Origin of the sequence: Reichenbachiella sp., assembly GCF_039941815.1 — a bacterium.
Classification (GTDB): domain Bacteria; phylum Bacteroidota; class Bacteroidia; order Cytophagales; family Cyclobacteriaceae; genus Reichenbachiella.
The window spans coordinates 114,632-172,302 of the sequence record NZ_JBDVDW010000027.1 but is presented as its reverse complement, the minus strand read 5'-3'; the positions used below and the strand labels follow the sequence as shown (position 1 = coordinate 172,302).

The following is a 57,671-nucleotide window of genomic DNA, read 5'->3' as shown; positions in this document are numbered from 1 at the left end:
GTTTGGCCCATAGTCAATAGAAATATAGAGGCCGCTGAATAAGCACGCCCATCGATCGACTGTTTGGTTTTGCTTTTGACAAGCATAACACTTAGTAAGTGGCCGGTATTGCCTTTCGGTTCGGCAGACCGGCCCTTGCTTTTTCTTCAGGACACTATTATACCTTTTAATCCACGTCCTATGCATTTGAGAGGAGTGTCCTGATATTTTTCCTATAGGTTTTCTGAGAGGTTAGAAACCCGAAAATAGTAATATGAGGTCTTTTCAATACAATTAGCAGCTATGGATAGAAGCACTCCGCTCACTATCTTTTTTTAAGAATACATTTTTCAATAGCCACTCAGCCGAGTGGCTATTTTTAGTTTGAATGGAGAGTCACTATAACCTAAAATTAAGCTGTTGATATTCTATACAATAACGGTATGGGATGTCCTTGATTACCTCTAAATACAATTGTATAGGTACTATTTCCAAATTCGATTGTAGGGAAATTTCTACAGTTGCGTACTAAATTCGCCATTTTTCTATCCTCAAGCATCCTTCTGCTTGACTTTACAATGAATTTAATTCTGGATCGGTTTTTTCATGATGTATTTTCAAAAGAAGAAAACTATGAAAATGATACCACAAACATTTCCAAAATATCTGAAAATAGCCGAACAATTGAGGGATGCCTTATTCCTCGGAATTATAGCAACTGCTCTGTTTTTGATGACAGGATGTGTCAGTCAAAAAAAATATGATTCTGCGCTACAGGAAATTGCAAGACTAAGTGTAGACAGCTCCTTTCAAGAGTACAAGTTATCTGACGTCAAGTTTAAGAAAGACGAAGTCATATACGATCAAAAGGATGAGCTGGTAGTTAAATCTCAAAAGCTGGACTCCTTGGAAAGGCTTATAAAAGGGCAAAATGACGAACGAGCACAGCGTAAAGAACTTATCAATAAGCTTAGAAGTTCTGATTGGGAAGTCGAAGAAAGGGAAAAGGAACTTGTGATAGCTCTAAAGGAAGAATTCGTATTTGACGTTGGGAGTAGCAAGCTAAGTGCTCGTGGACAAGAAGTGATCAAGAGTATTGCAAAGTCCCTACTTGCGAATGATGATGGATTTGGTCTTTGGGTGATAGGGCACACAGACAATCAGTCATACGCCTCGGAAGAAAAGGATAATTGGGAATTGAGTTCGGAAAGGGCATTAGTGGTCGTTAGGGAGTTAGTTAAAAACGGTATCGAGCCTGCAATTATTACCGCCTCTGCAAAAAGCAAGTATGATCCCATAACCTCAAACAAATCCAGTTCGGTAAAATCTTTAAATCGAAGAACTGAGATCATCATTGTCCCAAATAACTCACCTTATAGCATGGTTGAAAATTTTCTAAAACAAAAGTAGAGGAAGAATTTTCCGGTTTCAATTTCATAAAATCAACTCTAGAATAATTTGCGCTCAAAGGAATGATTATCTCATGGTAGCTCCTGCTTCGGCGGTCCGATCTTGGATTGAAACCGCTGACAACTGAAAAATAAATAGATGAAATCAATTCAAAATATACTGGTACCGTACGACTTTAGTCCTGAGTCCAAGATAGGTCTGAAAGCAGCATGTAGCCTAGCGCTTCGATTCAAAAGTAGAATTCATCTTGTTCAAAACGTTAAGCCCAAGGAGTCTCAAGTGCCCCTTCATAAGAAAGACGCAATGCTAGACAGTACGAACACATTACACCATCTACAACTAGAAAAGCAGGTGAACAAAGCTTCTGTAGATCTCCGAAAGGTCTTGGATGAATTTGTGACTAAAGCTATGCAAGGAATTACCCACACAACCTCCGGTTCATTTACAATGTTGCTGGACGAGATGTCAAAAAAAGTGGATGTCGACCTTGTTGTGACTGGGACTGATGGTTCTCGAAGCTTTCTTGAATTTTTTGTCGGTAATGATACCGAAGGGATTATAAGAAATGCAGATGTGCCTGTAATTGCGGTGTCAGACCATGAAGAGATTGTATTCGATAATATATTAATAGCAACCGATCTGGGAAAGGCCATTCCAGATCGAATTTTTGAGCTTAGTAGGTTTTTGCAAGAGCAAGGAGCCGCCCTTCATTTTGTTAATATTATTACTACTGAGATAATCACCACTGAAGAGGTGGAACAGAAAGTACGTGCTATTGCGAAAATTAATAATATTAATAACTACACCACTCACATCAGGCACCACTCAAGTGAAATTGAAGGCATCCAGCGTGTAGCCAAGAAAATCGATGCCGACTTGATCTTGATGAAAACCTATGAGAAATCTAAATTCTCGGGGTTTATTGAAGGGAGCCTGGCTGAAAGAATGGTAAGAGAATCGAATATACCAGTAATGGTAGAGAATGTTTCTAAAAAGAAGGGCATTTAAAATCTAGGTATTTTGCTCAAATCAAAAATAGGTTGTCTAAATCTGTGAATGCTAGTCATTGATTATTATTGCTCAGCATTTACTTTTGACATTTGTTGAGCTAACCTCAATCAAAGAAGGAGCTGCAGTTACTCTTTGTATACTTTATCGCTTTAATGAAATTTCTAATTTTCGCGTATTTAATCTTTAACATAAAACTCAGGCAATCTCTTTCTCATTAATTGAATTGACAAAGAGGATGTTCCCTAATCCATTATACCCTTCAAAGATCTCCTTTCCGAGCTGTTTGATCCCTTCTGCTCTAAACCCAATAATTGATAGATCTGCCTCTTTTGACTTTTCCTTTATTATTTCTTTATCACTAACACCCTTTTTACTTGCGATAAGTTCGACATTTCTCTTGGTGATTGGTAACCTTCCTTCTTCTATCAGCTCCAGGATCCGAGTATTTTCTTCTTCAATTTCATCCTCTGGGAAGATGGCAAATATTTTTATTTGTGCCTTTTTCCAGTCAGGGTGTCCGGCAATTACATAGGATAGCAAGATCATAAGTGAAGCATTGTCAATATCATTTTGTGTGATCCAGATATGGATCTGAGCATTGAAACCAAAACCTCTTTCCGAACTTGACAAAATACACAGGTCAAACCCAGCAGCTTTCACTAATGGAAGATTTTCAATAATATCTTTTCCGCAACCTTCATCATCTCTAAAAAATTCAAATAAATAGGTATTAAAATCCTTTCCTGATACACTTGGTAGCTGAATTGATTGCGCTATTGCGGTTGTTTGCGATGGAGAGATCAAAGTATCTATATAGACATTACTGTTAGTTATCCCTGCTCGTTTGATCAGATCCTTGCGAACCTTATCTGCCCCTGCCAATGATTCCTTTGAAACGTATCCGTTTACAAAATGAAGGTAGGTGCCAAAACCATACTGATAGGAGATCCACTTCATCAATTCGAAAGGATAGGTCCTTTCAAAGGAATCCTCAGAAATGCAAATTACAGATGGCCTCCAGCTATCAATAGCCTCTTTATCTGCTTTTTGTAGGAAAGTCTGCAGACGCCTACTTAGTTGAAAAATGAACCCCTGAAAAATTTTGGCTATTCCCTGTTTGCCTCCTAAATGACTAGATATTCCCACATATAACAGTACCATGAATAATATAGACAGGATGGCGTAAAGTGGCTGCATCTTAAACATAAGAAAAATGCATAAGACCGCCCCAAGCAACGAGATATACCATCTAGACCTAAACGATGGACGATAGGAGGGATCTCCTGAAAAATGCTGCAAGAATGAAATAAGACATAGTGCACCATAGGTCACCATGAAAAACATGGAGATCACTCTGGCTACCATATCGACATTGCCCAGTGCAACAAAGACGAATGCAATACCAAGGCTAGCTATAGTGGCATTCATTGGTTCTTTCTTGGGGCCCTTTCCGGTAGATAAAAAATTGTTGACCGAGGTGTTAGGAAAAATTTTGTCAGCGGCGAGCGCTTGTAAAGTCCTGGGAGCCACAAGGATTGAACCCAGAGCAGATGACACCGTAGCACAAGCCAGGCCAATTGGAATAATTGGCCCCCACAGTGCGATTCTTGACATAATTAGCTGGTCATTGACCAGATCTTCAGGTTTAGCCGAAACAGAAAATTTGTAGGCGAGAAACATATAAATCACCATGCCAATAAGAGTAGCTGCCAGTGTCCCTAAAGGAATAGACTTTCTTGGGTCTTTCAGATCACCGGAAAGACCGACCCCTGCTGTCATACCTGTAAATGCCGGAAAACAAATGGCGAAAACAATAAAGAAGCCATCTCCTCCCTGAATTTTATCAAACAGTCCATTGCTGGTATTGGCTGGGTCATCAATGGGTGAACCGAGAAAAAACATGATAATCGAGAGGATCAGGATTCCGGCTACCACGTACAGGGCTTTTACGCCCACATCGGCACCTTTAGTAAGCATCAAAATACCAAGAAGTACCAGGGCAGGGATGCTCACGATACGGATATCGTTCAGCCCCATATCGTATGTGGCATTCAAGAAACCAAGTACGGGTTTGAAAGCCTCAGAAAAGGCAATGACATAGAAAGCCACGCTGATAGCCTGCGACAGAAAAAGAGCTACTCCTATTGCAGCTCCTATGTTTAAACCAAATGAACGTGAAATAATGTAGTACTCACCGCCTCCTTCTACCTTTTCGTTTGTGGCTATTTCGGCGATAGCCATGGCCGTAGGAATGGTGACTAAATGGCTGATGCCAATAATGGCCAGAGCACCGAGGAACCCAACACTTCCTACGACAAACCCAAATCGTAGAAACAATATGGCCCCTAAAATTGTAGATATGGCTGTAAGAAATACAGGAGCCGTACCGAATCCTGTTTTTTTATTTGTTGAAGTCCCCATGGTTAAATGATAAGTTAATGCTAATAACAGCATGATATGCTAATAATAGTGCCAAGTTTCAAAAGGTAGTCGATAGGGTTCTTTGATTGCTTGTAACAGGTTAATCACTTAACTTGTAGAAAAATTACACACCAGAAATCCTTTGCATGAAAGTGTTGATTGTTGATGATGAAGAAGATATTGGAATGATGGTTTCGAAGTTTCTGATCAACGAAGGACTGGAAGTGGTATTCGAAGCACGGATTGAAGCTGCCAGAAACCAGATCGCTTCAAATGAATTTGGACTTTGTTTTTTGGACCTCAACCTGCCGGATGGTACAGGATTTGATCTGATTGAGGACATTAGGCAAAAAAGCGACAAGGCCAAAATTATAGTGATCAGTGCCCATGACGGAGTCCAGGAAATGAAGCGGGCCAAAGAGATGGAGGTAGATCTTTTTATAAAAAAGCCATTTACAAAACGCCAGGTTATAGAAGCGGTACACGCAATGAAATCATAAGATGAAAAAAATCCTGATAGTAGACGACGAAGCCGATATCTGTCTTTTGCTGAAGAAGTTCTTCACAAAGAAAGGATTTGAGGTAGAAGCTGTGTCCGATGGAGAAGCAGCCATAAGGCATTTGAAAGCACATGAGACAAATCTCGTCATCTGTGACTTCAAATTGCCTGATTACACCGGTTTGGAAATTTTGAAAAAAGTGAAGATAATCAATCCAAAAACTCAGGTGATTATAATTACAGGATACTCCGATGTAAAGGTGGCAGTAGAGGCACTGAAGAAGGGGGCGTATGACTACGTGACAAAACCCTTGTATCCGGACGAAATTCTGGTGACTGTACAAGATGCATTAGAACAAGGCACGAGAAAAAAAGAAGAAAAATCAAACAAAGCAGCCGGTGTATCCAATATGGAGTTCGTTATTGGCCCCAGCCAACCCTCTCAGACGGTACAAAAGCATATTGACCTGATCGCACCTACGGACATGTCCGTGATCATTTTAGGAGAAACCGGTACCGGCAAGGAATATGTTGCCAAATGCATTCACAACAAAAGTAAAAGAGCCGATCAGCCATTTGTTGCTGTGGACTGCGGAGCATTACCTAAAGAGCTGGCAGGTAGTGAATTGTTCGGTCATGTAAAAGGCGCTTTCACCGGAGCGTTGAATGATAAAAAAGGAAGCTTTGAACTGGCCAATGGGGGAACGCTTTTTCTAGATGAAATTGGGAATCTGACGTACGAAAATCAGATCAAACTCCTGAGAGTTCTCCAGGAACGTGTCATCAAAAAAGTGGGCGGAACCAAAGATATTCCTGTTGATATCAGAATCCTTGTGGCTACCAATGAAAACCTCAAGGAAACGATCGATACGGGGGAATTCAGGGAGGACATTTATCATCGATTGAACGAATTCAGAATTGAGCTGTCACCGATCAGGGAAAGGACAGAAGATATTTCGCACTTTGCAGCTCATTTTTTAGAATCATCCAATCAGCAACTGAACAAAAAGGTGAAAGGTTTCGATGACGATTGCATGCAAATATTGAAGAACTACTACTGGCATGGGAATTTTCGCGAGCTTCGCAATGTTGTGAAGCGCTCTGTACTGCTTTGTCAATCGACCCACATTGATGCTTCATGTCTTCCTCCCGAGATTACTGACAATGCGGTTGCTAAGGAGGGGTCAATAGAAGTTTCTTTTCATGGACCGATACCGGGTACCCTCAGAGAAGTGGCTGAAGAAGCCGAGAAGCGCGCCATCCTGGAGGTACTCGAAAGAACCAACAATAATAAGTCTAAAACAGCCCAAATACTGGATGTGGATAGGAAAACGCTGTACAATAAGCTGAAAGCTTACAACATTGAATTTTAATGCTGGAGGAATTTAAAGATAAAGGAACAAGCACAACCGAGGGATTGCTCAAAAGCATATTGGATAGTGCATTCAATGGCATTATGACTTTTAAATCCATCAGAAATGACAAAAAAGAAATCATCGATTTTGAATGGCTTTTCGTCAACGATGTAGCGGAAGAGATTACCGGGAAAAAGTCAGAAGAATTACTGGGGTCAAGATTGCTCGAAATCTTACCGGCTAATAAAGAGGCGGGACTTTTTGATAAGTATGTGGAAGTAGTTGAGACCAGAAATTTTGACACCTTTGAACAACACTATTCCAGCGGAAAAACCGATAAGTGGTTTAGGGTATCGGTTGTGAAACTTGGAGATGGCCTTACCGTGAACTTTCAGGATATATCAGACCTGAAAGGGGCGTTACTAGAGACAGTGGCCAATGAGCGAAAGTATCAGCGACTTTTCGAAGAATCCATCGATCCCATTTTCCATGTGGATGAAAATTTTCAGATACTGGACACCAACCCATCCTTCCAACGGTTGTTCAACTATGCGGATGACGAATTGGTCTGTATGAATTTTCGACAGCTCTTTTCTGATCGGGAAGACTACAAATTGATGCGAAAGGTTTTGTTGGACAAGGGAACAACAGACGAACTCGAAGTAGAGCTCGTGCATCGGGAGGGAGAAAAGAAAGCATGTATTGTAAACTGCGCTTCTATTCGAAATGAGGACAATGAGCAAACCTTTATTGGTGTCATCCGAGACATGACCAAAAGGAAGCAGGCGGATCGGGAGATGATTCAGGCAGAAAAGCTTTCAATGACCGGTAAAATTGCGCGCACGATTGCTCATGAGGTTCGCAACCCGCTCACAAATCTTACACTCGCCCTTGAGCAGTTGAAAGATGAAGTGCCTGAGCAGGTAGAGGACGCAGAGCTTTATTTTAATATTATCAGTCGCAATGCAGACAGGATTGGAAAACTAATCACCGATCTGCTCAACTCTTCAAAGCCTAAAGAACTGCAGCTCAAAAAGCAATCAATGAATCAGCTTGTGGAGGAAGCATTGGATCTGGTGAAAGACAGACTCAAGCTACAAAGCATGGAACTCAAAAAATCCCTGGATGAGAAACTTCCTGCCCTTATGCTTGACAGTGATCAGATAAAAATCGCCCTGCTCAACCTATTCATTAATGCCATCGAGGCAATGAAGCCGGAGGTCGGCCGGTTGTTTGTTAGTAGTACCTTTGATGATGAGCGGCTTACGCTTCAAATTCAGGACAACGGCAAGGGCATTTCCAAAGAAAATATGAATGATCTTTTCGAACCTTTCTTTACTGGGAAAAAAGAAGGGACGGGATTGGGTCTAACCACTGTCCAAAATATCATTAATAGTCATAAGGGAAGGATAAAAGTAGAAAGCGAGGTAGGAAAAGGAACGACCTTTATGATCACATTTCCCATATAATCCATCAGAAATTTGAGGTCAATGCCCTAGTTGTTGTAGAAATCGTTCTACATCTGTTGACCTCCTCACACACCAGATTGCTCTCGATCTCCGTCACAGCCTGCTTCACACTTTGGTACTCTTTTTTCTACAATAACCATAAGAGTAATCAAAACTAAAAAAGCAGAAATATGAACGATGAAATAGTAAAATTAAAGAAAACGACCACCAGGATGTATACCAAATTGGGGTATACAAAATTAGAAACTGCAGAAATTGTAGAAGGATTGAATAGGCTTCTCGCCAACTACAGTGTGCATTATCAGAAGCTGAGAAATTTCCATTGGAATGTAAGAGGGGGAGATTTTTTCGAAATTCATGAAAGATTTGAGGATCAGTACAATTTTGCGAAAAAAGCAATTGATGAAATTGCAGAACGAATTAGGGTTTTTGGACAAACTCCACTTAGTACGATGAGAGACTATCTGGAAACAAGTGAAATCAAAGAATCGGGCACTGACCTCACGGCCATGGAAATGGTGCAGGAAATACTGAAGGATTATGAAATCTTGTTAGAGTTCATGTTCAACTCCATCGAGGAGGCAATCGACAAAGGAGATAGCGGTACAGAAGATCTCATCAAAGGATTTGTGAAGCAAATAGAGAAAAACCACTGGATGCTAACGGCTTTTTCGAAATAGACGACCGCCCTATCATACCACTATCTGACCTGGTTCAGTTTATCCGCAGCTTCATTTCTATCCGCCTGGTCGGGCTTTTCCGTATTGCTTCTCGCTGCAATCGAAGGGTCAAAAGTCAGCTCTACATAAATAGGAAAATGATCCGAGTCAAAATTGTTGAGAAGTTCTATTTTCAAAACCTTGAAATGATGGCTGATAAAAATATGATCCAAAGGCCATCTTAGAAAGGGATATTTCGCGTGATACGTGTTGAAAAACCCTCTACCCATACGAGGGTCGAGCAGCCCGCTTATTCTGATAAAGAGCCTCGAGGTATGAGACCACGCGACATCATTCATGTCACCGGCAACGATTACAGGCAAATCTCCGGTTCTTGATTCCCTCCCGACCAAAATAAGCTCAGCGTCACGCGGGGTGGAAGTTTCATTTTCTGATGGAGCCGGGGGTTTTGGATGTAATCCAAAAAATTGAACATCCTGGCCATTTTGAAGCGTAAAGATGACACTGAATGAGGGTACGTTGTCCTCCACTAAAAAACGCACTTCCGGATTCTTCAACTTGAGTTTTGAAAACAGAAGCATTCCGTACGTATTGTCCAGCGGATGAAGAAGATTGTAGGCAAACATTTGGTTCATGGACTCACTGATTGCATCAAGCCACTTTTGATCGGCCTCCACAACCAGCAAAATATCCGGATCTTTCTCAGTAATCACCTTCAAAAAGCCTTCATGGTTTTCGTTGTACATCAGCACGTTTGCCGATAGCACTTTTAAACGATCCCCGGCAAATGCATTCGGGACCTTTTTGGGCGCTAGTTTTAGATAAGGGAAGATCACCCACAGTCGAAAACATGCTGCGAGGGTTAAGAATGCTAGTAGAATAAACAGGGGAGTTGTAATATGGGGCACAAATGTCCAGGCTGCTATCGTGAACAGCGTAAAAATGGTTAGTTGAACAAATGGAAAGTCGAAAGCTTTGACAGACCAGTGATCCACCTTGATTAATGGAGCCAAAGTGGAAATTATGGCAAGGATTGAAAGTACAATCAAGATTGTGATAAGCATGTGACTTATTATCTAAAGCGCATAAAAAAACCGATAGCTTAAAGCTACCGGAGTTATGTGTTAACTAAAATACATTTATTTTACCCAAATACATCAGATACTAAAGACACAAGTAATAGTACAACAAAGATGAAAAAGAATATTCTTGCGATACCCGCAGCTCCTCTGGCAATACGGGTAAAACCGAGTACACCTGCGATTATTGCTATAATGATAAAAGTAACAGTCCATGAAAGCATAATTGTAAAATTTAGATGGTAAAAAGTGAAGTTGATTCCAACGCTCTTTTGAGCGCAATTCTCTCAACCTTATTGGTTATTTCCAGCCAGTTAATCTTCATAGTCCGGATGTACGTCTGTCCTGCCAGAACAGTAGAAAACCCGTAGAGTTCAGCAATTTTTTCCAACGCGATCTGGTCTTTCACTCTGACTCCCCTGACAAGTTTTTGGGCATCGGCCAGAATGGACTGGGATTCCCCTAATATTATCGGCTGGTTCTTTCTGTTTATAATTACGAAAATCCCTTTGATGTCCGTAAGTCTTCCTACTTTTTGTAAGATCGTCTTAATGCCATTTCCCTCCTGATAGAAATCCTGTAGAGGAAACCCTGACTTAAGCTTTCTGCGGTAGAGTTTAATCTTTGGCTGAATCTTAATGGTGCGGTCTCGAACATTTCCTGAATTGAACATAACTAATCGTTTTTGCCTCATATATATGGAAAAATCATTCCAATAGAAAAAGATAATCTGAGGGTCGCTGTGCTCGTAAAGGTGTAGAAATAATTCAACAGGTGTTGACACACTGCCACGTCCTCAAGGCTATTCCAGGCAATAATTGCTTCCTGACGCAATGGCACGCTTTTTCCATTTAAATGGGAAAACAATAAAAAAATCTACATGAAATACGACCGTTCAGAAATTCTGATGAAAAGCTTAATCCTATTTATAACCGTACTTGTGTTGGCAGCTTGCTCCAACAAAAAAAGCGACAAGTTAGCCGCCGAATTTGAACAGCAGAAGAAAGAAATGGTACAGAAACTAGAGCAAATTGAATCTGATATCAGCGACGCCATTGAGGACCTGGAAGACAAACTCAATATCAATGAAGGTCCAATTGAGAGAAATCTTGAAAAAGCAAAATCAGATTTGGAAGAAAAAAAGAATGACGTTAGAAAGTCATTTAGAAAGACAAAAAATGCTACTCAGGATAATTGGGAAGATGTCAAATCTGATGTTAACAGTACACTGAAAGATATCGAAGGTGAATTCAATAATCTAAAAAAAGACATCAAAACCACTCTGGAAGGAATAGGAGATGAGCAGTAAATGTACTCTGTCCTGAAGAAACTAAACAAATGGTTCAATATCAACAAATCATGAAATGAACTTTAATATTAACGAAGGAATAGGCCTTGCACTTAATAAGATTGAAACTTGGCTAGAGTCATTGGCCATCATGCTTCCCAATTTAGTCGTGGCTGTGATCGTCTTGATAGCTTTCTTTTTCGTAGCACGGTTCACCAGGAGTCTGACAAACAATGTCTTGAATAGGTTTTCGAATAGAGCTGCAGTCAATAGTCTGTTTACAACGCTAATTCACATCCTAACCATTGGCATTGGATTAGTCATAGCCTTGAATGTGCTCCAGCTGGAACGAACAATTACCTCACTCCTGGCTGGTGCAGGAATCCTTGGCCTGGCTCTGGGATTTGCTTTTCAGGACATAGCTGCCAATTTCATATCTGGAATCCTTATGGCTTTTCGGCAGCCCATAAAGGTCGGAGACATAATTGAAACGAATGATTATCTCGGTAAGGTTGAAGATATTAACCTTCGGGTGACCATTCTTCGGACCTTTGAAGGTTTGAATGTGATTATCCCAAATAGGGACGTTTTCCAGAAACCGCTCACAAACTATACAAAAACCAATGATCGGCGTATAGAGCTGGAACTTGGAGTTTCATATGCAGACGATTTGGAAAAAGTACAAGCTGTTACTGAAAAGGCTATTGGTGATTTGCCCTTTCTTTTGAAAGGGAGAGACGTCAATTTATACTTTAGTGAATTTGGCAGCAGCTCCATAAATTTCCAGGTGATGTTTTGGGTGGAATACCCGGACCAGCCAGGTTTTTTAAGAGCCAAGAGTGAAGCGATAATTGCCATAAAGAAGGCCTTTGATGAAAATGACATTACCATTCCATTTCCAATACGCACGCTGGATTTTGGTATTAAAGGAGGTGAAAAACTTTCGGAAATGGAAATCTCCAGGCCATGAAAAATGGCAGCAATTAAATTGTTACTAAACTTCAAATTTATATTTAATGAAAACTAAGATAATCGTATCAGTATTATTGTCAGCAGCTCTTCTCATGATCTCATCAAAAGGCTACTCGCAATTATTCTCTACCAAGCTCAAAGTGACTGTAATCGACGGCTTGGGCAATTTTACCGAAGGAGCCGCAGTCACCTTATATACATCTATAGATGACTATCGCTCAAATCAAAATGCTGTCATGGCAGGCGAAACTGATGAAAAAGGTAGAGTCAAATTCAAAGACCTGGAGCAGATTGTATACTTCATCGATGTAAGAAAAGATGATAAGAACAACAATGGACAGGGAGTACAAACAGGTCCCATCGAGAAGGGTAAAGTGAATAAGGTCAATATAGTGATTGAATAATTCTCTGCCTATCTCATATAATAATAGAAAATTTAAAACAACGAACAATGAATATACAGGACATAAAAGAATCGAAAAATAAGAATGAGTACGAAAAACGCATCAAAAAAATTGCTGATACGCTGGATGAGAGGCTAAGCTTCCTCAAGAATGAGAAAAGCAAGGTTGAAAAATCTGCAATAGAATCTTATGAATCCAAGATTCGGTTTCTGTCAGATAAGAGAGATAAGGTCGCACTCAGGCTAGACGAGATCAAATCTACAAGTCAGGAAAAATGGAATGAAACATATTCCTCAGCTCATGAGGAAATTAAAAAAATTTCCAGTGAAGCTGAAGAGGCCTATGTCGGAATGAAAAATGGGTTCAGTTACTTATTCGAAAAATTGAAGTAATGACAGGAGATTGGCTAAAGGACTGTACGTTGGTTTGATAGAAGAATAACTGCTCTCAGGAGTCCTTATGTTTATTGGCTGACAACCAGCTTATTCTTAACAATAGTCCGCTGAGATTTTTATGAGGGGGTCTTTTTCTTAAAGCTCCTCTTTTAGCTTTTGTCCATCATGCCCAATTGTCTATCATGACAATCAAAAGTTTTTTGTAGTGATCCTTCGGCGTTTCGTAGTCTAAATAAAAAAGTCAGCATACCTGCTGACTTTTCATTCTTAAGTGACTTTGTCATGATTCAATCACATTTTTTTATTGGATTGATAGTCAATGAATTGTAAGAGGCAATTGAAGTTTTAGAAAACTAAACAGTTCTATTCTGGGGAAGCCTACATATGGTCCAACTCTATGTGCAAGATCCATTTGACTTCAGAGAGCAAATTGATCATTTGTTGATAACAATGACTGAGATGATGGTTAAAGAACAAGCCATCATTGATTCGCAATTTGCATCACTCAAAATTGTTAAGCACGCTACAAAAGAAGAGTTATTCAGACTGATCCCTCGAGCGAAGGAATACTTAAATGATAACCTGGCAGGGCCAATCACATTGGATGTACTTAACAGTGAAATTGGCCTTAGTAAGTATTATTTGCACCGTCTGTTTACGGAGGTGTTTGGGTTTTCTCCTTTGACTTACTTATCCAAAATCCGCTTAGAAAAAGCCCGGCATAGTTTACAATATTCTATCGACACGATGTTGAAAATCGCAATGGCTTGTGGGTTTAGTGATCACTTCCGTTATTATGTGACTTTATTCCAATTAAATATAGTATTACCCCTGGCCCTGATTTTACTCTTCCGATATCCCATCGATAGTCTGCGCTTCGATCCAAATCTTGGACTAATTTATTCATTTCATCAATAGAATAAGTTCTCAGAGAAGAAACTATACCATCCCACCAAATAGTAATCGGCAGGATGGGAGCCAAGTAGGTGAAAACTATCCTCATAATACTAAAAGGCCGAATCATTGGAGTGATTACTAAGACAGTCAGTGGAGAGAAAAGCATGGCCAGCAAACTCGAAAAACTCCGTTCCTGAGCCTCAAATATCGCAATTGAACTATTCGAATCTACAGCATTTTGCAAGATGCGTTTGGCATCAAGAGGCCTAAAATGATGAAAGGATAAAAATAACGTTCTTAGTCCTTTCCACTTAGCGGAGACATTCCTTGCATCAACGGATTCACGAATAAAATCAAAGTTGTCTGATTGTTTTTTTGTGTGCTCAAAAGCCTTGAGGTTTGGATAATAGTCTGTCAAAAGAAATTTTAGTTCAGGCACATTTTTTTTCAATTCTTGATTCAACCAAATCAATCCACCACCACCTCCCGAACCAAGATCAATGATTTGGTTGGTATTACTTTCCTTTAGTGCATTGTCTAGAATCGGTAGAATAGGCTGATACATTTTGGTGAAATTTGCTAATGCCTGTAGAAAATCTGTCGCGTAGTTTCTGAGCCTGGAGGGAAACCATCGTTGGTCGCCAAATTCAAATAGGTGTGCTCTTGCCATTGTTGTCATTTTTTATAAGTTGATGAATTGAACCGGGGAATTTTAAATAAAGCAGCGGAAGTATTTATCCGCTGCTGTTGTTGTGTCTACAGGTTATTAGACCGGTAGAGCATTTGATTGTTACCCGTTTTATTTCTTTCTAAAGCGTTGGTTTAGGGTATAGCCTGTGAACTGGCACTTAATAAAATATTGCCCTTCTGTTAGTTGAAAAAGATCCAAAGAGATAGGTGAAATAGATAAGTCAGTTATCCTTACCTCCCTTATTCGTTCGCCGGTAATTGAATATACCTCAATGGATCTTATGTCTTTCTGTTGTGTACTATTTAGGCCAATGTTTAATTGATGTTGAGCTGGTACAGGATATACTATGAGTCTAGGATTTTGTGCTATCATCAATACTTCACTTTGTAAAACTTTGAGATCAAATGCTAATGAAGCTGAGCCACCGTTTCCGTCACTTGCGGTTATTGTCACAACAATAGAGGCTACATCTGATTCTGATGGGGTTCCTTCAAGCGTGCGGCTGTCTGGTAGAAAACGAAGCCACTGGGGTAATTTTGTATCATCTTTCAATGATGCACTATAGCTCAGCAGATCATCATCTTCATCGGTAAAAAGAGCTTTATCAAACTGAAAGCTAAATAGCAAACCTTCAGTTGCTTGCTGACTTGGGATTGAATTTGTTGAAACCGGAGGGTCGTTGACATTGAGTACCTCTAAGTCAAAACTGTCAACCACTTTGCCACCATTTCCATCATTGGCTTCAAGTACGATACTAAAGTTGCCTATATCAGTTTGGGTAGGTGTGCCTTGAAAGGTTCTGGTGTTGGATGAAAAATCTAGCCATTCAGGGAGTGGGGAGCCATCGGCTAAAGTTGCACTATAGATGAGCACATCATTCTCCTCATCTAGGAAGACAGTTGTCAGAAATTCAAAGGAATAGGGTGTGTCTTCCATTGCCACTTGATCAGCAATAGCATTGACCACCACAGGTGCATCGTTAACAGCTGTTATAGTGAGGGTAAATTGATCAACAACGAGCCCTCCCTTTTGATCATTAGCTGTGATTCTAAGGATCAGACTACCGATGCTTTCATAGGAAGGAGTACCAATGAGCGTACCGTTGACACTATTGAAAGTCAACCAATCGGGCAGTGTACTATTATCGTTCAAACCGTTGGGAACTATGCCTGCGCTATAGATTAGTTCATCATTGTCAGGGTCTACAAAAGTCTGATCAGGAATTTGATATGTGTATAAGGCATCCTCAGGAGTGCTTTGATCTGGGATCTGCTGGGCTATCTGAGGTGAATTATTCATGTTGACTTCTATGTCGAATGTCTGGGAGATCATTCCCCCGTTGCCATCATTGGCAGTCAGTTGGATACTGATAGTACCCACTTGCGCAAGTGATGGCGTACCACTGAAAGTTCTTGTGACAGCATCGAAGGTGATCCAACCTAGCAAGTTGGCATCTCCAATTTGCTGAATATCATAGCTTAGTTGATCACCAAGGTCAGGATCACTAAAGGTGCTTTGCGAAAATTGAAAGTTAAAAGCCTCCGTGGCACTTGCGAATTGTTGTTGAATCTCTTGAATGACTACTGGTGGATCATTAGTGTTCACAATCTCCAGATCAAATTCATCTGTGACACTTCCTCCATTTCCATCAGCAGCAGTTACTTGGATCGAAATCACTCCCACATGATCATTGTTGGGGGTACCGTTGAGAGTTCTGGTGGTGGCGTCAAAACTCAGCCAGCCTGATAGCTGTGGTTCTCCAGACTCATTTGCCGAATAGGTTAGTACATCTCCTAAGTCTTGATCATCGAATGTGTTTAATGCAAACTGAAAACTAAAGGCTTGATCCTCAGTGGCCGATTGATCAGGAATGGCATTGAGTACTGTTGGCGTGTCGTTGGTATTGACTACTTCAATATCAAATGCTTCCATTACGGAACCACCCTTGCCATCATCAGCAGTCACTTGGATGCTAATCGTACCGACGTGATGATTAGCTGGCGTCCCACTAATTGTGCGTGTAAACGGATCAAAGGACGTCCATCCTATAATGGAAGACTCGCCTGCTTCTACTACACTATATGTGAGTACATCATCTGCGTCTGCATCGCTAAATGTACCACTTGAAAATTGAAAACTAAAGGCCTGATCTTCGGTGGCCATTTGATTAGGAATAGCACTGCTTATGGTTGGAGGGTTGTTGGGTGGTGCTAATACCGCAAGGGTAAATACTTTCTCAAAGGAACCTTGAATATTGTTTTCTACTCGCACCCTTACGGAGTATGAGCTTTGGGCTGCCATATCCAATGGCGCATTGATACGAAGGTCTTGCCCCTGGATGTTAAATGCACTATTACCTGTGTCTCCCAAGCCTGACACTAGAGAGTAAACAAATGAGGTGTTGGCATTTGGATCAATAGCGGCCAAAGTACCGACCACCGTGTTTGCGGCAAGTCCTTCATACACGTATTGTTTGGTAATCAGCAGATCAGTAGGGGATTCCGTATCTTGTACAAACACTATGACATTCTTGGTTAGATAAATCCCGCTGCTGTTGATTACCTTAATACCAACCCGTGGCACAGTTGTTATTTCTTCATCCAGGATGGTTTCAGTGGTATACAATTGGTTGTTTATCAGTTTGAAATAAGCATTAGCAGAATTGAGCAGAGGAACCAAGCTGTAGGTAAACGTTTCATTGGCGTCCTGAGTGGCTGCACTCACCGTTCCGATTAGTGTATTCGGTGGTAGGTTTTCATCTACTGTATTAGGTGTAATCAATATATCAGTCGGTCGTCCGTAATCTAGGATGCTTATAACCAAAATATTTTCAAATACATAGTTAGAAGAGTTGGTCGTACGTACTCTGATACGATACTCTGATTTTATGTCAAAATTGAAGACTGAACTGGACCTTAGTTGATTGCCGAGTAGGTTGAATGAGCTGTTATCGTTGTCACCTTCTCCTGCAACAAGCATATAGGTATGTGTTTCTCCTGAGGTAGGATCACTTGTAGATAGGTTACCAACTAGTGTATTAATGGGTTGATTTTCCTCTATTTCCCCATAATTTCCTAGAGTAATATTACTAGGACCTTCCGTCTCATAAGCTTGAATGGTGACTTGTCGCTCGAAAAATAGACCATTCGGATCTTGTGTTCTAATTCTAACACTAAAAGTATTTTGTACGTCGTAGTCAAAGATTTGATTGGTGCGAAATAGGGTATTGGAAATAACAAATTTGTCGTTGTCGGTGTCTCCAGGCCCTGACACCAGAAAATAATCAAATGCCAAATGATCTGCCACTTGATGGGCATCTGCGTCTTCTGTTTTGAGTCGACCAACCAAAGTATTGACGGGTTGATTTTCCAATATGGAGTTACTGCTCAGAAGAATGTCAGTAGGTGCAGTGTTGGATCGAATGTTGATGGTAATAATTTTTTGGTATGTTAAACCTTCGGGGTCCATGGATTGCACCCTAATGCTATAGGTATTTTTTAAAGAGGCGTTAAAAACCTCTGTGGATTTTAGCTGTCGACCAATAATTTGAAATGAGGTATTATTGTCGCTACCTACTCCCGAAACTAGGGAATAGCTAAATGTGGAAGCTTGGTTCAGGGTCTTTTCGTCAATACTTGAAAGTATACCAATATTGGTTCCGATAGCTTCATTTTCATCCATGAAGTCCCTGGAAATAGTAATATCTGTGGGAGGGTCATTGGGTATCACGTGGATAATCATGGCCTTTTCAAAAAATAGTCCATCAGGGTCGGTAGATCGGATACGGATGCTATAAGTGCTTTTGACATGTCCATCAAAAATAGCGTTGGATGTAAGGATACCGTCAGTTGCTCCAAATTGAAAAGAGTTGTTATCATCATCTCCCGGACCGGCTGCAAACGAATAAGTAAAGCTATTTTGGTTAGTCGTTTCCTGATCTTCTGAGTACAAAATTCCAACAATTGTTCCGATCGGGTTGTCTTCATCAATTTCATAACTATTCAAAAAGATGTCTGTTGGCGCATTATTGTCTATTATTAATATAGACATAGGTTTTTCAAAGGTATGTCCCTTGCTGTCTAGTGTGCTGACTCTGATGCTAAATATATTTTGTACATCAAAATCAAAGATTTGATTGGAAATCAATTGCTGACCATTGATAGTAAATGCGGCATTATCTGTATCGCCAGGGCCAGAAACCAAATTGTAAAAGAAGGCGCCTTCATTATCCACATCAATCGAACTTAATATACCTATTGTAGTATTAATAGGAGCTCCTTCGATAATTGTATTTTTGGTAAGCGTAATGTCAGTAGGAGGGTCATTGCCGATTACATGAATAGTAAAAGCTTGTTCATAAGAGGCGTTAAAATCGTCTTCTACCCTCAGTCGAATGTGGTAAGTGCCACGAAGTACGTTGGTCGAAGTTCGTACAAAGGTGGAATTACTGATGCTGGAATAAATAGTATTAAATAGCGCATTGTCATCTGAACCAGGACCTGCTACCAATGAAAAATAGAAGTACCTACCAGGTACGGTTGGATTTACATCTGGATCGCCGGCTTTCAAAAAAGAAAAAGTATGATTGACTCCAAGTCCTTCATCGAATGTGTTGTTTACAAGAGTGATGGATTCAGGTGGTTGATTTTGGCCATAAGCCTGCAGACTGGCAAACATGACTAGCACTAGCTGTAACAGTAAACTTTTCATAGCATTTGATTTTTGATTCGTTTGTTTATTTTTTTCGCGCAGTTCATTTCCCTATTTATCAATTGGATTATTGAGGAAGAATAAGATGTAGCCTTGCAGTCAGTTCATCGAAACTGACCTTGAGGCTAAAGAGTTAAAATTATGAGGCCGCAGCTCAAATCGTAAACAGCTATATCCCAAACTTCATAAACTATGTAACATGGCCTATTGTGACCATTTAGGGCTATTTTTAAACAAAAGGTTAGTATTGTCCAATCATGATTTAGATTAATCAATGGACTTTGAGCGCAGAAAAAGAAAACTACTCTTGATGGTCTGATTACGAAAAGCTAAGAAAGGGATCAGCTGTTCCTTTGATTGGAAACCCATTTTTCTGGATTGGCCACATATTCTGATGGGGGTAATGCAAATTTTTCTCTGAAGCATTTTGCGAAGTAGGAAACGTTGTTAAAGCCTGAGGCATATGCAACCTCCGATATATTCAAAGCTTCAGATTCTAATAACTGTGAGGCCCTTTTCAGTCGCTGATTCCGAATAAATTCACTAGCCGAGCTATTGACTAGCGCTTTAAGTTTTCTATGCAATTGCATTCTACTCATGCCTGCTTCTCGTTGAAATTGTTCTACCGTAAAGTCAAGATTTGAGATGTTTTGTTCTACAATAGTCTGTACTTTTTCTATGAACTCCTTGTCTGGAGGAGTAATACTAATGGAAGATGGCTCAAGGAAGATCATGTCACCAAACCTCTCACGCAGTGTTTTTCTTTGAGTTATCAAATTGAGTGCACGGACTTTGAGTTCCTCCTCTTTAAACGGTTTTAGTACATAATCATCTGCTCCCGTTTTTAACCCCAGTATTTTGCTATCCAGATCAGCCTTGGCGGTCAATAAGATGACAGGGATGTGACTGGTCAACTCATCGGTTTTTATTTTTTGACAAAACTCGATACCATTCATTTCTGGCATCATTAGATCAGAAACTATTAAATCGGGTAATTTCTCATGTGCTATTGTTAGGCCTTCTTTGCCATTCATAGCTTCAAACAAATCGTACTCGTCCTGAAAAATGCTTTTTACATAGCGCCTTACATCATTATTGTCATCGACCACTAAAATAGACTCGCGCTCAACGCTAAAACATTTCTGATTGAGGGTGTCGGAGTCAGGATTTTTCAGAGTAATGGTTTCTGCTATCGAAGTGATGGTCTTTGATTCTACCACTGCCTGATCCCATATGGGAACGGTCACCTTGAAGCTGGTTCCAATGTTTTCTTCGCTGTCAACCTCAATGTTTCCCTGGTGTAGAGCAACTAGTTCTTTAGTCAACGCTAATCCAATGCCAGTCCCGCCGATAGAATGATCCAAATTTACTTGGCTGAAACGTTCGAATAATTGTTTGATTTTGTTTTTAGGGATTCCAATGCCATTGTCAGCAACTACAATTTGGTAATCTTCGCCTAGCTGACCAGCAGTTATAGATACTTGGCCACCCTTTGGGGTAAACTTGATCGCGTTTGATAGCAAATTATAAATTACCTTATGCAACTTATCCCGATCAAATGAGATAATGGATTCTTCTTGAGATATCTCAATGTTTAAGTTTATTTCTTTCTGTTCAGCAAGCGACCAAAAAGAATGAGACAGGGAGGCAATAAATGTATTGATATTTGCTTTGGATAGATTCAGCTTCATGCTCCCTGCGTCTAACTTGGATAGATCAAGGAGCTGGTTGACCAATTCCAGCAGTCTCGCCGCATTGTTGTGCATCATTTTATAGAGCACCTTCTTACTACCATGCGATTCTTTATGAATAAGGCGTTCCAAAGGGCCTAGTATAAGTGTAAGCGGAGTTCTAAACTCATGCGAAACATTAGTAAAAAAATGTGTCTTTATTTCATCAAGCTCTTCTAATTTCTTATTGGCTTTGGTCTTAATTTTATACCTGCTGTAGAGTATGAGTGCTATGATTATTACAAAGAGAGAAACTAAGGTGAGATAGTTTCTCAGATTTTCCCCTTTAGTTATCTTGAGTTGATTAATTTCATTTTGAGCACTGAGCAGGTTGATTTCTTTTTCTTTTTGCTGACTTTCAAAACGAGCGGCCATTTCTGCGAGCTGTCCGGTTTTCTGTTCATTGAAAAGGCTATCACTGATATTTTTGAATTCAACATAGTAATGGAGCGCACTTTTATAATCATTTTGATGGGCGTAGATTTCACTTAGAATCTCAGAGGCATCCATGTAAATCAATGGAATACCTATTTTTTTAGCTAAAATCTGCGCTTCATGTGTACGCTTTTTAGCAAGTTCTATTTCATTCAACTGCATATGTGTATTGCCGATGGCAACCAACGTATAGCACTGGTCCGTTTTGTTATCAGTTTGTATTTGTACCTCTAACGCTTTGAGATAGTACTGCATGGCAGAACGATAATCTTTTAAGTCGAAATAAAAATTACCAATATTTGATTGAAGCTGAGATGTTTTTCTAGTTTCATTAAGTGATTCTACGATCCTCAGAGACTCCAGATAGTAGGGCAGCACCTGATCAAAATTACCCAATGCTCGTTGTACGATGCCCATGAGTTGGAGAATGTGAGATTTTAGAGATAAATCCGAGTGTTGATCTGACAATTCCAAAGCCTGCTGACAATATTCAAATGACTTTCTGTAGTCATCGGTTCTATAATATACCAATCCTATATTTCTCAATACCATGGCGAGTTCTAGAGAATGCTCTTCATATAATTCCCTGCTTTTTTGATAGTGATCTAGTGCAGCTAGAAAATCATGTTTATCCAAATAAATATTGCCTAAGTTGTTGTGAGTTTTCGCCTGCCAGATTGCATTCTTTTCACTTTGCGATAGTTTAAGGGCTTGTTTGAAAACAGTAAGAGCGCCTTCCCATTGGCTCATGGATCTAAGTGTCTTACCTTTTGAAGAAAGCGCTTCTAAGACCTTTTTATGATATTGATGATCAGATGCTAACGAAAATGCCATGTCAAAGTAGTGTAGTGCACTATCATAGTTCGCTTTTTTATGATTTAGATATCCAATAGCGAGCTGACTATTTATTTGTCCATGATAAAAATCGATGGCCGTAGCTAGTTCGAGTGCTGCCTGCGCATATGCTTTGGCGACTTCGGGTTTTGTTGCTATCATCGCTTCATGTAGCTCCAGCAATTGAATGACTCGACTGGTATCCGATATCTGCCCGGAGGTTTGTGATATGGTATATGCTGATGCACTGAGACTTCTCACAAATAAAAAAAGAATGAAGATTAATGAAGTTCCTTTACTCCATATTTTGTCTAAAATGGAAACATGAGGAGAAAGGTAAAAGCACTGGGGGCTAGACATGGGATTCATTCGAGAGGAGATTAAAAACTACTATTACCGCTGCAACCTTAGTTAATAAAAGTATGAAAATACTAAAATTGAAACAGATCTACCTGCTCAAACAAAGCAATGTGACATATGCATTAAAATTTGGGACATAGGTGTTTATTCAAAAGGGCAGTAGATCCATACATTTACTTATCAACAATACACGAGTATTAAAATAAGGTATCTCAGTTGCAAAAAATATTGGTTTAGCATATGCTTCCAGTTGCTGCCATTTCTGATTAGCAGTATGGAATCAAAAAGGAATAGCCCAAATCAGAGAATTGGCTATCTTTTAGCCGAAACTTAAACTAAACCATACGCCACTCTTGATACAGAGGTTAGCATTAACTAGAATGAAATACCTTATTGAAAATATTATTCAGCAGTTAGAGTCAGTCCAGAATGGGAAATTATGGATAGGTAGCACTTTTGATAGTAAATTGAATCAAGTAGATGAAAACTGGGTTTTTTTAAGACCCATTGAAAGTCTACACAGTGTAGCGGAAATAATTTCTCATTTGACATTTTGGAGGCAAGAGACAATTTTAAAAATCCAAACTGGAAAAGGAAGTAAAACTGATGATTGTGTGGAAAATTGGTTGGATAATGATAAGCTCAAAACTATAGGTTGGGATAATATTAAATCAGAATATGATAGAACTTTATCAGAATTGATTGATTTATTAAAATCCAAAAATGATGAATTCTTGAATGAGCTATATTATGATACAGATTTCAAAGGCGATTATGAATACCAATTTGTAATTAATGGAATGCTTCACCACGATATTTATCATTTAGGGCAACTTGGAATAGTAATAGAATATTTGAAGAAAAGGAACAAATGCTAACCATGTACATAAATAGTACCCTATCGAGCGATCCTTGTACGTTCCGAATTCCTAAAGCAAGTGAGTGTAAATTAAACTCTTTGTAGAAGTGTTGTCTCTGTTAATTTCCAATTACTTTCTACGATAGAATGAGAACATTATGAGAAACTTTTTTGACATAAGTTTCTCTAAAAAGAAATGCAATCCATCATTAACAATAACCAATTTACCATTTTTGGGTATTGCATACTAATTAAATTATGGGCAACTTGAGTCTTTATAATAGAGAAATGTAAGCATTAAAACGGCGACCAATATGGAAATAGATCAAGCAAAATCAGGTGCACGTGCGCTTTTTATCAGTCTGCTTTCTTAGCTGGCTTTGGAGTTAGCAGAGATTCTGCCGATAGAATAGATCAACTTGTAGATATGAGCTTTAGCAAAATTGAAGATGACAAATATCCTGAAGCTGTTGCAAGTCTTTTGAAAATATTACGAGAAACCCTAATTTATGCTCAAGAAAAAGGCCTTAAAGTCTTAACTGAAACGAGTGTGGATAAGGGAAAAAACAAAGCTTGTCCTGTATACCCTTTTGATGAATGGCCTCCCTTTTCCAATGGATGAATTAGAGAAAGGCTTTGACCATGTGACTAACACCTCAAAACTACTAATAACGCTTTCAACCACGTTTTTAGGATTTAGCGTAACATTTGTAAAAAAAGTGGAAGGTTTAAAGTTTGAAACTTGCTGGGATAAAATAACCATCTCATTTTCTTATTTGTTTTTTGTAATTACAATTGGTTTTGGGATTTGGGCCCTTTTAGGTGTCACTACGGTTCTGCAGCCAAAAGAAAAGTTGAGGTCCTGGAAATTCAACCCTTCTATTCGAGATAACAAAATAAGTACGCCATTTATGTTGCAAATTGTTTCATTTGCACTGGCTGCAATGTTTCTGATGCTATTTAGTCTGGGAAAAATCTGGGCCTAAATGGGATGTCATGGTAAACCCCCAGATACGGAGTGATCCATGAAAAGTCATTCGGCTATAAAATAAAAAAGTCAGCACGAGGTGCTGACTTTCCGTTCTTAAGTGACCTTGTCAGGATTACTTTCGGTGATCCTTCGGCGTTCCGAATTCCGATAGCCAAACCCAAATTCTTTTCAAGAATCTGGGTTTGTTGTTTAAACGCTTTCACTGAAACGAGTTTCGCTCAGCACTTAAACAACAAAACCCCAGCAATTTGCTGAGGTTTGTCTCTCCTCGTGACCTTGTCAGGATTCAAACCTGAAACCTCCTGAGCCGTAATCAGGTGCTCTATTCAGTTGAGCTACAAGGCCATCTATTTCTGCAAATATAGCTGAGTCTATTATTTTGTCTCAACCATTTACCAGTATTTTCAATAAAAAAAGTAGGACCGCAGCGGACCCATAATATTTGATTACCAACCAACGATTTTGTACATCGTGCCACCATAGCACCACCCAGGGCTTATAAACCAACCCCAGGGCCAATAGAAAAATGGAGGAGTAGGACAAGACGGAAGTGAGGTTTTGCACCGCTTCCATAAGCTTGGTTAGAGTGAGCGTTTGATTTCTCGCTGCTCAAATCCTTCGATTACATCACCTACTTTGATATCATTGAATCCTTTGATTGAGATACCACATTCGTAGCTATGTTTCACCTCAGCGACATCGTCCTTGAATCTCTTCAATTGTCCGACTTCACCTTCATAGGTTACAATACCATCTCTAATCAATCGAATGTTGTTGGCACGTTTCACGTATCCATCAGTTACGTAGCAACCTGCAACTGTTCCAACCTTAGTGATTTTAAACACCTCTCTTACTTCAATGTTACCAGTGATCACTTCCTCTACAGTAGGAGCCAATAGACCTTCCATTGCATCTTTCACGTCGTTGATCGCGTCATAGATGATAGAGTATAGTCTGATTTCAACTTCTTCTGTCTCAGCAATCTTCTTAGCTCCTCCTGACGGACGAACCTGGAACCCGATGATCACAGCATCCGAAGCAGAAGCCAATAGTACATCAGATTCTGAAATCTGACCTACAGCCTTATGGATGATATTCACCTGTACCTCAGAGGTAGAGAGTTTCAATAGAGAATCTGATAAAGCTTCCACCGAACCGTCCACGTCACCTTTCACAATAACGTTCAATTCCTTAAACGATCCAATAGCGAGACGACGACCAATCTCGTCGAGAGTAATGTGCTTCTTGGTTCTGATCGTCTGCTCACGTAGGATTTGCTCACGTTTGGTAGCAATCTCACGAGCTTCTCGATCAGACTCCATTACGTTGAACTTGTCACCTGCCTGAGGTGCACCATCTAGTCCAAGCATCTGAAGCGGGGTCGAAGGGCCAACCTTCTTAAGTTTAGTTCCTTTATGATCAAACATGGCTTTCACCTTGCCAAAGTAAGATCCTGCCAAGACCACATCTCCAACTTCCAAAGTACCGGACTGTACCATCATGGTAGTCACATAACCGCGACCTTTGTCGAGTGATGCTTCTATGATAGAACCGACCGCTTTTTTGTTGGGGTTGGCTGTGAGTTCGAGTACTTCAGCTTCCAACAATACTTTTTCAAGTAAGTCTTCAATACCTTGTCCTGTCTTCGCTGATATCTCCTGGCACTGATATTTTCCACCCCAGTCTTCTACCAAAATATTGATAGCAGATAAGGCTTCTTTGATTTTATCAGGGTTAGCATTTGGCTTGTCGATCTTATTTATCGCAATGATAATCGGCACCCCGGCGACCTGTGCATGATTGATGGCCTCTTTGGTTTGTGGCATCACGTCATCATCTGCAGCGACCACGATGATTACAATATCCGTAATTTTAGCACCTCTGGCACGCATTGCTGTAAAGGCTTCGTGACCCGGAGTATCCAGGAATGCAATTTTTTTGCCTGACTCAGTCATCACGTCATAAGCCCCGATATGCTGCGTGATACCTCCGGCCTCGTCAGCTGTGACTTTTGAATCTCTTATGTAATCCAGTAAAGAAGTCTTACCGTGATCGACGTGTCCCATAATAGTAACAATAGGCGCTCGATCTTCAAGTGATTCCTCGGTATCTACTTCTTCGATTACATCTACTTCTTCATCCTGGGTAGTGAAATCCACATTGTAGCCAAACTCATCAGCAATGATGGTGATGGATTCGGCATCCAATCTCTGGTTGATCGAAACGAACATACCCAACGACATGCAGGTAGAAATGATATCATTGACAGAAACGTCTAGCAGACTTGCGAGGTCATTTGCAGAAACGAATTCAGTCACCTTAAGTGTTTTCGATTCTTCCTGCTCTTGCATTAGCCTTTCTTCCTCGGCATCTGCGACTGCGGATCTTTTCTCTTTTCTATATTTTGATCGACTTACATTAGAGCTTGTTTTCCCTCCACTTAGTTTAGCAAGGGTTGCTTTGATTTTATCTTGAATCTCTTTGTCGGTAAGTTCTTCTTTAACGACTTTTTTCTTGCCCTTATCAAATCGGCCGCCTGACCCCGATCGTCCACCACCACCGCGTGGGCCACCACCAGCATCCTTCTTGGAAGTGCTGATTCTTTTCCTTGGTCGTTTTTTATCACCTGAGGTATCAGACGATGCGACAGGTTTGCCTTTATCAGATTTACTTGGTGTTTTCGGCAATTCAATTTTGCCCAAAACCTTCAGTCCTCTTAGCGAGTCGGCCTTGGCCTCTATTGTCTTATTTTCTTTCTCAAGTGGAGCTACATCCTTGGCTGGTTCTGTAGGCGCCGCTTCAGGAGGGGTTTCGACTTCTTTTTCTTTTGCTGCTGTATCTTCAACTGGAGCTTCTTCTACTTTCGGCGTCTCCTTTGGAGCTTCCTCGGCTTTTGGCTCTTCTTTAGCTTCCTCCTTGACTTCAGCTTTAGGTTCAGTCTTCGGTTCTACTTTAGGCTCCGGCTTTGGAGCAACTTCTTCCTCTTTTTTAGCTTTGCTGTCAAGGTCTATTTTGCCTACTACTTTGAAACCTTGAAGTTTTGGACTATCCACAGATGACTCTTCTGCTTTGTCGCCTTCTTCCGCTTGCTCAACTTTCGAAGGAGCGTCTTCTACAGTTTTTTGAGTGTTGTCGGTAATCAGAATTTCTTCTTCTTTTTTGGCTTCTTCTTTTGTTGGAACGGATTCGGCAGTGATCACCACATTATCGCCTGATTTGGATCCAATGGTTAACCCACTTGCTTCTTCTTTTTCATGTGCAGAATCAGCATATTCTTTTGCCAGCATGGCATATTGATCCGGGGTCAGCTTGGTGTTGGGGCTCCGCTCTATCTCATGCCCCTTGTCAGACAAGAATTCAACCACGGTATCAATACCGACGTTGAGTTTTCTTGCAGCCTGATTGAGTCTTATCATTTTACCTTCAGCCATAGTCAATTAAAAAGTATTCTTCTGATTAGTGATTAATCAGTTATTGTTCAAATTCTCGTTTTAAGACACCCAAAACATTGTTGATGGTCTCTTCTTCCAAATCAGTTCTTCTAAGAAGTTCATCCATTGAAAGGGTCAATACACTCTTTGCCGTATCCAAACCGATCTTTCTGAGCTCGTCGATTACCCAATCTTCGATTTCATCTGTAAATTCAGCCAATGCCACGTCTTCTTCTTCCAACCCATCTAGCTCTCTGAATACATCGATCTCCATTTCTACCAATCTACTGGCCAGTTTGATATTTTGTCCGCCTTTTCCGATCGCAAGCGAAACCTGATCTGGTTTTAAATAGACAGAAACACGTTTGTTTTCTTCTTCTATTTTGATGCTGGTAATCTTCGCAGGGCTCAGAGCTCTGGTAATGTACAAATCTAAGTTATCGGTGAAGTTAATCACATCAATGTTCTCATTTTGTAATTCTCGTACTATACTATGAATTCTGGATCCTTTCATACCCACACAAGCTCCCACCGGATCGATTCTGTCATCATATGATTCTACAGCCACTTTTGCTCTCTCTCCTGGCTCTCGGACGACTTTCTTGATGGTAATAAGCCCATCGTACACTTCTGGCACTTCGCTCTCGAATAGTCTCTCGAGGAAAGTTGGAGAAATCCGGGATAGGATAATTCTAGGGTTACCATTTACGATTTCTACCCGATCTACAATAGCTCTGACAGAATCTCCTTTTCTATACCTATCCTTGCTGATTTGCTCAGATTTAGGAATAGTCAACTCATTTCCTTCTCCGTCGATCAGGAGCACTTCTCTACTGAGTGTCTGATAGACCTCACCATTGATGATTTCACCTACCAGATCTTTATATTTCTGGAAAAGAATGTCTTTTTCCAAATCTTTGATTTTCTGAATTAGGGTCTGACGTGCAGTCATCACCATTCTTCTTCCAAAGTCTAAAAGCTTTACTTCTTCTGCTACTTCCTCGCCAATCTCAAAATCCGGTTCTATTTTTCTAGCTTCTGTTAAGCTAATTTTATCATGATCCCAGATATCTTCAGAATTGTCATCTACAATCTCTCTAAACCTCCAAATCTCAAGGTCACCTTTGTCAGCATTGATAATGATGTCAAAATTATCATCATACTCAAACTTTTTTCGGATCATGGTTTTGAACACATCTTCGAGTATCCTAATCATGGTAGGACGATCTACATTTTTGCTTTTAGCAAAATCCGAAAACGACTCTATTAATACAGAACTATCCATTTTATTATTTGAATGAAACTAGAACAATAGTTTTATTTATATCCACAAAATTAATGACCTTGTTTTCGGTAGTTTTTTTCTTCTTGTCGAGCAAAACCTCAATTTCAATCGACTCCTCATCTACCTTTTTGAGCTGACCCTCTACTTGAGAATTGTCATTCAAAGTCACTTTAATATTCTTTCCAATGTTTTTTACATATTGTCTGTTCAGCTTCAGTGGATGATCCAACCCTGCCGAAGAGACTTCTAATGTCAAAGGTTCGCTAAGCTCGATTTCCTCATCGATAAAATGAGAAACTTCTCTACTCACTTTTGCACATTGTTCGATAGAAATTCCCTGGTCACCGTCGAGCAGTACAATGACCTTTCCACTGCGGTCATTCCCTTTTTTGATAATGTCTACAAGAAACAAATCTTCTTGCTCTGCTATCTTATCCTCTACTACTACTTTGATCTTATCTACGATGTTTTCAGTCACAATTTCTACCATAAAAATAGGGGACTCAGGTCCCCTCATTCCAGAAATCTATATTTCAAATGCAAATTTAGACTATTTATCGACCAAAACAAATATTTGATTGGAAATGAAATGATGTGATTTACCCTAAAAAAGAAATCAAAACGCCTGCTGCTACCGCTGAGCCTATCACTCCGGAAATATTGCTAGCCATAGCATACTGCAGAAGGTGATTTGACGGATCGTGTTTCAGTGCGATCTCATTTGCTACGCGAGAGGCCATGGGCACCGCTGAAAGGCCGGTAGCTCCAATTAGGGGATTGATTTTTTTCTTTGCAAAAAGGTTGTACGTTTTTACAGCGAAAATACCACCGGCAATAGATATGGCAAAGGCAATAAATCCTCCGACCACGATCATGATGGTCTCAACATTCAAGAAGGCTTTGGCTGTCATGGTGGCACCCACGGAGAGGCCTAAGAATATAGTGGCGGCATTCATAATAGAATTAGAGGCAGCATCAAACAATCGAAAGGTGTTACTGCCAATTTCCTTTACAAGATTGCCAAAAAGCAACATGCCTACAAGAGGTACAGAGGAAGGTACCATAATAGAGACGATCGTACCTAGCGCAATTGGGAAAAGTATTTTTACGGCCTGAATATTTTTTATTGGCCGTCCTGTTGGAAATAACTTGTCCTGTTTTTTCATGTTGATGGTCAGCTCGCTCTTTCGCATGGTCAATCGAACAACGAAAGGGATAATTACCGGAACCAGTGCCATGTAAGAATATGCGGCTATCGCGATAGGACCCAGCAAATGGGGAGCTAGCTTGATGGTCGTATATATGGCAGTCGGCCCATCAGCTCCTCCTATGATACCAAGCGAGGCCGCTTCTTTAGGGGTAAATCCCATCAAAATGGCAGCAATAAGGACAGAAAAAATGCCTATTTGGGCAGCTGCGCCAAAAAATGCCAGTCTTAGATTGCGCAGCATTGGACCGAAATCTGTCAGCGCACCGACGCCCATAAAAATGATAGGAGGGAGAAATCCAGTTTTTATCAAAGCATAATAGAGAAAATTCATTATGCCGTGGTGTTTGGCGATTTCAAGCAGGTTTAGACTTTCATCGATTTTTACAACCCCCATATCACCACCGGGAAAATTGGCAAGTAGGACACCAAAGGCTATAGGAACCAAAAGTAGTGGTTCGTACTGTTTTTTGATGCCGAGATACAGCAAGCCAAAGGCCACGAAGATCATTAAAAGACTTTCGGGGTGAGCTGCCAGATCACCAATGGCAGTCATTTCATATACTTTTCGAAGTAGTTCCATGGAGTAGGTTGGGTTAATTCAGTTTGAACATAACCTCATCATCGAAGATGTCATCTCCATCCTTGATACAGACTTCTACAACTGTACCGCTCTGATCGGCCTTCACTGCGTTGACAACCTTCATGGCTTCGATGTAGCAGACCACGTCTCCTTCGTTGATATGATCCCCGACTTTCTTTGGTGTTTCGGCTGAGTCCTTGGTCAAAAATACTTTTCCTTCCAGCGGAGCCAGAATCTCTTTTGTAGCTCCACCTGTCACTGGTGGTGCAGCGGGTGTCGATTCAGGAGAAGTCCCTGCCACCGGTGTACCGTCGTAAGAAATATTGACATTGAATTTTTCTCCATTCACGTCGACCTGTATTGATTTTGGGCCCAAATCCCAAGATTCTCCGGCGGCTGGAGTAGCTACCGGGGTTGAAGTTTGCGTTTTTTTCTTAGCAAGATCTGCTTCGAAGTCAGCTTTGGCTTTCCCCGACTTATAGTCAATGTATTGCTGTGGATGTAACGCATATTCGAGCAGTTCTTCTTCATCTTTACCAGTGTCCCATCCTTTTTCTGCCATCTCTTTTCTGAGGTCATCCAGGCAATTAGGAACGAGATCGGCTGGATCACCTTCAAAGAATTCTCTTCCTTGCTCGGCGGCCAGTTTTTTCAACTCCTCGCTGACCTCTCCTGGCAAGCGACCAGACTTACCCAGCATCATATCCCAGGTATTGTCATCGAGTAGAGACCATCTTTCCTTGCCTTTTTCCATTTGCATGACATTGACAAGGGCTGCATTTTTCACATATTGGCTGTAGGGTGTAACTAATGGTGGGTAGCCCATCATTGGCCAGACGTGCTGCACTTCATCAAAGAGTTTGATGAGCAGGTCGTCTTGTGAAAGCTGTGGCTTGTTGTTTTTTTCCATCCACTTATTCAGGCTCTTGAGATTGTTTTCAAGATCAGCCATCAGACTTCCCATCATTCCGCCAGGCAATCCCGGTGCAATAAGAAGGGAGTTCATCAATCTATTTTTTGGATTGATATAATAGCCCAGGAAATCATCTATAAATTCTTGAGTCAAGGATCTTACCTTCATGTAAGCCTTCATATTGATATCAGGCAGTGAATAGCCTGCGTCCTTTAAAACCTCGTGGACAGTTAGCAAATCTGCATGGACGGTGCCCCAAGACAACGGCTCAACAGCTACATCTACTATATCGGCTCCTGCTCTGACAGCTTCAAGCGATGACGTCACAGAGAATCCAGGTCCGGAGTGTCCGTGATACTGCACTAGGATGTCAGGATTGATTTCTTTGATACCAGCTACGATTTTACCAAGGGATACCGGTCTTCCAATACCAGCCATATCCTTGATGCATATTTCCTCGGCACCCAAATTAATGAGCTCTTCCGCCTTTTTAATGTAGTAGTCTACAGTGTGAATTTTTGAATAAGTGATACACAGACAAGTTTGAGAAATCATTCCACCGGCTTTTGCGAATTCGATCGACTTCTCAAGGTTCCTCGCATCGTTGAGTCCATCAAAGGATCTCGAAATGTCTGTGCCCTGAAGTTTTTTTACTTTAAACATCAATTTTCTAACATCGTCAGAAACCGGGTACATTCGTAGAGCATTCAATCCCCTTTCCAGCATTTGAGTCTGTATGCCGGCATCATTAAATGGCTGTGTCCAGGCTCGATTGGAAATGTTGGGATTCTCACCGTAGAGCAGGTTGATTTGCTCGAATCCCCCTCCATTGGTTTCTACTCTGGTGAAGCAGCCCATGTCTATGATGGGTTCGGCTACTTTGACCAGCTGATCTACTCGTGGCATGTACTTGCCAGACGATTGCCACATGTCGCGATATACTAAGCACAATCCTATCTCTCTACCCATGATTATTATTTTTTCTTTTTAATACTAGTTATTTGCCCTTTGCCTTTGGTAAATATTTCAACGGCCGACGTAATGGCGGCGATTTTATTTGGAGCTAAGTCTGCCTCTTGGGAAGATTGTAGGACGGTCGACTCTGATATAGGAACAAATTGATTAACAAAGCGTATTAAGAGGTTCCCCACGATGACCACACACAGTAGAACAATGAAAACTGTAATCATCCCAACGCCCAGAAGTAAAAAAGCTGTACGCAGTTCGTCAGTCATAAATTTTCTAGTGTATTGTAATTAACTTAATCGCAACTTAAATAATATTGTAGAAACCGATAGAATTCACATGAAAAATATTGAAACAGAAATTTTAATAGATGCACCCATAGAGGTCGTGTGGCGTGTGTTGATGAACTTCAACGCCTATCGGAACTGGAATCCCTTCCTAACCATCGAAGGAGATGCTATTCTCGGAAATAAACTGGATGTGATCATAACCATGGATGGCAGGCGCAATTTTTTTAAACCAAAAGTCGTGGCTCTTGAGGAGGGAAGACGGTTTGAATGGACAGGCAAACTTATCCTGAAGGGACTCTTCGCAGGAAATCACTATTTCAAAATGCATCCGGTCACCGAATTCCAAACCAAATTTATTCATGGCGAAAACTTCACAGGCTTGCTAAAGGGAGCTATTATGAAAAAAGTTCACGACAAGACAGTGAAAGGATTCGAATCTATGAATCAGGCGATGAAAGCCTATACTGAGGATCAGGTAATTTAGTATGCACGCATAATATCCACTGTTTGGCCTTGATCTCTGGCGCTGATTTTTTATTTTTGATAGTTCATTATTAGATTTTGAACCTCTAAATAAAAGATTATGATCACGTATGCGGAGGCAGTTCTTTACATTATCCCGGTGTTTCTTATACTAATGTCTGCAGAGGCCGTCTATGGTCTATGGGTCAAGAACAATACTTTTCGCAGTTTTGATACTATTACTGGTATTAGTTCGGGTATCACCAATTCCATCAAAGATCTACTAGGCCTGACCATCGTGATAATCGCTTATTCATGGCTCTACGAAAAACTGGCATTAGTTGAAATCAAGAGTACATTTTTAGTTTATGCTATCAGTTTTGTTGCAATAGACTTCTCATCTTACTGGATGCATAGGTTACGTCATCACGTGAATTACTTTTGGAATGAGCATGTGGTTCACCACAGCAGTGAGGAATTCAATATGGCTTGTGCTCTTCGACAGAGCATCGCCTCTTTTTTTGGGATCTACTCCGTGTTATTGATACCAGCAGCACTTTTGGGAGTGCCACCGCAGGTCATGGCCACCGTAGCACCGCTACACCTTTTTCTTCAGTTTTGGTACCATACCAGGCATATAGGCAAACTAGGATTTCTTGAATATATTATTGTTACCCCCTCGCAGCACAGAGTACATCACGCAATCAATCCCATCTATCTTGACAAAAACCTGGCGGCTATTTTTTGCATCTGGGATCGGGCTTTTGGAACCTTTCAGGAGGAGCTAGACGAGGAACCCTGCGTGTATGGTGTCAAAAAAGCACCGCTTACATGGAATCCCATACTGATCAATTTTCAGCACTTGTGGCTGCTCATCAAAGATGCATGGCACACCAAAAGCTACTGGGACAAATTAAGGCTCTGGTTTATGCCCCTGGGCTGGCGACCAGAAGATGTTAAAGACAAATATCCTATCAGCTATATCACAGACCCTAAAGATCAAGTCAAATATGAGACAATAGCATCGGGCTGGCTACACGCCTGGTCATGGTTTCAACTAGCTATGACGCACCTGCTTTTAATTTTCATGTTGATAAATTTTGTTGAGATAGGCTTCCCATTGCTTTTTGTTTATGGAGCGTTTCTTTACCTACATATCTATGGTTCCTCTTCGCTTATGGATCTGGACAAATCAGCCGTTTGGGTCGAGCTGGTCAAATGTCTTGGTGGGGTATATTGGATTTTACAATCAGGTGATTGGTTCGGTCTGAACACTTATTGGGCATTTGGCTCGATCGCTGTTATGGCATATCTTGTTTTGTCCTTATTCATCACCATTGGATTTGCTGTATGGGAGTTTGATGACCATAAGAGTATGGTGACTTCTACGTGATTTCTAACAACGGCATCAATTGATTCAGACAGTTAAAGGCTGTCTTTAACCACAATGAGCTCCTTCGAAATCTAGCCCAATAAATTAGGACATTTTTCGAAGGAGCTCAATTCGTGAGTTTTATTATGATCGCCTTATCAGGCAATTTTCTCTCTGCGACAGGTTTGGATTAAGATTTAGATTTTACCCAATCGTCTACCATAGTTTCTAATAGATCCAGAGGCACAGCCCCACTTGTCAATACTACATCATGAAATTCACGAATGTCAAATTTCTCTCCCAGACGTTTTTTTGCGTCCTCTCTAAGTTCTAATATCTTCAACATACCGATTTTGTACGCAGTGGCCTGAGATGGCATCACAATATGACGTTCCACCATTCTGACACACTCCCTTTCGCTACCCGACGTATTGTCTTGATAATAGGCTACCCCTTCTTCACGAGTCCATTTTTTTCCGTGGATACCAGTATCTACTACCAGCCTACAAGCTCTCCAGAGCTCCATTGCGAGACGACCATAGTCAGAATACGGATTAGCATACATTCCCATTTCTTTAGGTACATATTCACAGTATAAGCCCCAGCCTTCAGTGTAGGCCGTGTATCCGCCGAATTTTCTAAATTTTGGGAGCCCTTCGAGTTCCTGTGATATGCTGCGTTGCATATGGTGGCCAGGTATTCCTTCGTGGTACGCTAATGCCTCCATTTCAAATTTTGGCATATTTTCGGTATTCGCAAGGTTGGCGTAGTATGTTCCTGGACGGCTTCCATCCAGCGCCGGGCTTTGATAGAAAGCTTTTCCTGCTGAATTTTCGCGGAAAGCCTCCACCCGTTTCACGATCATATCAGCTTTTGGTTTTGTGATAAACAACTCATCCAAACGGCTTTTCATATTGTTGATGATAGCTGTTGCGCTGTCCATATATGCGATCTTGCCTTCATCAGTATTTGGGTAGTAGAATTGTTCGTCAGTTCTAAGGAATTCGAAAAAATCCTGTAATTCGCCTTCAAAACCTACCTGATCCATGATTGCTCTCATCTCGTTGTGGATTCGGGCGACTTCTTTCAAGCCGATTTCATGTATTTCATCCGAGGTAAGTTTTGTGGTGGTAGTTCGCGCCAGCGCTTGATTGAAAAATGCTTCACCGTCAGGAAACTTCCATGCACCATCGTCAGTAGTAGCTCTTTTTTCTTGCTCCGTCAGGAAATCAATAAGCGCTTCATAGGCAGGTTTTACACTGCTCATCAGAGCATCATTCGCACTGCTAAGCAAAGCCTTCTTGTCTGTATCAGACAGAGAATCCAATTTTTCCAGTTTGCCAGTGAAGTCAGCTAATAGTGTACTAGGCTCTCCTTCAGTAAATGGAGCACCCTCCAGGAGGTTTTTAGAATCTGCGATCACTCTTGGGAATACAAATTTTGGAGGTACGATTCCATTTTCCTCCCTCGTCTTCAAGTTTACGATCAACTGATCAAAAACCGCCTTTAGCTTATTGAGCCTTGAGACATAAGCTTCAGCATCTTCTTTATTCGAGATTTGATGCATGTTGATCATAAAAGCAGGTTTGCCCGAATGCATCCCAAACATTTGATTTACCGGGTAATTGTGGAAACGGTATTTGAAACTCTTGATTTCATCTTCACAGCTGGCCACGAATAGGTTGTAACTGACCTGAGTGTTTTTGTCCAGTGCATTATAGTTGATCGAATCCTTGATCCATTGCAATTCTTTTTTGGTGATTTCAAGCTCTTTCTGATTGTTTTCATCCGAGTAGTCGTCCCATTTGTCCTGATTCTTTTTGATACCTAAGTACGATTGAAACTCTGGACTTCTTTCCAGTCCATCATTGAATGACCGCTCGAAAAAATCATTCATTCTCTTAGATTCGGCTTCGATTTCGTCGGCCGTATAAGTGGTCTTTTCGCTCTGCGGAGTACAGGCACATACCAACAGAAGTAGTGCCATTATTGAGTGTTTGACTTGATTCATTTTATAGCTTTTGTTTAAATGATCTGCAATTTATACTAAATAAAAAAAATTAGGTCTACCACTTATCAAATTGGCTATCTTAGCTAAGAGAACCCCATATTTATTTGATTTAATGCATAAACCAATCTTATGAAACGAATCAGCATCATGATATTAGTACTCACTATGTCCTGTTCACTACTAGCGCAGGATGATCAAGGCCCACCAAAGGGAGAATTTTGGATAGGACTGCAATTTGCCATACCTGTAGGCACGTTTGCCGTTAAGATAGAACGAAACCTCGGATATGGAGGCAATTTAGGCGGGGTGTGGAACCCATCTAAATTCAGTAATTTTTTTCAGGTGGGGCTCGATTTGGGGGTCAATTATATGGGAAAAAATAAGACAGAAATTGCTGGTATTCCCATGAAGACTACAAATACACTTATTACCACTCATCTTGTGACCCGATTTAGAGTGCAGACCTCGTCGCATGTAAAACCCTATGTTGACTTGATGGGAGGCGGTAAATTTATTTCTACGACTACAAAATACAACAACGATTTGCTAGACACCATACTAGAAATAGAGGATGAATCTGTTTTTGCAGATCAAACCAATGGGGTCTGGAGCTATGGAATCGGTATCGGCTTTTCATTCAGAAAAAAATTCTTTGGCGCTGATTTTAGGATGCTCTATTTGGCCAGTGGCCCGCTGGAATACATATCACCCAAGAATCTCAAACAGGATATTGAAGGTAATTTCTTCTATGAGTATACCGAAATCAGTCGTACACATATGGTATTTCCACAGGTTAGCGTCAGTTTTGACCTATAATAGCATGTATGAGTTGGAGTGACATGGCGCATTGCTCGTCTTTACTTAATTTCGGGTTTTAAAAATCACCAATTATAAAATGAAAAAAATTGCTTTTGTTACAGGAGCCACTTCGGGTATTGGAGAAGCTATCGCCAAGATTCTGGCAAAGGATTATTCCCTCATCATATGCGGTCGACGTAAAGAGAAGCTTGAAAAACTGGCAGCTGAGCTTAATTCAAGCACTGAAGTACATACCTTATCATTTGATGTTTCAAATGCCACTGAGGTCGCTGAATCGATAAACTCATTACCAGCAGAATGGCAGGCCATATCGGTATTAGTAAATAATGCTGGCAATGCCCACGGCAGGGCACCAATACATAAAGGTGACTTGGCTGATTGGGATGCAATGATTGATTCCAACTTAAAAGGGCTGTTGTATGTCACACGTGCAATTTCACCTGGTATGGTAGAGCGCAAATCTGGCGACATCATCAATATCGGATCTATTGCCGGCAAGGAGGTGTATCCAGAAGGAAACGTGTACTGTGCTTCCAAGTTTGGTGTAGACGCCGCCACCAATGGGATGCGCATGGATTTGAATCCATACGGAATCAGAGTGATGGGGATTCATCCTGGCTTGGTTGAAACGGAGTTTTCCATGGTCAGATTCAAAGGAGACGAGTCAAAAAGCAACGATGTATATAAAGGCATGACTCCACTTTATGCTTTGGATATTGCAGAAATAGTCAAATTTGCCCTGGAGCGGCCAGCTCATGTGACTATGGCGGATATTACTATTTTTCCTACGGCTCAGGCGAGCAGTACTATTGTCAACAGACAAAATTAAGAAGTGCATGAATTGGAATAATCTAATGTCCTCAGCTCGTTTGGGCGATTCAAAAGAAAAACGGGTGAGCAATCCACTGCGTAGCGATTTTGAGATTGATTACGACAGAATCATTTTCAGTGCTCCATTTAGAAACCTGCAGGACAAAACGCAAGTGTTTCCACTGCCAGACCAAGATTTTGTGCATACCCGACTCACGCACAGTCTTGAAGTATCTAGTGTGGGGAAATCTTTGGGGAAAAATGTGGGCGCACGAGTGCTGGAAAATAACCCCGATTTAAAAAACCTGACACCTTTTGACTTCGGTGCTGTAGTAGGCGCTGCGGCATTGGCGCATGATGTAGGCAATCCCCCTTTTGGCCATTCGGGCGAGCAAGCGATCTCGGATTATTTCTTGCACAATCCAAAGGCGCTACAAATCAAAGAAAGAGTTTCGGAGGGAGAATGGGACGATTTGATCAGATTTGAAGGAAACGCACAAGGATACAGGTTGCTTACCAAAAATCAGAAGCAAGGACTCAGGCTGACCTACGCTTCTTTGGCAGCCTTTTCAAAATATCCTTGTTCATCAAGTTTGTCCTCACGAGATAAATCCAGAAAGAGCCAGAAGAAGTACGGATATTTCAAAGCTGAACAGGACGCTTTTAGCGAGATGGCAGATAGATTAGGTCTGGTCAGTCTTTCCGAATCAGAACCTGTTTTTGCACGTCATCCGCTATCTTTTTTGGTCGAAGCGGCAGACGATATATGCTATAGTATCATAGATTTAGAAGATGGCTTTGGTCTTGGATTGGTCACTTTCGAGGAGGCCAGAGATTTTCTGGCCGAGATACTGGGAGATAATTACCATCCTGAGAAACTGGAAAACATCGCTAGTGATAAGGAAAAAATCGGTGTGCTTCGCGCTGTGGCAATCAATACCTTGATCAGCCAGTGTTCCGAAGTGTTTATGCAGAACGAAGCTGATATTCTAAATGGCACTTTTGATCAAGCCTTGACTGACTTAATTCCAGTGAATAATACCCTTGAAAAATTAAGTTCATTCTCTATCAAAAGGATCTACCAAAGCCGGCAGGTACTAGAGAAAGAAGCTGCCGGATTCGAAATCATAGATGGACTGCTGGATGCCTTCATTGAGGCCGTTTTTTGCAAGTTTTACGACAAGGAAAAATATTCAGGCAGACACAAAAGTGTATATAGACTTCTGCCTTCAGAGGTTCAATTTAAATTGGACTGGGCGAAAAGCCCTTATGAGTCTACACTGGAAGTGACCGATTACATTTCTGGAATGACGGATAGCTCTGCTGTCAAACAATTTAAAATTTTGAAGGGAATTAACTTGGCATAAGGAAGGCCGAGTGATTATCTTTCTATTAAATAGATAATATGAATAATAAATGGCAACTACTTACTTTTCCTGATTCGGCTGATCTGGCGCAAGTTAGAGAACAGTTTCATCAGGCAATACAAAATGTAGCTGCTGTGGGTCGTTCTTTTTTGCCAACAAGCGAAGATGATGAGCATGCTAATCTTGAATGGGATTTTAGATTACAAAGACTTGTGGGACGATGGGTCGAAGGAGATGTAAAATTTAGATCCTCCATCAGCATAAATCGATTTGAGGTATATCTGGTAGACGAGAATTTCCAAACGATATCTTCTATTTCTATGCAAGGAATCACTCAGACCGATGTCATGGTTTGGCTCGAACATGAGCTGAGTAAGTTGGGGGCTGATTTTTCCAAAATAAACCTTACCTACCCATATGTGATTCCAGAGTATCCTACTGCCAAAAAAGAGCCTTTCAATATCGTAAGCATGCTTGCGTCTCAAGAGTTGAGCCGATTGTATCACAATACAGCGCACATGCTTTCTATAGTATTGAAAAAAGAAGAGTCTGCTTCAGAGATAAAGTGCTGGCCACATCATTTTGATATAGCAGCCAGAGTGACTCTATTGGATACTGGAGATCCTGAAACTTCGAGAAGTATAAATATGGGAATGTCTCCGGGTGATAAATATTACAATGAACCCTACTTCTACTGCTCCCCCTGGCCTTATCCAACCAAGAATCTGATTGATCTAAGTGACCTTCGGGCACACTGGCACCAGGACGAGTGGGTAGGGGCAGTCTTGCCTGTAAGTCAACTCTCGGACCATAACCTTATTCAAGACCAACGAGGGTTAATTCAAAGATTTTATACTAAAACATTTACCTTTTTAAAAGAGGTGCTTTAAATGGATATTTACCAACCCATCAAGTTACCATGTGGAGCCGTACTCAAAAATCGTCTGGCCAAAGCTGCCATGACCGAGCGATTCAGCAATGGTGATCTCAAACCCAACCAAAAACATAATATACTTTATGAAAAATGGGCACAGGGAGGTTCTGGACTACTAATTACCGGCAACGTCATGCTTCAGGCCGGACATTTAGAGTCCGCAGGCAACGTGGTCGCCGACAATGATAATATTACTGAATTTCAACGCTGGGCCAAATCGGCCACGAGTACGGGGCATCACTGTTGGGTACAGCTCTCTCATAGCGGTAGGCAGACTTCCATTTTCAATAATTTGAGACCCGTGTCTGCTTCTAATATTAAATTGAAAAAATTAGGATTTTTTGCCAAACCCAGACCGCTAAAAGAGGAAGAGATTTTAATGCTTATTGACCGATTTGCTGACAGTGCAAAACTCTGTAAAGAAGCAGGTTTTACCGGTGTTCAGATACATGCGGCTCATGGGTATCTGGTCAGTCAGTTTTTGTCTCCGAATACCAATAAGCGGACAGATGATTGGGGAGGAACATTGGAGCATCGTACGAGATTCTTATTAGAAATAATCAAGGCCACGCGCCAGGCTGTTGGGCCAGAATTTCCAATTAGTGTGAAACTCAACTCATCGGATTTTCAAAAGGGAGGATTTAATGAGGAGGAGTCGCTATGGGTAATTAAAAAACTTGAAGCGCTGGGTGTCGATTTGTTGGAAGTATCTGGTGGCACCTATGAAAACGCAGAATTCCTGCTGGCGGGTAATGTGCGACAATCAACCTTAAAACGCGAAGCTTATTTCCTGGATTTTGCTCAAAAAGTTAGGAAAGAAAGCAGTATTCCCCTCATGGTGACCGGAGGCATTCGTTCTATGGAGTTTTGTAATCAGGCGCTAAAAGATGATCTGCTCGATGTGATTGGCATGGCAAGGCCCTATTTGCTTTATGATGACTTTGCTACCCGATTTCTTGCCAGGGAGTTGACACCAGAGGCATTTACCATACGTACTGGAGTAAAAGCCCTTGAAGACATGGCTGAGGCTGGATTTTACAATCTTCAGCTAGATCGTCTTGGACAAAACCTACCGGTACGACTGGACTATTCAGCAGCACGCTCTGCCTTGCATTTGATCAAGCACGAGTTTGTGAAAGCTATGGCAAATAAATTTTCTTGAAATTTTACAGTCTAATTGCATAACTTTAAGCGTACCCCAGTAATATTTATGATTCAGCAAATCAATTCATTTCTCATTAAAGGAGTCTTCCTTTTTGTGTGCGCATCTATCACTTTGAGTTGTGCAAGTAGTAAAACGTCTGGTACCGATGACCAATTTCTTACTGGTTCGGTGGTCTCCTGTAGTCATTTAAACATCTATCAACTGAGTACAGACAATAAATCCTACATTCAAGTCATTATTAATTCGAAAAAGATCGAACTCAAGCAGGAAAATTCTTGGGACTTAGCCGAGAACAATCCCAATGTGACTGTAAGAATGAGAGAATTTGAGCAGGATATTGCTTCAGCTCTTTGCAGTGATATAGGAGGTAAAAAGAGTAAACCGCAAGCAGAATACAGCGCTGCCGGTGGCAAACTGATCTTGGTCATGTCGGATGTCGACTGGCAGAACTACCAAAAAGGAATGAGGTACAAGGTTGACCTAAATGCGACAACGATAAAGTTAAAAGAAGACAAAACATATGGTCTGAATATTACTCAGGCGTCCGTAGGATGGATGCCTGGATAACAACAAATTAATCCCCCATGAAAAAAATACTCTTATCAGCTCTGCTGCTTTCGGCTATATGGCCGGCTTTGGCGCAGGAATTATTACCATGTGGTACAAAACCCACTCAGAAACAAATCGAACGGATCAATGCAAGGATGCGCAATCGACCAGCAAATGCGAAAATACTAGCAGCAAGTGTGTCTAATGTAGCCATCAGTGCACATATCCTTCGAACCACAGATGGTACTGGAGGGCTGACTGAGGAGCAATTGGACGACGCGATGACCACACTCAATGGATTTTATACCAATGCGAATTTGAGCTTCTTCATTCTGGGAGATATTAATTACATAGACGACGATCAGTTTTATGATTATGATTCTGATGATGAGTCCACCTTGGGCTCGGCCAACGATGTAGAGAATACCATCAACATCTACTTTGCCAATTCTGTAACTAGCGGTGAAGATGCACTCTGCGGCTACGCCTACTTCTCCGGTGGGCCAGACCGCATCCTTATGGACAACAGTTGTGCAATCAACGGCAGTACTTTGCCACATGAAGTAGGACACTTTTTTGACCTCTATCATACCCATGGCACTACAAACAATGGTACCACAGATGAGCTGGTCGATGGCTCTAATTGTACCACGGCGGGGGACAATATTTGTGATACGCCTGCTGATCCCAATTTGAGTGGAGTGGTAGATGGCAGTTGCAACTATACCGGTACTGATACTGACGCCAACGATGACGAATTTGATCCAGACACCGGAAATATCATGTCTTATGCACCCAAAGCTTGTCGAACACAATTCAGTGATGGTCAATACAGTAATATTGCCAGCACCTATGCCGATGAGAGGAATTATCTGATCTCGAAATCACTGGCAGCGAATTTCGATGCAGACCTGACGACGATATGTACTGGCAGTGCTGTGACATTCGAAGACAAGTCGATTTCTGCCACAAGCTGGGATTGGGAGTTTTCTGGTGGGACACCAGCGACTTCTGATGAACAAAATCCTGAGGTTATTTACGAAACAGCGGGAACCTATACGGTTGTTTTGACCATCACCAACGATGATGCCGAGACGGACGCCAAGACAATAACGGAGTATATCGTAGTAGAAGATCCGAATGCCAATCCTTTAGGGGATATTGAAATTGGATTTGAAGTCGGAGAAGAAACTTTGTACTCCATTGAAAATGAGGACAATGATGACACTTTTGAAATCAGCTCGGTCTCCCAGTCAGGTGATCAATCATTGCTTATGGATTTTCTCAACTATGATCAAGTAGGAGAAGAAGATTATCTTATTCTGGACGATCTCGATCTATCCGATCACAACTTGTTTAGACTGTCTTTTGATCGAGCCTATGCCTATTATGATGATGACTATAAGGACAGTCTGGCGCTCGTAATCGCAGAGGCCTGCAACTATGACTGGCAATTGATCCAGGGATATTCGGCTGAAGAACTGGCTACAGCAGATCCACACACGGTATCATTTGTCCCGGTAGCCTCTGAATGGAAGAATCATCAAATCCTTATTGAATTCGATGATTCCTGGGAGGCAGCACGGTTTGCGTTCAATGCGGTCAACGGATATGGGAACAATTTATACTTGGATCAGATTATTCTTGAGCCGGTGGATACTGACTTAGAGGTTCAGGAAATCGTGGTAGAATGTAGTTCGGGAACTGCAGATGGTAGCATCGAGGTGCTAGCGACAGCCAGCGGTGACCTCACTTTTAGCCTCGACGGAGACACCTATCAGTCATCCACAGAATTTAGCGCTTTGGAGGCAGGAGACTATGTCCTCTATACCAAGCAGGATGGAAATCTCGTGAGTATGGATGAGTTCACTGTGGCTACCTCAGCTACTGTCAACGTTACTATTGCCACTGACGAGAATGGAGATCTTACTGCAGACAGCGAGGCAACAACTTTTCAATGGTTTTATAACGATCAAGAGGTGGTAGATGGAACATCAAGCTCATTGGAGCTACAAGGAGGAGGTGTCTACTTTGTGGTCGTCACGAATGAGGCTGGCTGTTCGGCAAAATCAACCGCGCTAACGATCACCCAGGTGGAATCTATGGTAAACCAAGCCGTATACCCTAATCCTGTACTTTCTGAGATCAACATCAGCTTGGCAGACCCGATCTTTACTGCCTATGAAGTTGCGGATTTGACCGGAAAAACTATGATATCTGGAGTGTTGGACCCAGCCAAACTACAATCTATAGATGCGAGTAGCCTACATCCAGGAATCTATGTGATGCGTTTGAACACCAAAGAAGGACCATTTCAAATTAAATTCAGAAAACTATAGACTGACGCTATGCAAAGGGCATAATGTGCATTCAAAGGATTAAATTGCACCGTTTAGTGTCCGCCTATGAGCAATCCAAAATATTCTATAATCATTCCGGTATTTGACCGGCCCGATGAGATGCGGGAAATGCTGGACAGCTTAGCGTCACAGACTCAGCGGCTTTTTGAAATCATTTTGGTTGAAGATGGCTCTGAGTTGCGTTCTGATTTTTTGGTGGATCAGTATGACCTTCCAATTCGATACTATTATAAACCTAATAGTGGTCCGGGTGATAGTCGCAATTTTGGCATGGAAAAGGCCAGCGGCGACTACCTACTTTTTTTTGATTCGGATTGCGTACTTCCGGCAAACTACTTCGAAAAATTGGATGAGGCATTATTAGAGCATAGCCCTGACGCTTTTGGCGGCCCAGATTCGGCACATCCATCGTTTTCTACAGTTCAGAAGGCCATCAACTATGCGATGACGTCATTCTTTACTACGGGAGGCATCAGAGGAGGTAAAAAGCAGTTAGATACGTATCAGCCTCGCAGCTTCAATATGGGTTTTTCGAGAGCCGTATATGATAAAATTGGTGGTTTTTCTGACATTCATCCTGGAGAAGATCCGGATCTTAGTTTTCGGATTATGAAGGCAGGCTTCAAGATAGCATTGATCGGTGAAGCTTTTGTTTATCACAAAAGAAGAATTGATTTCAACAAATTTTTTAAGCAGGTATATAAATTTGGTGTTGTAAGGGTCATTCTCAACCGCTGGCATCCGGGTACCTCCAAATTGGTATATTTTCTACCGTCCGTTTTCCTAATTGGAGTGACAGGCCTCTTTGCGCTTTCATTTCTTACCTCAGGTATGAGCTTGATTCCTTTGGTCTGCTATGGAGGGTTGATATTCTTGGATGCGGTGAGAAAAAATAGTCTGCGGGTAGCTATGATGGCTGTTCCGGCTTCATTTATTCAGTTGATAGGATATGGAGTAGGATTTATTAGGTCTCAACTAAAACTCAATCTTCTGGGTCAGTCTGAGCGAACGGCATTTCCATCCTTCTTTTTTACAAAAAAATAAACCCCGACAAAAGCCGGGGTTCGTTTATTAACACTATTCCTGCCGTCTACAGGATAAGCTATGAGAAAAAGGTTGCTATTTCAGTCATGGTTTTAAACCACCATGAGAGGTTCTCCTTTGGCAATGTTTAGCTCACTGATAATCTTAGTGGCTAACACTTTGTCGTCTCCGGTAAATTCCATCAGAATAGTCAGGGCGTCTCCCAAATCACTGTTCTGCTTCAAGGATTTAAAATCCAGAGAACTTCCGTACTCATACTTTTTGGTTACAGAATTATACCAAATAAGATGCATGCCAAATTGTTTAACGTTACAAATAAACCTAAATCCTAGTGTTCGAATCTGCCAGTTTTCTTTACTCAACTGCCAATTTCTCAGCTTGTATTAAAAACGAACCGTCCTTAATACTAAGGTAAACACCACGATTCAACCAACTTTTTCGATCTAAGAGGCAATTCTTACGATGGATTGCGTATTTGCAATGTTCAATTGCTGAATGATCTTGCTAGCCAGTGACTTTGAATCCTTGTCAAATTCCATAAGCACCGTATATGCTTTAGGGTTTTGCGCTCCTTCTATTTCTGTATTAAAAGAAGCTACGTTGCCGTACTTGTATTCACATAGGTCAGGGTTGTACCATATAAAATGCATGATTTGTTTCATTTTGTAATACTCCAAAGTAAGACTTATTGAAATTTACATGTCTGCCAAAAGAATTAACTATTCTGACAAAATGAGCTGCCAAATGCTGTCAGGATTATGAATAGTTCGAGAAAGCTTTAAAAAGCTGCCGCTAAACTTTATTTTTCTGACACTTCTAAGATTTGAGGGCGGAAATGGGTATTTCTGATTACTCCTTGTTGAAATTCATGGTATCCACCACATATTTCCCATTTACTTCTTTGAGAAGGATAACGACTCGAAAGGAGCCGGTTTTTGCATTGTACATGCCGATGTTGTATTTGAGACCCTCGGGAGAGGAGCCTTTGTGGATGTAATCAAAGTTGTCTACCTGATTTTGTTGGAAAAAATCTCGCAAGATAGATTCAGCCTGAATTTTACTGTAGTTGGCTCCTGCATCATCTATTTTCAATTCCGTTACTTCATTGAAATATTTGATCAATTCTTTAGCACTTCCGGCATTCAAGGCAAGCTTCACATTATCAGTCGTGGACTGTCCAAAGCTCATAAAACCGACAAAAAATACACAGATAAAAAGTATTGATTTTTTCATTTTAAAGATTTTGCAATTCGTTGCGAATATTATGCCAACTGCACTAAAATTAGAGCATTTAAAGTGTCATTCAAATTTTGATCATGGAAATAATGCGGATATCGTCTATTTACACTCCAACAATTTTTCGTGACGCTCGTTTATTTTTCTAAAATTCTTAAATATGAAAATCTTACTTTGGTTTATTTTATTAGTGATATGTTGGCCTGTGGCACTAGCTATACTCTTTATGTATCCGCTCATTTGGCTCATTCTATTACCCTTTAGGCTTGTCGGGATTGCAGTGGATGGAGTGTTTGCTTTTATTAGAGCACTCTTTTTATTGCCAGCTAGAATACTTTCTTAGCCTTTTTTTTTGGTTATCTATTATGTATTAACAGGAACTGGCTAATGCATAATAATATTATTAGGTCTAAACTCACTCTCATGAAATCAATTGAACGATTCTTTAGCTATTGCTCAGGGGCATCTATTACCCTACTCAAAAGATGCCCAATAGAAACCAGCAAGTATGTTGGTATTGGAGCAACTATTTTCTTTACCGGCTGCCTGGCGGCACTTTCTTCCTCATATGCCATGTACTTTGTTTTCGACAGCGTAGTGCTACCGATTGCGTTTGGTCTGGTATGGGGACTGATGATCTTCAATTTGGATCGGGTGATTGTTCTCAGCATGCGCAAATCGGAGTTGGGGGGCAGCGAATGGCTTCAAGCGCTACCAAGACTCATGCTTGCTGTATTAATTGCATTGGTTATTTCCAAACCCCTGGAACTGAAAATATTTGAAAAAGAAATAGCGACGGAGCTGATGCTCATGCAGCAAGAAATCATGATGCAAAATGAAAAAGCAGTCGCTATTCGATATGAAACACAACTCGATTCGCTGAATAATGAAAAGCAGATGTTGGCTTCGCGCCTTCAAGAAAAGTTCGATAAGCGAGATGCTTTACTTGATTTGGCTCGACAGGAGGCAGACGGCACTGGTGGATCTGGCAAGGTAAATCCTGGGCCTATCTATATGATTAAAAAGAAGAATGCAGATTTGGCTCAAAAAGAGCTAGAGGATCTAATCCGGATATCTGAACAGCAGGGAGGAGATATCGATCACCAACTCAGCCTACTCTCTGTGTTAAAATCGAAAGAGATAAGCACATTGGAGTTGGCTGATATTAATGGAATTTCTTTTCAGCTAACTGCGTTGGATCGACTGGGAGACAAGTATACAGTAGTTTCTTTGGCCAATTGGTTTATCATTTTACTATTTATTGTGCTAGAGGTCTCCCCAATCCTTGTCAAAGTGCTGTCTCAAAGAGGCCCATATGACGATTTACTAGAAGTACATGAGAGACAATTTGAAGCTTATCGCAAAGAGAAAATGAGTGTCATCGACAACCGACTGGAAGAATTGGCCGTGTCTTAGGCCATGTCACTTTTTATGGATAATCGATTTTTCGGACTGCTTAGATATTTGCTAGTACCAGTTTTTTCCCTTCCAACTTTGGCACCAAGTCATATACGTTATGACTTACACAAAACTCGATGTCCTTGATGATGTTCAGTTTATTTAGCCGTTTGGCATGAGCCGAGTTTTTCACAGTCTCAAAAAGGTTGTCCTTAGCAGACTGGTAATACTTGAGTGCCATATGGGCCGTATCGCATGCCAGATCGTGGCTTGCCGTAAGTAACTCAACCATGTTGCCAGCGAATAAGGTGTCTTCCATATTCACTTTGCCTTTCCAACCGGCACAATGCACGATCACATCTTTGTCTTGAGATACGATATAGTCAGCTACGGATTGGATGTTGAGAAAGGCTCCAACCAGCACCTGGTCTGCAGCAGTCGATTTGGTGATCGCCAATGTCCCGTTGGTCGTAGTAATCACAATCGGTTTACCAAGTATACTATCATTCATGTAGTTGAGCGGGGAGTTGTCCAGTGGGAATCCTTCTACCGGAGCGCCACCTCGTTCTGCGGCACACAGAAATCCCTGATCGAGAAAAGCCTGAGCTTCCTCTAATGTGGCCACTGGTATGATTTCCGAAGCCCCATTTGCCAGTGCAGTGACCATGACGGAAGTAGCGCGGAGAATATCGACTACAACTACGATTTTACCCTCCAGATCATACAATCCGATTAATTCCGGTGAAAGGCAAACTTCAATTTTCTTCTTCAAATCTATTTTTTGTAGAGTGGTAATTTGGTGACGATGGCTTTTAAAGATTTATTTCTAACCTTGATGAAAATCTCGCTGTCAGCCTTATGATGACCGACCTTGACATATCCCAGCCCAACACCGACGCCCATAGAAGGAGACATCGTACCAGAGGTCACTTCTCCGATCACCTGATCATCAGCATCAGTTATTTCATAGTGCCCCCTTGGAATCCCTTTGTCTTCCATAATGAACCCTACCAGTCGGCGGGTTACACCTTCTTCTTTTTGCTTCGCAAGATTGGCTGAATTTACAAAGTCCTTGGTGAATTTGGTCACCCAGCCCAGTCCAGCTTCTAGCGGAGAAGTTGTGTCAGTGATGTCATTGCCATATAGGCAATATCCCATCTCAAGTCTGAGGGTATCTCTGGCGCCAAGTCCGATGGGTAGAATTCCAAATTCTTCGCCAGCTTCAAATACTTTTTTCCAAACTGCTTCGGCATCCTTGTTTTTTACATACAGTTCGAAGCCTCCTGCGCCTGTGTATCCTGTTGCAGAGATAATCACATCGCTGATTCCCGCTAGCTCACCGATCACGAATGTGTAAAATTTGATGGCTGAAAGATCCTGGTCTGTTATTTTTTGCAAGGTCTCGACTGCTTTTGGTCCTTGTACTGCAAATAGCGAGTACTCATCAGACTGATTAGTCATTTTCACCCCTTCGGTGTTGTACTTGGAGATCCAGTTCCAGTCCTTTTCGATGTTAGAGGCATTTACCACAAGGAAATACTTCTCATCTGCCATTTTGTATATAATCAGATCATCTACTATGCCACCGTCCTCGTTAGGCAGGCAAGAATACTGTGCCTGGCCATCTTCAAGTTTGGAAGCGTCATTGCTACTTACCTTTTGGATCAAATCCAGTGCTTTTGGCCCTTCGAGCAAAAATTCACCCATGTGCGAAACATCGAATACGCCTACACCTTCGCGTACCTGATTATGCTCTTCTTTGTCTGAGCTGTATCTCACTGGCATATCATATCCGGCAAAAGGAACCATTTTTCCGCCGAGTGCGACGTGGAGGTCATTGAGTGCAATCTTCTTTGTATTCATCGTTTTTTATGTTTTGTTTTAGTCACCAAAACAGGCAGGCAAATGTAGCCAATAGCTTTATAGACCGAAAATATCTCTGAATCAAATCATGATTATTTTGGATCAAAAGGGGAAAAGGTCAATTTGATATTGACTTGCGCTATAAAATTATCGTTGGATGGATATCTTGTGCTTCTCAGTGTAATCGTTTGTATCGACCACGAGGTAATAGATACCATTGCGAAGACCCTCACTTTTGAGAATAAAATGCTGAATATATCCAACATTTTCTTCTAGCACTAAATGGCCTGAGGCATTGTACAAAGAGATTTTTTTATGAAGATCGTCTGGTTTTTTGATATACAAGTTGATCTCATCACCACTCTGCGCTCCTATAGGATTGGGTCCGATGGTTGTACGGGCTACTTCTAAGGGTACGTCTTCGTCTTTTATCTCACCTCTGAAGTAGCGCTCAGCATGCGCGAACGCTTTTGTTCCTATCTTATGGCCAATCAATCTTCCCGGAATATCGTCGACTGGAGGGTGGATGCCACCCCAAATTCTAGATAGGCTACATTGATCTGAGGCATCAAAATACTTGGCCCATTGTAGGGTGATATGCTCACTTGGGCCTTTTTCGAAAATCAGAAATCTATCCTTCAGTGCTTTAAATTCACCAATTCCTCCAGGAAAATACTCACTTCCAGTGATGGCACTCATGATCTCTGCTGCTGCTCGTGAAAAAGTAGAATGACCAGAAACATATCCGGCAAATGGCGGAGTTACAAAAGTGGGGCGTTGGTAGGGTTGCCATCTACCACCAGCTATCCAATCTACGCTAAGTTCGTCGTCGCCTCCCTGATAATATCTGCCTGGAACCTTCCACGCTCTGATTTTGATAAGATTTTCAACATCTCCGTATTCGTTGAGTGGGTCGTCAGCAGTTATTAATTCTATTTGATTTGGAATCAGAGGCAATCCCATTTGATGATAGGAGGGCAGTTCAGGATCAGTGCACTGTCCTAACTCAGACATATACCGAATGGCTGATATGGGTCGGATGTAGTCATAAAAACCTTTGATTCCCCAAGCGGTGATAGCAGCATCGTGCATTGCACCCCCTAGGGCAAAATATGATTTAACGTTCCATTCCAAGGCATCCATAGGTACTTCTGTGTCATTGTATTTTCTCTCAAACGCGGGGTGATCATTGACGTAATTGAGGAGGACAAACCAATGACCGGGAGGAGTCTCAGAGTCCGGCCCGTCTGCCCAAAACTCCGCAAGCACTCTTGCATAATCTGCTCGAAGGACGTTTTGTGGTGTATAAGGCAGGCCGGTTATAGGATTGAGATCATAACCCAGGCTGATATCACCCCCATTTTCGAAATCATAAAAATCCTGAAGACCAGCTACGTTGACGGGCAAATCTTCAAGAGTAATGTTGCCAATGGAAGCTGGCGAAATGTCCCATCGCACACTATCTCGAGGGTCAAGATGTGATGACCATTGAGCCACAAGGCTAAAACCCCATTGATAATCTAACCGCTCTAGATTGTTGATCGCATCGAGGTAGGGTGGTTTTCCCGGGTCGTGACTTACCAGATAGGTATGGCCATCTCTTTCTTTAATTGTTATGTCATTCTCATCGAGTGCGAAGGGGACCACCTGACCCCATTCTGGACCGACAAACTCTGGTGTAGTGCTCCCTTCATCTATGCCAGATTGTCCAATAAACTGATCAAACCCCAAAGGCTGCCAACGATTTGGGTTGGACAGCTCAGCAGTACCATAGGACTCCGGAAACATGGGTTCGTTTATAGATTGATAGATCCTATTGGCATAGTCATTTTCTTCATTGGAACCATCCGTCAATCCAAAGAGGATGACCTGCTGAGCAATGTAGTTACCCAGATCTGCAGGATTGTTTTGATAATTTTCTGTTTGTTGGTAATCCGAGTTCAGCCCAAGACGGTTCATGAGTGTGAGACTTAGATTTTCAACTGTTGCGAACCCAGGAGAGTGCTGAAATCGGTGTTGTATCAACCGAAAGGCAGCATAGCTAATGGCCGCCTCGCGGGATTCGGTGACAGAACTATTTCCGGGTACAGCTGTGCCTTTGTACTCAAAAAAGTAGCCCCGATGGTTGTGCGCTAGAAAGTAGGTCGAGGCTGTCTGGTCATAGGCCGCCCATGCGTCGTACATAGCGGCTGAAATATGAAATAAATTTCGAGCGTGCACGGTTGGTCGAGCAAGATCATTTCTGATGGCCTCCAGTAATATTTCATTCCATTCGCGTGCAACGGATTGCGCCTGAACCTGTCCTGCTTGAAGCAGCAGTAAGAGGAGGAGAGCTGAGCAGAATGACTTCAACATTTAATAAAAATAGCTTATATCAAAAAAAGCTACCAAACATTTATCAGACTTTCTCTATGACTAGATTATGATTGGTATAAATGCAGATATCTGCTGCGATGTTCAGACTTTCTCTGACCATTTCTTCAGCAGTCAATTTATCTCCTGCGTGTTTTTTCAGAGCTAGTGCTGCCGACTGTGCATACATGCTGCCAGAGCCTATTACGGCAATGTCGTTGTCTGGTTCCAGTACGTCTCCAGTACCGGAGACCACTAGAATTTCGTCTTTGTCAGCCACAATCAGCATGGCCTCCAGCTTGCGGAGATATCGATCCATCCTCCAATCTTTGGCCAATTCGATAGCGGCTCTTTTCATGTTGCCACCATATGAGTTTAACTTCTCATCCATGCGCTCCAGTAGTGTGAAGGCATCAGCTGTCGATCCGGCAAACCCGGTTACAATCTTCCCATCCTGTAGTTTTCGTATTTTTTTCACATTGCTTTTCGCAACGGTATTACCTAATGTAGCCTGGCCATCTGCGCCTATGGCTACTTGTCCATTGTGTTTGATCGCACAGACTGTGGTTGATTTTATTTTTGGGAATTTCGACATATGATCTGTTTAATAGAAAAAGACGAATAAAAAAAGGAGAGGTTATCCTCTCCTTAATAAAATAATTTAATTAGATCAGGATTCTAACCGGGTCTTCAATAAATCCTTTTAGTGTTTGCAAGAAGGCAGAGCCTACAGCTCCATCCACTGTCCTGTGATCGCAGGTCAGAGTGATCTTCATGACATTGCCAGGTACAATTTCACCATTCTTTACTACTGGGATTTGTTTAATACCTCCTACGGCGAGAATACAAGATTCTGGCGCATTAATGATAGAAGTGAATTGCTCTATACCAAACATACCCAGATTGGATACAGTAAAGGTATTGCCCTGCATTTCATCCAGTTGGATTTTCTTGGCCTTGGCCTTCGCTCCAAACTCTTTGACCTCTGTTGAGATCTGAGCCAGGCTTTTGGTATCCGCAAACTTCACAACTGGCACGACTAGTCCTTCTGGTGTAGCCATGGCCACTCCAATACTGATGTGATGATTTTTGCGAATACTGTTGGTGTCGCTGATCCAGTAGGTATTTACATCTGGATGCTGGCGAAGTGCTGCGGCTACTGCCTTTACGATGATATCATTGAAAGAAATCTTCACAGGAGCCAGCTCGTTGATGCTGGTTCTCGCTTCTATCGTCTTGTCCATGTCTATTTCCATGGTCAGATAGAAGTGCGGTGCACCAAATTGGCTGGCTGTCACCCCTTTGGCTATCGCTTTTCTCATCTGCGTAGCAGGTATATCTTCATAGCTTTCTACTCCGATATTTGCGGAAGCTACTCCTGAGGCACTGCCAGCTGCAGAAGGCACAAAAGATTCTACATCTCTTTTTATGACTCTTCCACCGTCACCAGTGCCAGGTATTTGTGCAATATCCACCCCTTTTTCACTCGCTAATTTTTTTGCTAACGGACTGGCTATTACGCGTCCGTTGGACTGTGCTGCTGGCTGTGCAGGCACAGCTGTTGTGGGAGCCGAATTTGCAGCCGGCGGTGCAGAAGTGGCTGGTGCCGCTTCCTTTTTTTCTTCTACTGCCGGTGCAGCAGCACTAGCTGCTTCAGCCTTTAGCAAAGTTTCATAGTCGGCTCCTTTTTCACCAATGATGGCAATCACACCATCTACAGGTACACCGTTGCCGGCTTGTACTGCTTGGTAAAGAAGTACGCCATCATCATATGATTCGAGCTCCATGGTGGCTTTGTCAGTCTCGACTTCCGCCAAAATATCTCCAGATTTCACACTGTCGCCTACATTTTTGATCCAAGAAGAGATCACCCCTTCTGTCATGGTATCGCTCATCTTAGGCATCTTGATCACTTGCGCGTTGATCCCAGAGGTATCGATGCTTTCCTGACTAGCTGCTGCTGGTGCTGCTTCTTGTGCGGGCTCTGCAGCTGCTGGTGCCGGAGCGGACAAACTGGCAAGCAGGTCATCTATTTTTTCTCCTTTTTCTCCGATAATGGCAATTACTCCGTCTACCGGTACCGCAGATTTCTCTGCCACGCCGATATGTAGTAAAACTCCGTCGTCGTACGACTCTAGTTCCATAGTCGCCTTGTCCGTTTCTACTTCTGCAAGAATATCACCGGATTTTACATCATCCCCAACTTTTTTTAGCCAAGATGCAATCACCCCTTCTTCCATGGTGTCGCTCATCTTAGGCATCTTTATTACTTCCGCCATTGTTTTTGATTATTTGAAAATGGAAAGGCTAAATTAGCCTGAATTAGCCCTTTAATCAAATTTATCTATTCTGAAAATTTTGATGGTTACAATCCACCCCTTGAAAAAATATAGTTTTTGAAAATTATGGTGGGGAATTTTTTTAAATTTTAAATTTGAGCCAAAAAAACGAGCTGTAATTTCCAATGCCAATAATTCCATCCTCAGATTATAAAAAACCAAAACTTCTATTTAATAGACACTTGGAAACCATTATCCCGGGGATTACCCGCAAGGTGAAAGGCTTGCCTACATTCGAATCAATTCGCATCCCTACTCCTGACCAGGATTTTCTTGATCTGGATTGGTACAAAGCTGATACCGATCGGCTACTGATCCTATCACACGGACTGGAGGGAGACAGCCATAGACCCTATATTGAGGGCATGGTCAAGCGATTTCATAACGAAGGTTGGAATGTGATCGCCTGGAACTATCGAGGTTGTAGCGGTGAGATGAATGATACCGCAAGGTTTTATCACAGTGGTGCGACACAGGATTTGAATACACTGGTAAACTATGCTCTTACCCTTGGTATTCCTAATATCACGCTTGGTGGGTTTAGCCTTGGCGGAAATCTAACATTGAAGTATCTGGGCGAAGAAAAGCGAGATGAGCGGATCAAATCTGCTTTTGTTTTTTCGGTTCCGATAGACCTGAAAGGATGCTGTCATGAAATCGACAAGCCACACAATTTTTTATACTGCAATAGATTTTTGAAGTCCTTGAAAATGAAAGGAAAGGCCAAAAATGAAAAACTGCCTGGCGCAATTGATCTTGAAAAATTAATGCAGGTTGAGAACATGTATCAATTCGACAGCGTAGTCACGGCACCGCTGCATGGATTCGATTCGGCGGATGACTATTATGCTAAGTGCAGCGCTCGTAATTTTATCGAAGGAATCCAGGTTCCAACACTTTTGGTCAATGCGCTGAATGATCCATTTCTTTCAGAATCGTGCTTTGAGCAAACAAAATTCAAATCTTCCAAAAATGTTTATTTCGAGATGCCTAAATTTGGAGGTCACGTTGGTTTTTCGTCAATAGGAAGTGGAGGCATTTTCTGGTCTGAACAGCGGGCGTTTGAATTCATCAACCAGCACTAGAGAATTAATCTATGATAGACAGGTACGCGATATACTCGGATTTTAAAGAAATCAATGCTAGATATGGGCTAAAAGGCGAGGAGTTTACCGTGCCAAACTATAATGCGGCGCCCTCTCAACAGCTGCCTGTGGTAAGCGACGCCAACAAAGGAGAGATTTCTTTTTTGTACTGGGGTGCTAGCAAAGAATGGTCAAACAACAAGAGCATTTCACCTAAGTTGCTTACCTGTGACCGTGACCAACTCTTATCCAAGACTACTCTAAAGACAGCTCTAGAGAAACGTAGGTGCCTTATCCCTGTCAACGGATTTTACCTCTGGAAGCAGTACAGTAAAAAAAGAAAAACACCACATTACTTTTACAACCCTTCCCAGACACTATTTAGCTTGCCTGGCATTTGGGAGGATAACGAAGACATGGATGGTAACACGCACTACACCTTCAAGATCATAGAAGTACCTAATTACATAGGAATGGCGGAGTTTGGTGTAGCTATGCCAGGCATTATTCCTGTAGACCTTGAGCAGAAATGGCTCGATAGCTACTCCACTGAGGAGGAACTTTTGCAGATTCTGAATAATACGGAGGCCTTAGGCGCTATCAGTCATCATCCGGTCTCGCCTCATATCACCAATCCGGGAAACAATACGGCTGATCTCATCAAACCACAATCTTCTGTGGACCAGCTGGGTAACTATACGCTATTTGAGTGAGTGTGATCTGTAAGGATAATTTCTTATTAGACTGTTGAAATTAAAAATGATACTTACGATATTGTGAACCGCCCACTATTTTAGTGTGTGAACCCAAAAATGAAAATGATGAAAAGTGCAAAAATTATAGGCATGGGTCACTATGTGCCAGATAATGTGGTGACCAACCAACAACTAGAACCGCTCATGGACACCAATGACGCCTGGATTCAGGAACGTACAGGTATAAAGGAGCGTAGACACATCGTACCAGGTGGAGAGGATACCACATCGAGCATGGCTACGAAAGCTTCTCGGATGGCTATTGAGAAAGCAGGTATTGAGGTAGATGACATTGATTTCATCGTTTTTGCAACGCTCAGTCCAGATTATTACTTTCCAGGACCCGGAGTGATGGTCCAGCAACAGCTTGGTTTCAAAAAGGAAATTGGTGCAATCGATATTAGGAACCAGTGTTCTGGGTTTGTATATGGGATTTCGGTGGCTGATCAATTCATCAAGACAGGCATGTACAAAACTGTACTGGTGGTTGGCAGTGAGGTGCATAGCGGAGGACTTGATTTTACTACAAGAGGCCGTGGGGTATCAGTGATCTTTGGTGACGGTGCAGGGGCTGCGATTCTACAGGCTACAGATGAGGAAGGAAAG

At 41.5% G+C, this 57,671-nt stretch carries 48 protein-coding genes and 1 tRNA gene (2 of these 49 running past the window's edge); 27 read left to right on the top strand and 22 right to left on the bottom strand.

Annotated features, from left to right (window positions below; all coding sequences use genetic code 11):
- From ABJF11_RS06580 to ABJF11_RS06570, 3 genes are all read left to right on the top strand, one after another.
- Positions 1-42 carry the 3' end of a hypothetical protein gene (locus ABJF11_RS06580; protein WP_348118906.1) on the top strand. 813 nt of this gene lie to the left of the window's left edge, so the window shows 42 of its 855 coding nt (coding positions 814-855); its start codon lies beyond the left edge, outside the window; the stop codon is at positions 40-42.
- A gap of 576 nt (positions 43-618) precedes the next feature.
- Positions 619-1,389, top strand: coding sequence for an OmpA family protein (locus ABJF11_RS06575; RefSeq protein WP_348118905.1), 771 nt, complete (start codon positions 619-621; stop codon positions 1,387-1,389).
- A 138-nt stretch (positions 1,390-1,527) separates the two neighbouring features.
- Positions 1,528-2,397, top strand: a complete 870-nt coding sequence (locus ABJF11_RS06570) for a universal stress protein (RefSeq protein ID WP_348118904.1) — start codon at positions 1,528-1,530, stop codon at positions 2,395-2,397.
- Positions 2,398-2,595: 198 nt separating this feature from the next.
- Here ABJF11_RS06570 and ABJF11_RS06565 read toward each other — a convergent pair whose 3' ends face one another.
- Positions 2,596-4,821, bottom strand: coding sequence for an amino acid permease (locus ABJF11_RS06565; RefSeq protein WP_348118903.1), 2,226 nt, complete (start codon positions 4,819-4,821; stop codon positions 2,596-2,598).
- Between the two features lie 146 nt (positions 4,822-4,967).
- Here ABJF11_RS06565 and ABJF11_RS06560 point away from each other — a divergent pair, with 146 nt between their 5' ends.
- From ABJF11_RS06560 to ABJF11_RS06545, 4 genes are all read left to right on the top strand, one after another.
- Positions 4,968-5,321 (top strand): response regulator, encoded by a 354-nt coding sequence (locus ABJF11_RS06560; RefSeq protein WP_348118902.1) that lies wholly within the window; start codon positions 4,968-4,970, stop codon positions 5,319-5,321.
- Between the two features lies 1 nt (position 5,322).
- Positions 5,323-6,693 carry a sigma-54 dependent transcriptional regulator gene (locus ABJF11_RS06555; protein WP_348118900.1) on the top strand — a complete coding sequence of 457 codons (1,371 nt, stop codon included), beginning with the start codon at positions 5,323-5,325 and terminating at the stop codon, positions 6,691-6,693.
- Positions 6,693-8,144: a PAS domain S-box protein gene (locus ABJF11_RS06550; protein ID WP_348118898.1), complete on the top strand. Its 1,452-nt coding sequence runs from the start codon at positions 6,693-6,695 to the stop codon at positions 8,142-8,144. Before ABJF11_RS06555 ends, ABJF11_RS06550 begins: the two co-directional genes overlap by 1 nt.
- A 170-nt stretch (positions 8,145-8,314) precedes the next feature.
- Entirely contained in the window at positions 8,315-8,824 is a 510-nt protein-coding gene (locus ABJF11_RS06545; RefSeq protein ID WP_348118897.1) for a DNA starvation/stationary phase protection protein, read from the top strand.
- Positions 8,825-8,844: 20 nt separating this feature from the next.
- Here the strand turns inward: ABJF11_RS06545 and ABJF11_RS06540 are convergent, their stop codons facing one another.
- The 3 genes from ABJF11_RS06540 to ABJF11_RS06530 all read right to left on the bottom strand — a co-directional run bounded on the left by ABJF11_RS06540 (position 8,845) and on the right by ABJF11_RS06530 (position 10,576).
- Positions 8,845-9,888: an endonuclease/exonuclease/phosphatase family protein gene (locus ABJF11_RS06540; protein WP_348118895.1), complete on the bottom strand. Its 1,044-nt coding sequence runs from the start codon at positions 9,886-9,888 to the stop codon at positions 8,845-8,847.
- A gap of 80 nt (positions 9,889-9,968) precedes the next feature.
- Positions 9,969-10,127, bottom strand: a complete 159-nt coding sequence (locus tag ABJF11_RS06535; RefSeq protein WP_348118894.1) for a DUF1328 domain-containing protein — start codon at positions 10,125-10,127, stop codon at positions 9,969-9,971.
- An 11-nt stretch (positions 10,128-10,138) separates the two neighbouring features.
- Complete coding sequence (locus ABJF11_RS06530; protein ID WP_348118893.1) at positions 10,139-10,576, bottom strand: hypothetical protein; 438 nt, start codon at positions 10,574-10,576, stop codon at positions 10,139-10,141.
- Positions 10,577-10,783: 207 nt separating this feature from the next.
- Between ABJF11_RS06530 and ABJF11_RS06525 the strand changes: the two genes are divergently transcribed.
- Genes ABJF11_RS06525 through ABJF11_RS06510 form a run of 4 tightly spaced genes read left to right on the top strand, consistent with a single transcriptional unit; the run spans position 10,784 to position 12,959 of the window.
- The gene (locus ABJF11_RS06525) at positions 10,784-11,212 is read left to right on the top strand and encodes a hypothetical protein (RefSeq protein ID WP_348118891.1); all 429 of its coding nucleotides are present in this window, start codon (positions 10,784-10,786) and stop codon (positions 11,210-11,212) included.
- Between the two features lie 55 nt (positions 11,213-11,267).
- On the top strand, positions 11,268-12,161 hold the full coding sequence (locus ABJF11_RS06520; protein ID WP_348118890.1) for a mechanosensitive ion channel domain-containing protein: 894 nt from the start codon (positions 11,268-11,270) through the stop codon (positions 12,159-12,161).
- Between the two features lie 46 nt (positions 12,162-12,207).
- On the top strand, positions 12,208-12,567 hold the full coding sequence (locus ABJF11_RS06515; protein ID WP_348118888.1) for a carboxypeptidase regulatory-like domain-containing protein: 360 nt from the start codon (positions 12,208-12,210) through the stop codon (positions 12,565-12,567).
- A 47-nt stretch (positions 12,568-12,614) separates the two neighbouring features.
- On the top strand, positions 12,615-12,959 hold the full coding sequence (locus ABJF11_RS06510) for a hypothetical protein (protein WP_348118887.1): 345 nt from the start codon (positions 12,615-12,617) through the stop codon (positions 12,957-12,959).
- Between the two features lie 778 nt (positions 12,960-13,737).
- Here the strand turns inward: ABJF11_RS06510 and ABJF11_RS06505 are convergent.
- The 3 genes from ABJF11_RS06505 to ABJF11_RS06495 all read right to left on the bottom strand — a co-directional run bounded on the left by ABJF11_RS06505 (position 13,738) and on the right by ABJF11_RS06495 (position 22,520).
- Positions 13,738-14,529 (bottom strand): hypothetical protein, encoded by a 792-nt coding sequence (locus ABJF11_RS06505; protein WP_348118886.1) that lies wholly within the window; start codon positions 14,527-14,529, stop codon positions 13,738-13,740.
- A 129-nt stretch (positions 14,530-14,658) separates the two neighbouring features.
- The gene (locus ABJF11_RS06500) at positions 14,659-19,260 is read right to left on the bottom strand and encodes a putative Ig domain-containing protein (RefSeq protein WP_348118885.1); all 4,602 of its coding nucleotides are present in this window, start codon (positions 19,258-19,260) and stop codon (positions 14,659-14,661) included.
- A 341-nt stretch (positions 19,261-19,601) separates the two neighbouring features.
- A complete protein-coding gene (locus tag ABJF11_RS06495; RefSeq protein ID WP_348118884.1) occupies positions 19,602-22,520 on the bottom strand; it encodes a tetratricopeptide repeat protein in 2,919 nt (972 codons plus the stop codon).
- Positions 22,521-22,999: 479 nt separating this feature from the next.
- Here ABJF11_RS06495 and ABJF11_RS06490 point away from each other — a divergent pair, with 479 nt between their 5' ends.
- Entirely contained in the window at positions 23,000-23,497 is a 498-nt protein-coding gene (locus ABJF11_RS06490) for a DinB family protein (RefSeq protein ID WP_348118883.1), read from the top strand.
- A gap of 408 nt (positions 23,498-23,905) precedes the next feature.
- Positions 23,906-24,100 (top strand): hypothetical protein, encoded by a 195-nt coding sequence (locus ABJF11_RS06485; protein ID WP_348118882.1) that lies wholly within the window; start codon positions 23,906-23,908, stop codon positions 24,098-24,100.
- Between the two features lie 640 nt (positions 24,101-24,740).
- On the opposite strand, the gene ABJF11_RS06480 is transcribed toward ABJF11_RS06485, so the two are convergent.
- The 6 genes from ABJF11_RS06480 to ABJF11_RS06455 form a co-directional block, all read right to left on the bottom strand.
- Positions 24,741-24,814, bottom strand: a tRNA-Arg gene (locus ABJF11_RS06480).
- 236 nt (positions 24,815-25,050) lie between these two features.
- On the bottom strand, positions 25,051-27,900 hold the full coding sequence (infB, locus tag ABJF11_RS06475; protein ID WP_348118881.1) for a translation initiation factor IF-2: 2,850 nt from the start codon (positions 27,898-27,900) through the stop codon (positions 25,051-25,053).
- A gap of 40 nt (positions 27,901-27,940) precedes the next feature.
- Positions 27,941-29,185, bottom strand: a complete 1,245-nt coding sequence (gene nusA, locus ABJF11_RS06470) for a transcription termination factor NusA (protein WP_348118880.1) — start codon at positions 29,183-29,185, stop codon at positions 27,941-27,943.
- Between the two features lie 4 nt (positions 29,186-29,189).
- Entirely contained in the window at positions 29,190-29,702 is a 513-nt protein-coding gene (locus ABJF11_RS06465; RefSeq protein WP_348118878.1) for a ribosome maturation factor RimP, read from the bottom strand.
- Positions 29,703-29,784: 82 nt separating this feature from the next.
- Positions 29,785-30,975 carry a sodium ion-translocating decarboxylase subunit beta gene (locus tag ABJF11_RS06460; RefSeq protein WP_348118877.1) on the bottom strand — a complete coding sequence of 397 codons (1,191 nt, stop codon included), beginning with the start codon at positions 30,973-30,975 and terminating at the stop codon, positions 29,785-29,787.
- 13 nt (positions 30,976-30,988) lie between these two features.
- Positions 30,989-32,857: a biotin/lipoyl-containing protein gene (locus ABJF11_RS06455; RefSeq protein ID WP_348118875.1), complete on the bottom strand. Its 1,869-nt coding sequence runs from the start codon at positions 32,855-32,857 to the stop codon at positions 30,989-30,991.
- Between the two features lie 336 nt (positions 32,858-33,193).
- Between ABJF11_RS06455 and ABJF11_RS06450 the strand changes: the two genes are divergently transcribed.
- A complete protein-coding gene (locus ABJF11_RS06450) occupies positions 33,194-33,628 on the top strand; it encodes an SRPBCC domain-containing protein (protein ID WP_348118874.1) in 435 nt (144 codons plus the stop codon).
- A 99-nt stretch (positions 33,629-33,727) separates the two neighbouring features.
- Positions 33,728-34,999 carry a sterol desaturase family protein gene (locus ABJF11_RS06445; RefSeq protein ID WP_348118873.1) on the top strand — a complete coding sequence of 424 codons (1,272 nt, stop codon included), beginning with the start codon at positions 33,728-33,730 and terminating at the stop codon, positions 34,997-34,999.
- A gap of 169 nt (positions 35,000-35,168) precedes the next feature.
- On the opposite strand, the gene ABJF11_RS06440 is transcribed toward ABJF11_RS06445, so the two are convergent.
- Positions 35,169-36,989, bottom strand: coding sequence for a DUF885 domain-containing protein (locus ABJF11_RS06440; protein WP_348118872.1), 1,821 nt, complete (start codon positions 36,987-36,989; stop codon positions 35,169-35,171).
- A gap of 129 nt (positions 36,990-37,118) precedes the next feature.
- Here ABJF11_RS06440 and ABJF11_RS06435 point away from each other — a divergent pair, with 129 nt between their 5' ends.
- From ABJF11_RS06435 to ABJF11_RS06400, 8 genes are all read left to right on the top strand, one after another.
- The gene (locus ABJF11_RS06435; RefSeq protein WP_348118871.1) at positions 37,119-37,805 is read left to right on the top strand and encodes an outer membrane beta-barrel protein; all 687 of its coding nucleotides are present in this window, start codon (positions 37,119-37,121) and stop codon (positions 37,803-37,805) included.
- A gap of 79 nt (positions 37,806-37,884) precedes the next feature.
- Positions 37,885-38,637 (top strand): SDR family NAD(P)-dependent oxidoreductase, encoded by a 753-nt coding sequence (locus tag ABJF11_RS06430; protein ID WP_348118870.1) that lies wholly within the window; start codon positions 37,885-37,887, stop codon positions 38,635-38,637.
- A 7-nt stretch (positions 38,638-38,644) separates the two neighbouring features.
- Positions 38,645-39,985: a deoxyguanosinetriphosphate triphosphohydrolase gene (locus ABJF11_RS06425; RefSeq protein ID WP_348118869.1), complete on the top strand. Its 1,341-nt coding sequence runs from the start codon at positions 38,645-38,647 to the stop codon at positions 39,983-39,985.
- Positions 39,986-40,023: 38 nt separating this feature from the next.
- Complete coding sequence (locus ABJF11_RS06420; protein ID WP_348118868.1) at positions 40,024-40,875, top strand: hypothetical protein; 852 nt, start codon at positions 40,024-40,026, stop codon at positions 40,873-40,875.
- Positions 40,876-42,081, top strand: coding sequence for an NADH:flavin oxidoreductase/NADH oxidase family protein (locus ABJF11_RS06415; RefSeq protein ID WP_348118867.1), 1,206 nt, complete (start codon positions 40,876-40,878; stop codon positions 42,079-42,081). It abuts the gene before it with no gap.
- A 15-nt stretch (positions 42,082-42,096) separates the two neighbouring features.
- Positions 42,097-42,651, top strand: coding sequence for a hypothetical protein (locus tag ABJF11_RS06410; protein ID WP_348118866.1), 555 nt, complete (start codon positions 42,097-42,099; stop codon positions 42,649-42,651).
- A gap of 17 nt (positions 42,652-42,668) precedes the next feature.
- Positions 42,669-44,972, top strand: a complete 2,304-nt coding sequence (locus tag ABJF11_RS06405) for a PKD domain-containing protein (protein ID WP_348118864.1) — start codon at positions 42,669-42,671, stop codon at positions 44,970-44,972.
- A 66-nt stretch (positions 44,973-45,038) separates the two neighbouring features.
- Entirely contained in the window at positions 45,039-46,037 is a 999-nt protein-coding gene (locus ABJF11_RS06400; protein ID WP_348118863.1) for a glycosyltransferase, read from the top strand.
- A gap of 92 nt (positions 46,038-46,129) precedes the next feature.
- Here the strand turns inward: ABJF11_RS06400 and ABJF11_RS06395 are convergent, their stop codons facing one another.
- The 3 genes from ABJF11_RS06395 to ABJF11_RS06385 all read right to left on the bottom strand — a co-directional run bounded on the left by ABJF11_RS06395 (position 46,130) and on the right by ABJF11_RS06385 (position 47,270).
- Complete coding sequence (locus ABJF11_RS06395) at positions 46,130-46,330, bottom strand: hypothetical protein (RefSeq protein ID WP_348118862.1); 201 nt, start codon at positions 46,328-46,330, stop codon at positions 46,130-46,132.
- 150 nt (positions 46,331-46,480) lie between these two features.
- Complete coding sequence (locus tag ABJF11_RS06390) at positions 46,481-46,687, bottom strand: hypothetical protein (RefSeq protein WP_348118861.1); 207 nt, start codon at positions 46,685-46,687, stop codon at positions 46,481-46,483.
- A 199-nt stretch (positions 46,688-46,886) separates the two neighbouring features.
- Positions 46,887-47,270: a DUF4783 domain-containing protein gene (locus ABJF11_RS06385; RefSeq protein WP_348118860.1), complete on the bottom strand. Its 384-nt coding sequence runs from the start codon at positions 47,268-47,270 to the stop codon at positions 46,887-46,889.
- 426 nt (positions 47,271-47,696) lie between these two features.
- On the opposite strand from ABJF11_RS06385, the gene ABJF11_RS06380 reads away from it, so the two are divergent.
- The gene (locus ABJF11_RS06380) at positions 47,697-48,689 is read left to right on the top strand and encodes a DUF4407 domain-containing protein (RefSeq protein ID WP_348118859.1); all 993 of its coding nucleotides are present in this window, start codon (positions 47,697-47,699) and stop codon (positions 48,687-48,689) included.
- A gap of 40 nt (positions 48,690-48,729) precedes the next feature.
- On the opposite strand, the gene ABJF11_RS06375 is transcribed toward ABJF11_RS06380, so the two are convergent.
- The 5 genes from ABJF11_RS06375 to ABJF11_RS06355 form a co-directional block, all read right to left on the bottom strand.
- Positions 48,730-49,443 carry a 2-phosphosulfolactate phosphatase gene (locus ABJF11_RS06375; RefSeq protein ID WP_348118858.1) on the bottom strand — a complete coding sequence of 238 codons (714 nt, stop codon included), beginning with the start codon at positions 49,441-49,443 and terminating at the stop codon, positions 48,730-48,732.
- A 2-nt stretch (positions 49,444-49,445) separates the two neighbouring features.
- Positions 49,446-50,534: a glycine cleavage system aminomethyltransferase GcvT gene (gene gcvT / locus ABJF11_RS06370; protein ID WP_348118857.1), complete on the bottom strand. Its 1,089-nt coding sequence runs from the start codon at positions 50,532-50,534 to the stop codon at positions 49,446-49,448.
- Between the two features lie 147 nt (positions 50,535-50,681).
- Positions 50,682-52,889, bottom strand: coding sequence for a DUF6851 domain-containing protein (locus ABJF11_RS06365; RefSeq protein ID WP_348118856.1), 2,208 nt, complete (start codon positions 52,887-52,889; stop codon positions 50,682-50,684).
- Positions 52,890-52,932: 43 nt separating this feature from the next.
- Complete coding sequence (hslV, locus tag ABJF11_RS06360) at positions 52,933-53,481, bottom strand: ATP-dependent protease subunit HslV (RefSeq protein ID WP_348118854.1); 549 nt, start codon at positions 53,479-53,481, stop codon at positions 52,933-52,935.
- Positions 53,482-53,551: 70 nt separating this feature from the next.
- Entirely contained in the window at positions 53,552-55,165 is a 1,614-nt protein-coding gene (locus tag ABJF11_RS06355) for a 2-oxo acid dehydrogenase subunit E2 (RefSeq protein WP_348118853.1), read from the bottom strand.
- A 242-nt stretch (positions 55,166-55,407) separates the two neighbouring features.
- On the opposite strand from ABJF11_RS06355, the gene ABJF11_RS06350 reads away from it, so the two are divergent.
- From ABJF11_RS06350 to ABJF11_RS06340, 3 genes are all read left to right on the top strand, one after another.
- On the top strand, positions 55,408-56,310 hold the full coding sequence (locus tag ABJF11_RS06350) for an alpha/beta fold hydrolase (RefSeq protein ID WP_348118851.1): 903 nt from the start codon (positions 55,408-55,410) through the stop codon (positions 56,308-56,310).
- Positions 56,311-56,321: 11 nt separating this feature from the next.
- Positions 56,322-57,023, top strand: coding sequence for an SOS response-associated peptidase family protein (locus ABJF11_RS06345; RefSeq protein ID WP_348118850.1), 702 nt, complete (start codon positions 56,322-56,324; stop codon positions 57,021-57,023).
- 108 nt (positions 57,024-57,131) lie between these two features.
- On the top strand, positions 57,132-57,671 hold the 5' portion of the coding sequence (locus tag ABJF11_RS06340) for a beta-ketoacyl-ACP synthase III (RefSeq protein WP_348118984.1). The gene runs 471 nt beyond the window's last position; only the first 540 of its 1,011 coding nucleotides appear in the window; it begins with the start codon at positions 57,132-57,134; the stop codon falls past the right edge of the window.

What these genes read in the sequence shown, in the direction of transcription:
- ABJF11_RS06575 (WP_348118905.1), top strand. Translation starts at nt 619, where the DNA reads ATGATACCACAAACATTTCCAAAATATCTGAAAATAGCCGAACAATTG.
- ABJF11_RS06570 (WP_348118904.1), top strand. Translation starts at nt 1,528, where the DNA reads ATGAAATCAATTCAAAATATACTGGTACCGTACGACTTTAGTCCTGAG.
- ABJF11_RS06565 (WP_348118903.1), bottom strand. Translation starts at nt 4,821, where the DNA reads ATGGGGACTTCAACAAATAAAAAAACAGGATTCGGTACGGCTCCTGTA.
- ABJF11_RS06560 (WP_348118902.1), top strand. Translation starts at nt 4,968, where the DNA reads ATGAAAGTGTTGATTGTTGATGATGAAGAAGATATTGGAATGATGGTT.
- ABJF11_RS06555 (WP_348118900.1), top strand. Translation starts at nt 5,323, where the DNA reads ATGAAAAAAATCCTGATAGTAGACGACGAAGCCGATATCTGTCTTTTG.
- ABJF11_RS06550 (WP_348118898.1), top strand. Translation starts at nt 6,693, where the DNA reads ATGCTGGAGGAATTTAAAGATAAAGGAACAAGCACAACCGAGGGATTG.
- ABJF11_RS06545 (WP_348118897.1), top strand. Translation starts at nt 8,315, where the DNA reads ATGAACGATGAAATAGTAAAATTAAAGAAAACGACCACCAGGATGTAT.
- ABJF11_RS06540 (WP_348118895.1), bottom strand. Translation starts at nt 9,888, where the DNA reads ATGCTTATCACAATCTTGATTGTACTTTCAATCCTTGCCATAATTTCC.
- ABJF11_RS06535 (WP_348118894.1), bottom strand. Translation starts at nt 10,127, where the DNA reads ATGCTTTCATGGACTGTTACTTTTATCATTATAGCAATAATCGCAGGT.
- ABJF11_RS06530 (WP_348118893.1), bottom strand. Translation starts at nt 10,576, where the DNA reads ATGTTCAATTCAGGAAATGTTCGAGACCGCACCATTAAGATTCAGCCA.
- ABJF11_RS06525 (WP_348118891.1), top strand. Translation starts at nt 10,784, where the DNA reads ATGAAATACGACCGTTCAGAAATTCTGATGAAAAGCTTAATCCTATTT.
- ABJF11_RS06520 (WP_348118890.1), top strand. Translation starts at nt 11,268, where the DNA reads ATGAACTTTAATATTAACGAAGGAATAGGCCTTGCACTTAATAAGATT.
- ABJF11_RS06515 (WP_348118888.1), top strand. Translation starts at nt 12,208, where the DNA reads ATGAAAACTAAGATAATCGTATCAGTATTATTGTCAGCAGCTCTTCTC.
- ABJF11_RS06510 (WP_348118887.1), top strand. Translation starts at nt 12,615, where the DNA reads ATGAATATACAGGACATAAAAGAATCGAAAAATAAGAATGAGTACGAA.
- ABJF11_RS06505 (WP_348118886.1), bottom strand. Translation starts at nt 14,529, where the DNA reads ATGGCAAGAGCACACCTATTTGAATTTGGCGACCAACGATGGTTTCCC.
- ABJF11_RS06500 (WP_348118885.1), bottom strand. Translation starts at nt 19,260, where the DNA reads ATGAAAAGTTTACTGTTACAGCTAGTGCTAGTCATGTTTGCCAGTCTG.
- ABJF11_RS06490 (WP_348118883.1), top strand. Translation starts at nt 23,000, where the DNA reads ATGAAATACCTTATTGAAAATATTATTCAGCAGTTAGAGTCAGTCCAG.
- ABJF11_RS06485 (WP_348118882.1), top strand. Translation starts at nt 23,906, where the DNA reads ATGAGCTTTAGCAAAATTGAAGATGACAAATATCCTGAAGCTGTTGCA.
- infB (WP_348118881.1), bottom strand. Translation starts at nt 27,900, where the DNA reads ATGGCTGAAGGTAAAATGATAAGACTCAATCAGGCTGCAAGAAAACTC.
- nusA (WP_348118880.1), bottom strand. Translation starts at nt 29,185, where the DNA reads ATGGATAGTTCTGTATTAATAGAGTCGTTTTCGGATTTTGCTAAAAGC.
- ABJF11_RS06465 (WP_348118878.1), bottom strand. Translation starts at nt 29,702, where the DNA reads ATGAGGGGACCTGAGTCCCCTATTTTTATGGTAGAAATTGTGACTGAA.
- ABJF11_RS06460 (WP_348118877.1), bottom strand. Translation starts at nt 30,975, where the DNA reads ATGGAACTACTTCGAAAAGTATATGAAATGACTGCCATTGGTGATCTG.
- ABJF11_RS06455 (WP_348118875.1), bottom strand. Translation starts at nt 32,857, where the DNA reads ATGGGTAGAGAGATAGGATTGTGCTTAGTATATCGCGACATGTGGCAA.
- ABJF11_RS06450 (WP_348118874.1), top strand. Translation starts at nt 33,194, where the DNA reads ATGAAAAATATTGAAACAGAAATTTTAATAGATGCACCCATAGAGGTC.
- ABJF11_RS06445 (WP_348118873.1), top strand. Translation starts at nt 33,728, where the DNA reads ATGATCACGTATGCGGAGGCAGTTCTTTACATTATCCCGGTGTTTCTT.
- ABJF11_RS06440 (WP_348118872.1), bottom strand. Translation starts at nt 36,989, where the DNA reads ATGAATCAAGTCAAACACTCAATAATGGCACTACTTCTGTTGGTATGT.
- ABJF11_RS06435 (WP_348118871.1), top strand. Translation starts at nt 37,119, where the DNA reads ATGAAACGAATCAGCATCATGATATTAGTACTCACTATGTCCTGTTCA.
- ABJF11_RS06430 (WP_348118870.1), top strand. Translation starts at nt 37,885, where the DNA reads ATGAAAAAAATTGCTTTTGTTACAGGAGCCACTTCGGGTATTGGAGAA.
- ABJF11_RS06425 (WP_348118869.1), top strand. Translation starts at nt 38,645, where the DNA reads ATGAATTGGAATAATCTAATGTCCTCAGCTCGTTTGGGCGATTCAAAA.
- ABJF11_RS06420 (WP_348118868.1), top strand. Translation starts at nt 40,024, where the DNA reads ATGAATAATAAATGGCAACTACTTACTTTTCCTGATTCGGCTGATCTG.
- ABJF11_RS06415 (WP_348118867.1), top strand. Translation starts at nt 40,876, where the DNA reads ATGGATATTTACCAACCCATCAAGTTACCATGTGGAGCCGTACTCAAA.
- ABJF11_RS06405 (WP_348118864.1), top strand. Translation starts at nt 42,669, where the DNA reads ATGAAAAAAATACTCTTATCAGCTCTGCTGCTTTCGGCTATATGGCCG.
- ABJF11_RS06400 (WP_348118863.1), top strand. Translation starts at nt 45,039, where the DNA reads ATGAGCAATCCAAAATATTCTATAATCATTCCGGTATTTGACCGGCCC.
- ABJF11_RS06395 (WP_348118862.1), bottom strand. Translation starts at nt 46,330, where the DNA reads ATGCATCTTATTTGGTATAATTCTGTAACCAAAAAGTATGAGTACGGA.
- ABJF11_RS06390 (WP_348118861.1), bottom strand. Translation starts at nt 46,687, where the DNA reads ATGCATTTTATATGGTACAACCCTGACCTATGTGAATACAAGTACGGC.
- ABJF11_RS06385 (WP_348118860.1), bottom strand. Translation starts at nt 47,270, where the DNA reads ATGAAAAAATCAATACTTTTTATCTGTGTATTTTTTGTCGGTTTTATG.
- ABJF11_RS06380 (WP_348118859.1), top strand. Translation starts at nt 47,697, where the DNA reads ATGAAATCAATTGAACGATTCTTTAGCTATTGCTCAGGGGCATCTATT.
- gcvT (WP_348118857.1), bottom strand. Translation starts at nt 50,534, where the DNA reads ATGAATACAAAGAAGATTGCACTCAATGACCTCCACGTCGCACTCGGC.
- ABJF11_RS06365 (WP_348118856.1), bottom strand. Translation starts at nt 52,889, where the DNA reads ATGTTGAAGTCATTCTGCTCAGCTCTCCTCCTCTTACTGCTGCTTCAA.
- hslV (WP_348118854.1), bottom strand. Translation starts at nt 53,481, where the DNA reads ATGTCGAAATTCCCAAAAATAAAATCAACCACAGTCTGTGCGATCAAA.
- ABJF11_RS06355 (WP_348118853.1), bottom strand. Translation starts at nt 55,165, where the DNA reads ATGGCGGAAGTAATAAAGATGCCTAAGATGAGCGACACCATGGAAGAA.
- ABJF11_RS06345 (WP_348118850.1), top strand. Translation starts at nt 56,322, where the DNA reads ATGATAGACAGGTACGCGATATACTCGGATTTTAAAGAAATCAATGCT.